This is a genomic window from Nocardioides sp. NPDC058538, from assembly GCF_042719275.1.
Taxonomy (GTDB): Bacteria; Actinomycetota; Actinomycetes; order Propionibacteriales; family Nocardioidaceae; genus Nocardioides.
Genome location: NZ_JBHXNY010000023.1, coordinates 54,764 through 99,849 on the forward strand (window position 1 = coordinate 54,764; position 45,086 = coordinate 99,849).

The following is a 45,086-nucleotide window of genomic DNA, read 5'->3' on the forward strand; positions in this document are numbered from 1 at the left end:
GCTGGCCCGCGACAGCTTCGCCCTGGTCGCGATCACCGGCGCCTCCAACGTCACCGGCGAGGCATTGCCGGTCGGCGAGATCGTCACCCTGGCCCATGCCCACGGCGCCCGGGTCCTCGTCGACGGCGCCCAGCTGCTCGCCCACCGCCACTTCTCGCTGGCCGCGACCGGCGCCGACTACGTCGTCCTCTCGGGCCACAAGCTCTACGCCCCCTACGGTGCCGGCGCCCTGGTCGGGCGCCGCGACTGGCTCGACGTCGGCACCCCCTACCTCGCCGGGGGAGGGGCCGTCGATGATGTTGAGGTGGGGGAGACGACGTGGCAGCCCGCCCCCGCGCGCCACGAGGGCGGCTCGCCCAACGTCATCGGCGCCGCGGCACTGGCCGCTGCCTGTACGACTCTCGGCGGCCTCGAGCCCGCCGAGCTGGACCGCCACGAGGCGTCACTGAGGGGGCGCCTCGTGGCCGGCCTGTCCGCGCTGGAGGGTGTGGATGTTCTGCGCCTGTGGCCCGACTCCGAGGAGCCGGTCGGGGTCGTCACGTTCACGGTCGACGGCATCGAGCCCGGCCGGGTCGCGGTCTACCTCTCCGCCGAGCACGGCCTGGGCGTACGCGACGGCCGGTTCTGCGCCCAGCCGCTGCTCAAGCGCCTCGGACTCACCGGCGGCGCGGTCCGCGCGAGCATCGGGATCGGCACCTCGGTCGCGGACGTGGACCGGCTGGTGGCCGGCGTACGTGCTCTTCTGGCGGGTGACGTCCGGGGCGATTACGTCCTCGTCGACGGGGCCTGGACGCTCGCCGAGGACCCGCGCCCGCTCGTCGGACCGGCCGGTCTGACCCGCCTGGCCGACACCGCCGGCTCGTGCGGAGCGGCCGTCTGACCAACCCCTGCCGAGGCGTCAGCTACGTCGGCCGAGGCGTCAGCTACGTCGGCCGAGTGGGCATTGCGGTGACGCCTCGGCCGACGGGAGCGACGCCTCGGCCAACGCGGGTGACGCCTCGACCAAGGGATGAATCGGGGCGCTCACGGCGTTGAGAGATCGTGAGCGAAAGAGTGCATGGCGAGCGGAAGGTACGCGGCGGCAAGCTGGTCGTCGTCGACGCGAGAGTCTCCGCTGACACGATCATCGACGTCGTCCTCTCGGGCGACTTCTTCCTGGAACCCGACGAGGCGCTGGGCTGGCTGACCGAGGCGCTGGAGGGGCAGCCCGTCGACGTCTCCCTCGACCAGCTGACGGCGGTGCTCGACACCGCCGCCCGTGACGCCGAGCTGGTCGGTTTCGGCACCCGTGACGTCGCTCTGACGGTGCTCCGAGCGCTTGGCCGGGCCACGACCTGGGACGACCTCGACCTCGAGATCGTCGAGACCGGGCCGCTGTCGCCGCGGATGCAGATGGCGCTGGACGAGGTCATCGTCCGCCAGGTCGCCGAAGGACGTCGCGCCCCCAACCTGAGGTTCTGGGACTGGGCCAGCAGCGCGGTCGTGATCGGCAGCTACCAGTCGATCTCCAACGAGGTCGACGAGGCCGCCGCCGAGCGTCATGGCATCGAGGTCGTACGCCGCATCTCCGGCGGCGGTGCGATGTTCATCGAGCCGGGCAACACGATCACCTACAGCCTCGCCGTTCCCGACACGCTCGTGGCCGGCATGTCCTTCCAGGAGTCGTACGCCTTCCTCGACGAGTGGGTGCTGCGCGGCCTGCGCAGCGTCGGCATCGAGGCCGCCTACGCCGGTCTGAACGACATCGCCTCGCCGGTCGGCAAGATCGCCGGCGCCGCGCAGAAGCGGATCCCCGGCGGCGTCCTGCACCACGTCACGATGGCCTACGACATCGACGCCGACAAGATGCTCGAGGTGCTCCGGATCGGCCGGGAGAAGATGTCCGACAGGGGCACCCGGAGCGCCGCCAAGCGCGTCGACCCGATCCGTTCCCAGACCGGGCTGAGCCGCCAGAAGGTCATCGACGCGCTCCTGGCGGAGTTCGAGCAGAGCTTCGGGGCGGCGTACGTCGGCCTCGACCGGGCCACGATCGACGAGGCCGCGGCGCTGGTCGAGAGCAAGCATGGGACCCCGGCCTGGCGGGCCAGGGTGCCGTAGACCGGTCATCGGTCGATGAAGGCCAGCAGGTCGGCGTGCAGCCGGTCGCGATCGGTGTCCGGGAGGGCATGGCTGGAACCCTCGTAGACCTTCAGCTCCGCGCCGTCGATCAGCTCGGCCGAGCGGCGGCCACCGACCTCGATCGGCACGATCTGGTCGTCGTCGCCGTGCACGACCAGCGTCGGCACGTCGATCTTGGCCAGGTCTGGCCGGAAGTCGGTGGCGGAGAAGGCCGCGATGCACTCGTAGGCGCCACGGTGCCCGGAGGCCATGCCCTGGAGCCAGAAGGCGTCGCGAGATCCCTGCGGGACGTCGCCGTTGCGGTTGTGCCCGAAGAACGGCCCGTCGGCCAGGTCGCGGTAGAGCTGGGCCCGGTTGGCCAGCTCCCCGGCGCGGATCTCGTCGAAGACCTCGATGGGTAGCCCCTCGGGGTTGTCCTCGGTCCGCAGCATGAGCGGCGGCACCGCCGAGACCAGGGCGAGGCCGGCGACGCGGCCGGTGCCGTGCCGCCCGACGTACCGAACGATCTCACCACCGCCGGTCGAGTGCCCGACGAGGGTGAGGTCCTGCAGGTCGAGCGCGTCGATCAGACACGCGAGGTCGTCGGCGTAGGTGTCCATCTCGTTGCCCGACCAGGTCTGGCTGGAGCGGCCGTGGCCCCGGCGGTCATGGGCGACGGCTCGGTGACCGTGCTCCGCGAGGAAGAGAGCGGTGGCCTCCCAGGCGTCGGAGTTGAGCGGCCAGCCGTGGCTGAGCAGCACGGGGCTCCCGCTGTCGCCCCAGTCCTTGTAGAAGATCTGGGCGCCGTCGTCGGCGGTGATGTAAGGCATCGGCTTCCTCCCACGGTCGGTTGGGTCCTGTCCCGACGAGCCTCGCCCAGCCACCCGGCTCTGTGGACCACGTGGACCGCGTAGTCCCGCGGGACTACGTGTCGTACGTGGTCCGGCGCATCGCGACTCGATGGACGATCGGAGCGTCCCAGCCCCAGCACCCGAGAGGGAACCTGACATGAGCACTCCGGACACCATCGTCCTGATCCACGGCTTCTGGGTCACACCCCGGTCGTGGGAGAACTGGAAGGCGCGGTACGAGGCCAACGGCTTCACCGTGCACACCCCCGCCTATCCCGGCTTCGAGGTCGAGGTGGAGGCCCTCCGCGCCGACCCGACCCCGATCGCGGACCTCACCTTGGAAGCGATCGTCTCCCACCTGGAGGCATTCCTCGACACGCTCGACACGGCCCCGATCATCATGGGCCACTCCGCCGGCGGGGCGTTCACGCAGGTCGTGATGGAACACGGCTACGGAGCCGCGGGCGTCGTCCTCAACTCCGCTCCGACCGAGGGCGTCCGGGCCACGCCGTGGAGCCAGCTGCGCTCCGTCTTCCCGGTGCTCAAGAACCCGGCGAACCATCACCGCGCCGTAGGGTTCGACGCCGAGCAGTGGATGTACGCCTTCACGAACACCTACACCGAGGAGGAGTCGTTGGCGTTCTACGAGCGCTACCACATCCCGGCTTCGGGTCGCGTCCTGTTCGACTCCGTGCTGGCGAACTTCCAGCCCGGTCACCAGGGCGCCTGGGTCGATTTCAAGAACGCCGACCGCGCGCCGCTGCTGTTCCTGTCCGGGTCCGAGGACCACATCATGCCGCCGTCGGTGCAGGCCTCGAACGTCAAGCGCTACAAAGGCGAAGGCACGGTCACCGAGCACGAGACGTACGAGGGCCGGCCGCATCTGATGGTGGCGGGCCCGGGGTGGGAGGAGATCGCCGACCACGCGCTCGAGTGGGCGCTCTCCCACGCGGTACAGCGGGGGTCCGCCGAGCCCACCGTGTCCTGAAGGCAACCCGATGGACCTCAGCCTCACCCATGTGGGCGGGCCGACGACCCTCCTCGAGGTGGCCGGGTGGCGGATCCTGACCGACCCGACCTTCGACGCCCCCGGCCGGACGTACCGGTTCGGCTGGGGGACGTCCTCGCGGAAGACCGCAGGTCCTGCGGTCCCCGCCGCCGAGATCGGCCCCATCGACGCCGTCCTCCTCACCCACGACCATCACGCCGACAACCTCGACGACGCCGGCCGGGCGCTGCTGCCGGACGTCGGGGTGGTGGCCACCACCGCCTCGGGCGCGCTCAGGCTCACCAGGTCGGGGCTGGGCCGGTCGGTCCGGGGCCTGCGGCCGTGGCAGACCACGGTGCTGCAGGCGCCGGGGCGTCCGGCGGTCACGGTCACCGCTACCCCTGCACGTCATGGAATCCGAGGCAGCAGGCCGATCGTCGGTGATGTCATCGGCTTCTCCCTGACGTGGGAGGGGCAACAGCACGGCGCCGTCTGGGTCTCGGGGGACACGGTGCTCTACGGCGGTCTCGGCGAGGTCGCGACCCGGGTCGACGTCGGGACCGCGGTCCTGCACCTCGGACGTGTCGGGTTCCCGGTGACGGGGCCGCTCGCGTACACGATGGGCGGTCGGGAAGCGGTCGAGCTGTGCGGGCTGCTCGAACCGGTCACGGTGGTGCCGGTGCACTACGAGGGCTGGTCGCACTTTCGTCAGGGGCGGGACCGGATCCTCGCCGACCTGGCCGATGCTCCGCCTGGGATCGCGGACCGCTTCCGCTGGCCGACGCCGGGCGTACCGCTGCGTCTGCCGGTGTAGGCGTTCAGGCGTTCAGGCGGTCGGCCAGCTGCCGGCGAGAGGAGATGCCGAGCTTCTGGAAGACCTTGCGCAGGTGGTAGTCGACGGTGTTCGGGCTGATGAACAGATTGGCGGCGATCTCGGCGTTGGTACGTCCGGACGCGGCCAGGCGCGCGATCGTGTGCTCCTGGGTGGTGAGCTCCAGCGGCGGGGCGGCGTCCGTGTTCTCGACGTCGTCGGCCCGGGCGCCGAGAACCTCGAGCTCGGCCAGGACGCGCGGGACGAAGATCTCGGCGCCGCTGTGGCGCAGGTGGCGCAGCGCGAGCCGGAGCTGCTCGGCCGCCTCACGGCGCCGCCGGACGCGACGGAGCCACTCGCCGTAGAGCAGGTACGACCGGCCGAGCTCGGTCTCTGCCAGCGTCTTGTGCAGGGCCGCGACGGAGGCGAGGTAGTGGGCCTCCGCCTCGTCGTCCGGGCTCACCAGGGCGAGTGCGCGCTGGGCGGCCCCCTCGCACCAGGGCATGCCGTTGACCGCCGCCCGTCTCGCCAGGTCCTGAGCGACCCGCTGCGCAACGTCTGGGTGGCCGGAGCGTACGGCTGACTCGACGAAGTCGGCGTACCAGATCGGGGTGACCTGAAGGAACGGCTCCTCGACCAGCGGTCTGTGGCGCTGGTAGGCGTCCTGGTAGCGCCGGTCCGCGAGGTCACGCGCGACCAGCCCCTCGATCCCCGAGAACTGCACTCCGCCGAACCCGAGCGCACCGGCGCCGTCGGCCACGGCCTCGACCAGCTCGCGCGGCTCGCCGGACCAGGCCATCACCGCGACGTTGGGCACGTTCGCGTCCTCGTAGCCCATCGCGACCCGCACCTCTCGATGCGTCTCCACACAGCGGCCGGCGCGGTGCAGCGAGCCGCCGTAGACCTCGCAGAGGGCCATGATCCACAGCAGCGTGTCGAGCACGAGCAGAGCGCCCTGATCGCGTGCGGCCCGTGCGGCGCGGTCGAGGCCGGCAGTTCGGCCCCCGTCATCCCACAGGTAGGCACCAAGGCCGGCGATCACGCTGCCGAAGTACATGATCTCGTCATCGGGCAGGGCGAGCACCGCGTCGAACGCCGCCCGAACCTTCGGGTGCGCCGTGTCGTACGGCTCCAGGATCAAGGCAGCCAGCCCGCGAAGGACGACCGACCACCGGCCGTCCAGGTCCGCGCCGGCAAGCATCCTCCGGCCCAGCTCGGCCTGGGTCACGCCGGTCATGAGCCGGTCGGCGCTCGAACATCGGTCGAAGGCCCGCAGCAGGGCGTCCTGCTCGCGTACGTCGTCGAAACCGTGGAAGAGATCGGCGGCCCGCAGGTGGTCGGCCGAACCGCTCATCACCCCGTCCCGTTCGGCGCGCAGCAGCGCCAGCGAGCTGTGGACGAGCAGCGCACGGCCTCGGGTGACCGCGTCGGCGGACTCCTCGTCGAGGTCCTCGACGAGCCGCCGCGAGAGGTGCGCGGCGCCGACGGCCAGCGCCGCCTCCGCGGCGCCGACCTGTCGTACGGCACGTGCCTCGCCCGGCGGGCTCAGCTCGGCGGCACGGGCGAGAAGACGCGCACAGGAGACGAGGCCGCCGCGTCGAGCCGCCAGGTCCGCGGTCAGGTTCAGCCGGGCGGCGACCTCCTCGTCGGTTCCGACGGCTCGCGCCGCGTGCCACGCCTCCGCCTCGGTCAGGTCCGCCCGGTCGGCGGCCTGCGCGAGGGCACGGTGGACCCGGCGTCGTTCGACGCCAGAGGCCGCGTTGTAGACCGCCGAACGCACCAGGGGATGGCGGAACCGCACGGTCGGGGTGAGCTGGACGAGCCCGGCGACCTCGGCGCGGTCGGCGTCCTCGAGGGTGAGTCCGAGCTCCGCGCCCGCGGCGGCGAGCAGGTCGATGTTGCCGGTCGAGTCCGCCGCGGCCAGCAGCGCCCAGGTCTGGACCGCCTGGTCGGCCTGGCGAACGCGGCGTACGTAGTGCGCCTCGAGGTGGCGACCGACGGGGACGGGCTCGCCCGCCATGCCCAGGTCCGGCAGCTCGTGGACCAGCGACTCGCCCGCGAGATCGATCAGAGCGAGCGGGTTGCCGCCGGTGGCCTGGGCGATCGCCAGGGCCACCGACGGCGGGAGCGGTTCCGCTGCCGCACGGTTCAGCAGCCGCACGGAGGCGTCGGGGTCCAGGCCGGCCAGCACGAGCTGGGGCACCCCACCCAGATGCTCGGCCAGGCCGGCCTCGTCGCGCCCGGCGAACACGACCGCGACGCGCTCGACCGCGATCCTGCGGGCCACGAACGCCAGCGCGTCCAGGCTCTCCGGATCGAGCAGATGGGCGTCGTCGATCGTGCAGACGATGCCGTGCCCGTTGCTCGCGGCGGCCAGCAGCCCGAGGACCCCGAGGCCGACCAGGTAGCGGTCGGGCGGCGGTCCGTCCGCCTCGCCCGAGGCGACGAGCAGGGCGCGGCGTTGCTGCTCCGGGAGCATTCCGCACTCGGGGTGCAGCGACGTCACCAGCCGCTGGACCGCGGCGAACGCCATGTCGGACTCGGACTCGTAGCCGTCGAGCCGGACCACCCGAAGGCTCGTGCCGGTGGTGGCCGCGGCGAGCAGCGCGGACTTGCCCAAGCCCGGTTCGCCGAGGACGGCGATCGACCCGCCGCTGCCGTTCCGCATACGTCTCAGCAACGCGGCCAGGCGTGCCTGCTCTGTTGCTCTGCCGACGAGTGCGGCCCCATGCCGCTCCGGGTCGCTTCCCACGGTGCGACGTTAGCCATCAGGACGGCCGTGGCGCATGACCCATATGCCCTAAAACTTGGACTCCGCTGCTCGGAGCGTTCCTTGGATGAGATGGGGGGGTCCTCATTCACGACCGACATCACGAGCAGCGGAGCGCCGCCAGTTTGGCACGCTCAGATGCGCCGTCGCAATAGGTGAAGGCCCCTCCGGCGGTATTTTCTGTCGGTCGATCTGCAGGGCGGAACTCATGAGGTATCGAAAGTGCGTTTCTAGAGGACTTCGACCCTGTCATCGGCGCCGGGCGCGGGAGTATGGCAGGACTGCGAATGACGGTGGCGGCGGTGGTCGGCTACCCTGGACACATGCAGATGTCTGTCCTGCTTCTTAGGCAGCCGCGCTGACCCTGAGGGACACACCCCGGTCACGCGGCCACCCCTCCATGTGAGGGGCCTTTTTAGTTCTACGGAGCTTTGTCTCCAGAAGCAGTCTTGACGCACGACACTCGACAAGGACGAAAGACCAATGACGCAGGAGCAGGCCGAGCACGCGACGTACGACGTCACCGAGCTGCAGGACAAATGGCGCCCCATCTGGGAGAAGCTGGAGCCGTTCAAGGCGGGTCAGCGCGAGGGGGCTGAGAAGCGCTACGCGCTCACGATGTTCCCCTACCCCTCCGGCGACCTGCACATGGGTCACGCCGAGGTGACCGCCCTGCACGACGTGATCGCCCGCTACTGGTGGCTGAAGGGCTTCGACGTCCTGAACCCGATCGGCTGGGACTCCTTCGGCCTGCCCGCCGAGAACGCCGCGATCAAGCGCAACGAGAACCCCGCCGGCTGGACCTACGCCAACATCGAGACCCAGGCGGAGTCGTTCAAGCGCTACGGCATCTCCTTCGACTGGTCGCGCCGTCTGCACACCTCCGACCCGGAGTACTACAAGTGGACGCAGTGGATCTTCCTGAAGCTGTACGAGGCCGGCCTGGCCTACCGCAAGAAGTCGCCGGTCAACTGGTGCCCCAACGACCAGACGGTGCTGGCCAACGAGCAGGTCGTCAACGGCGAGTGCGAGCGCTGCGGCGCCGTGGTCACCAAGCGTGACCTGACGCAGTGGTACTTCCGCACGACCGCCTATGCGGAGGAGCTGTACAACGGTCTGGACCAGCTGCAGGACACCTGGATCGGCAAGGTCGTCAACATGCAGCGCAACTGGATCGGCCGATCCGAGGGCGCACACGTCGACTTCGAGATCTCGCTGACCTCAGGTGGGACCAAGAAGGTCACCGTCTTCACGACCCGTCCCGACACGCTCTACGGGGCGACCTTCATGGTCGTCGCCGCCGACGCCGACCTGGCCAAGGAGATCGTGGCCCCGGAGCAGGCTGCTGCGCTCGAGGGCTACCTGGAGGACGTACGCAAGGCCTCCGACATCGACCGCCTGGCGACCGACCGTCCCAAGACCGGTGTCGACCTGGGCGTCACCGCGACCAACCCCGTCAACGGCGAGCAGATCCCGGTGTGGGCGGCCGACTACGTGCTGGCCGACTACGGCACCGGCGCTGTGATGGCCGTCCCTGCCCACGACCAGCGCGACCTGGACTTCGCCAAGGCGTTCTCGCTGCCGGTGCGCCGTGTGGTGGACGTGCCGGGTGCGGAGAACCCCGAGGAGACGTACGTCGCGACCGTGGGTGACGGCGCGTACGTGAACTCGCCGGAGCTGGAGGGCGTCGCCGACAAGGCGAGCGGCATCCACAAGATCATCGAGAAGCTGGAGGCCGAGGGCCACGGCAAGGGCACGATCAACTACCGGCTGCGTGACTGGCTGCTGTCGCGGCAGCGCTACTGGGGCGCGCCGATCCCGATCGTCCACTGCCCGGTCGACGGCGAGGTGCCGGTGCCGGACGACCAGCTGCCGGTGCAGCTGCCCGATCTGGCCGGAGCTGACCTGAAGCCGAAGGGTGTCTCGCCGCTGGCGGCCGCCTCGGAGTGGGTCAACGTCTCCTGCCCGAAGTGTGGTGGTCCGGCCACGCGCGACTCGGACACGATGGACACCTTCGTGGACTCGTCGTGGTACTTCCTGCGCTACCTGTCGCCGACCGACGAGACCCAGGCCTTCTCCTCGGAGCTGGCCCGCGAGTGGGGTCCGGTCGACTTCTACCTGGGCGGCGACGAGCACGCTGTGCTGCACCTGATGTACGCCCGCTTCTTCACCAAGGCGCTGCGCGACATCGGCCTGATCGACTGGGACGAGCCGTTCTCGGCGTACCTGTCCCAGGGCAAGGTCATCAACGGCGGCAAGAAGATGTCGAAGTCGCTGGGCAACGGCGTGAACCTGTCCGACGTGCTGGAGGAGTTCGGCGTCGACGCGACCCGGCTGACCCTGGTCTTCGCCTCCCCGCCGGAGGACAACATCGACTGGGCCGACGTCTCGCCGGCGGGTTCGGTGAAGTTCCTGCAGCGTGCCTGGCGCCTGGCCGGGGACGTGACGTCCTCCCCGGATGTCTCGGTCGCCGACGGGGACGTGGCGCTGCGGCGTACGACTCACAAGACCATCGCCGAGGCCGAGCAGCTGATCGAGTCCTACCGGTTCAACGTGGTCGTGGCTCGGGTGATGGAGCTGGTCAACGCGACCCGGAAGGCGATCGACTCCGGTGTCGGTCCCGCCGACCCCGCCGTACGTGAGGCCGCGGAGACGGTCGCGATCCTGCTCTCGCTGGTCGCGCCCTACACCGCCGAGGAGATGTGGGAGCGTCTGGGGCACGAGCCGACGGTTGCGCGGGTTGAGTGGCCGACGCCTCTGCCCGAGCTGCTCGTGGAGGACGTAGTGACGGCGGTCGTGCAGATCAAGGGCAAGGTGCGTGCGCGCCTGGAGGTCTCGCCCTCGATCTCCGAGGCCGACCTGGAGGCCGCCGCGCTGGCCGACCCGACGATCGCGGCCGCGATCGAGGGTCAGACCGTACGCAAGGTCATCGTCCGCGCGCCGAAGCTCGTCAACATCGTCGTCTGATCGGCTCGGCTCGCGCTGTCGAGGCGATGGGTCGATCTGTAGGCTTCTGACATGGCCCGGGTAGCGATCGTGACCGACTCGACCGCGATGCTTCCATCCGATCTCGGGGATGCCACGGAGCTGATCACATCGGTGCCGTTGCAGGTGATCGTGGATGGGACGTCGTACGACGACGGGGTGGAGGAGACATCGCCCGAAGCGCTGCTGGCGGCGTTGGCGGCGCACAAGACCGTGACGACCTCCCGGCCCTCGCCGGCACTCTTGGCAGAGGTCTACGAAAAGCTCGCGGCGCAGGGTTTCGAGGAGATCGTCTCCATCCACCTCTCCGCGGACCTGAGCGCGACGTGCGAGTCCTCGATGCTGGCAGCGCGGGAGGCTCCGGTGCCGGTGACCACCGTGGACACGCGGCTGGTCGGGCCCGGGGTCGGGTTCGCGGTTCTGGCTGCCGCGGAGGTGGCCGGGCGCGGCGGGAGCGCTGCCGAGGCGCGCGAGGCCGCGCTGGCGCGGGTCGCCGCCACTCGTTCCTACTTCTACGTCGACACGCTCGAGTACCTGCGCCGCGGCGGGCGGATCGGAGCCGCTGCTGCCCTGCTCGGGACGGCGCTGGCGGTCAAGCCGCTCCTCACGATCGAGGACGGGCGGGTCGTGCCGCACGAGCGGGTGCGTACGGCCGAGCGGGCGATCGCGCGGCTGCAGGCGCTCGGGGTCGAGGCGGGTGAGGACGCGGACGCCGTCGAGATCGTCGTCGCTCACCTGGGCAGCCCGGACCGGGCGGCCGCGATGACCGAGGGGCTCTGCGCCGAGCTGGGCGGCAAGATCAATGGCGACGTACGCGTCGGGGTGCTGGGTGCGGTCCTCGGTGCGCATGTGGGGCCCGGGTGTGTGGCGGTCGTCGTGGGGCCCAAGCTCTGATTCTGGGCCCGTTCTTGGGCCGGTTACCGTCCACAGGGGCGGTTGAGGATCGGGTTGTCCACAGGCGCTGAGAACGCGCTCGGATGTGTCGGCGCGGGCGCATAGCTTCGGCGTCATGCGGACCCGACCGACCTCTGATCACGCCGATGCCGTCGCCCGGCGGCTGGAGCAGCTGCGCGCCGAGCTGGACCCGCCGGGGGAGGAGGACGAGGGCGAGGAGGACTGGCAGCCGCCGTGGTGGGACGGGCCGAGAGCGACCGACACCGCGGAGCTGGATCCGTTGGTGCCGGTCCCGGGACGCCACGCGTCTCGGCGGCAGGTCGTGATCTCGCCTGATGCGGTGCTGCCCGAGCCGCTGCGCGGGCGGGTGAGCCTCGGTCCATGGCATCTGGTCGTCGTCTCGCTGGTGCTGGTCGCCGGGTTGGCGGTGGCCTGCTGGTGGATGATCCGTGCCGACCCGGAGGTGGTGCCGGCTGCCCGGGCCTCGCCCTCGGCCTCCCCGCTGGTCGCGCTGCCGACCGCCTCGATGGCGCCCGGGAGCACGGCCGCGGTGCCGTCGGGCGGGGCGTCGGCCGGGACGGTGACGGTCGATGTGGAGGGCAAGGTGCCCAAGCCCGGCATCGTCGTGCTGCCGATCGGCTCGCGGGTGGTGGATGCCGTCGAAGCCGCCGGTGGCGCCTCCCACAAGCAGCTCGCCGGGCTCAACCTCGCTGCTCTGCTCAGCGACGGTCAGCAGATCGTGGTCGGTGCGCCCAACGGGGGAGGTGGCATCGCGGCGCCCGGCTCTGGCGCCCCGGCGGCCGGTGCGCCCGGGGCGCGGGTGAGCCTCAACACCGCCTCGTTGGAGGAGCTGGAGACGTTGCCCGGGGTCGGGCCGGTGACGGCGCAGGCGATCATCGACTGGCGCACCTCCAACGGCGCGTTCACCTCCGTCGACGAGCTGCTCGAGGTCGACGGGATCGGACCGAAGACCTACGACTCGCTGGCACCGCTGGTCACGTTGTGAACGACCTGCGACTGCCGCTTCTCGGAGCCGGTGCGTGGGCGGGGGCGTTGGCCGGGCCGGTGGTGGTGGCCGGCGGACGGTCCGGGGTGGTTCTGCTCGGGCTCCTCGCCATGGTCCTCGGCATCGGCGGCGGATGGGCCGTTCGGAAGCACCGCCCGACGGCGCTGGCGTTGGTGCTGATGGTCGCCGGGACGGCGGTCGTCGCGGGCCTGCACGCCGCCCGGGTCAGCGACAACCCGGTGGCGGACCTGGCCGCGCGCAAGGCGCAGGTGCGGGTGATCGCCACCATCACCACCGACCCGAAGGAGGTGACGGGTCAGCACGCGACGTACCAGCTCCGGCGCGCCAGCGTGCGGGAGATCAAGGGCCGAGGGGTGGTCTACCGGCTGCGTACGCCGGTGGTCGTGCTCGGCGGCGACGCCTGGGCGGACATCCCGCTGGGGGCGACGGTGTCGACGGCCGGACGCCTGGGGAAGAGCGACTCCCACGAGGAGTCGGCGCTGCTGATCGCCGGCCCGCCTCGAGTCGTCGCCGGTCCGGGGATCTGGTGGCGTGCCTCCGAGACGCTGCGTGCCTCGATCCGGGATGCGGTGGCACACCGGCCGCCCGACCAGGCGGCATTGGTCCCGGCGCTGGTCGACGGTGACGACACCGGCCTCTCCGACGACCTCGAGGACGACTTCCGCACGACCGGGCTCACCCACCTGCTCGCGGTCTCGGGCACCAACCTGACCCTGGTGGTCGGGTTCCTGCTGATCGTGGCCCGCTGGGCCGGGGTGCGGGGGAGAGGGCTGTACGCCGTCGGGGTGCTCGGCATCCTCGGGTTCATCGTGCTCGCCCGCACCGAGCCGAGTGTGGTGCGGGCCGCCGCGATGGGTGCGGTCGGGCTGCTGGCGATGACGCACAACGGACGCCAGCGAGCGTTGCGTGGGCTCGGCGCGGCGGTGATCGGGCTGCTGCTGATCGACCCCGGGCTGGCGACCTCGATCGGGTTCACCCTCTCGGTTCTGGCCACGGCCGGCATCCTGCTCCTCGGGCCACCATGGCGCGACGCTCTGCGGCGTTGGATGCCGCAGTGGTGCGCGGAGGCGATCGCGGTCCCGGCAGCGGCGCAGCTGGCCTGCACTCCGGTGGTCGCCGCCATCTCCGGCCAGGTCAGTCTCGTCGCGGTGCTCGCCAACCTGCTCGTCGAGCCTGCCGTCGCACCCGCGACGGTGCTCGGTCTCCTGGGAGGTCTGCTCGGGCTGGTGTGGGATCCGCTCGGTATGGTCGCGGGCACGGTCGCGACCTGGTGCGTCGCCTGGATCATCGCGGTGGCCCGCTTCGGCGCCGGACTGCCGACCGCGGAGGTCGGCTGGGCGACCGGGCCGCTGGCCCTGGCGGTGCTCGTGGTCGTCTGTGCCGCGATCGCCTTCCTGGCGCCGCGGATCCTGCGGCATCCGGTCACCGGGGTGGCTGGATGCCTGGTGCTGCTCGCGGTCGCGCTGGTGCGGCTGCCGAGCCCGGGCTGGCCTCCGCCGGGTTGGGTGCTCGTGATGTGCGACGTGGGGCAGGGAGACGCGCTGGTGGTGCGCACCGGGACGGGGAGTGCCGTCGTGGTGGACGCCGGTCCCGATCCGGACCTCGTCGACGACTGTCTCGATCGCCTCGAGATCGAGGACGTTCCGCTCGCCGTGATCACCCACTTCCACGCCGACCACGTCAACGGCGTCGAGGGCGTCTTCGCCGGGCGGCGGGTCGGCGAGCTGTGGACCTCGCGGCTCCAGGACCCGCCCGAAGGCGTACGGGTCCTCGGGGAGACCGCCGGGGCGGCCGGGGTGGTGCCGGTTCCGGCTCCCTACGGGGCCACGACCACCATCGGTGAGGTGCGGATCCAGGTGCTCTGGCCGACGGGCGAGTCCGACACCCGCGGCCCCGGGGACGGCTCCACCGCCAACGACGCGAGCGTGGTTCTTCTCATCGAGTCCCGCGGCCTGCGTCTGCTGTTGACCGGCGACATCGAGCCGGAGGGACAGGACCAGCTCGCAGACGACCTGGCAGAGCTCGACGTCGACGTGCTCAAGGTGCCCCATCACGGGTCGCGCTATCAGGACCTCGACTGGCTGCGTACGCTGCGGGCGCAGGTCGCGCTCGTTCCGGTCGGTACCGGCAACGACTACGGCCATCCCGCCACCCCCACGGTCCAGGGGCTCGAGGCCCGCGGCACCAAGGTTTACCGCACCGACCGTGACGGCTCGGTCGCGGTCGTCGAGAGCGGGGGTGAAGTGGCGGTTGTTACTCGATAGCGTCGGTCTCGACCCGCTTCGCGGCTTCGCAGGCTCAGCCGCTGCGCTCGCTCGACCTCCTCGCGTTTGGCCGACGCAAGCGCCGGCCAAGGCTCGGATGTCGGTGGCGTGTGGGAGGGTTTGAGCATGGCACGCACCGCCTCCGCACCCAGCCCCACCGGCGACCTGTCGGCCTCCGACGTTCTCGGCCGGGTGACGCTGGTGACCGGCAAGGAGGAGTTCCTGGGGGAGCGTACGGTCGCGGCTGCGAAGGCCGCGGTGAAGGCCTACGACGCGGAGGCGGAGGTCTCCGAGGCAACCGCAGCCGAGCTGACCCTGGCCACGCTCGGCGAGCTGAGCGCGCCCTCGCTCTTCTCGAGCATCAGGTGCGTCGTCGTCCGAAACCTCGAGAACCTGCCGGACGAGTCGGTCGAGAGCCTGGTGGCCTATGCCGGGATGCCGGCGGAGGAGGTCGCGCTCGTCCTCGTCCACGGAGGAGGGCAGAAGGGCAGCGGCACGCTTGCGAAGCTGCGCAAGCTTCCGAAGGTGACCGAGCACAAGTCGGTGGAGCTGAAGGCGCGTGAGTTCGGGAGCTTCGTGAAGGCCGAGGTGCGGCGCCACGGCGGGAGCATCGACGAGGAGGGCGCTGACTTCCTGATCCAGGCAGTCGGCCAGGATCTCCGCGCCCTGTCGGCAGCGGCCAGCCAGCTCGCCTCCGACAACGAGGCGAAGCGACTCGGCCTGGATCATGTGAAGCAATACTTCGGCGGCCGGGCCGAGGTGAAGAACTACGTGATCGCCGACGCGATCATCTCCGGCGACCGGGTCAAGGCCCTCGAGGAGATCCGCTGGGCGCTCGACACCGGCTCCTCCCCGGTCTACGTCCTCTCCGCCGTAGCCGGCCAGCTGCGCACCGTCGCCAACCACGTCGCCGGGATCCGCGACAGCGGCACCCCGCCCTGGAAGCAGAAGTCCGTCGCCGGCCTCGCCCGCGGCTGGACCCGCGAAGGCATCGGCGAGGCCCTCCGCTCGGTCGCCCGAGCCGACGCCGATCTCAAGGGCGCGGCCAGCGACCCGGCGTACACGCTCGAGCGCCTCGTCCTCACCATCGCCGCCCTTCGCCAGCGCTGACCACAACCACGCCGAGGCGTCACCTAGGTCGGCCGAGGCGTCACCCCGGTCGGCCGAGGCGTCAGGCGCGTCGGCCGAGATGTCAGCACGGTGCCTACTCGGCCGACGTACGTGACTTCTCGGCCAGCGCGGGTGACGCCTCGGCCGACGGGGGCGACTTCTCGGCAAATGAACAAAGCCCCCGTCGCGGAGGACGGGGGCTTCGGTGGGGCTTACCTCAGAGGGAGGAAGCCTTCTTGGCGATCGCCGACTTGCGGTTGGCGGCCTGGTTCTTGTGGATGACGCCCTTGGAGACGGCCTTGTCGAGCTTCTTGGCCGCGACCTTGGCGGTCTCGACCGCAGCGTCCTTCTCGCCGGCCGCAGCGGCGGCCTGGAACTTGCGGATGACGGTCTTGAGCTCGCTCTTGACGGCCTTGTTGCGCTCGTGCGCCTTCTCGTTCTGCTTGTTGCGCTTGATCTGCGACTTGATGTTCGCCATGGGTGAATGATCTCCAGTACTTCGACGTGTGGTGGTGCGAGCTCTCAATCCGGCCCCTCGGGGAAATGAGAGGGGAGAGGCCTACGCGAACACGCTTGCGGTCAAGATTACAGACTCGCGTCGTTTGGCCTCAAATCGCCGTACCTCCCGTAGCTACTCCGGGGTAGGCTGTGGTGATCTCGGTCACGAGATTTCCGGCGGAACCCCCTGTTGCGGCTCGGCTCCAGCGTCTAGGGTCCCCCGCGCGGTCTCTCTCGTGCTAACCGCCCACCGTTCACCCCCACGCACACACTGCAGGCCAGGAGAATCATGCCGACCCAGTCCGCGATCGATCTCGCATTCCTCGACGAGATGCCGGCGAACTTCGCCCTTCACTTCCTCAACCGGGTCAAGGCGACCCCGAATGCGGAAGCGTTCCGCTATCCCGTGGTCGGCTCGACGACCGAGGCAGGCGGAGAGGAGTGGAAGTCGCTGACCTGGAAGGAGGCCAGCGACATGGCCAGCCGCCTCGCCGCGGGCCTCGTCTCGCTCGGCCTCGAGCTCGAGCAGCGGGTCGGCATCGCCTCGACCACGCGCTACGAGTGGATCATCGCCGACCTCGCGGTGATGCTCGCCGGCGGCGCCACCACGACGGTCTACCCGACGACCAACGTCGACGACACCGCCTACATCCTCGGTGACGCCGAGTGCCGCTTCGTCTTCGCCGAGGACGACGGTCAGCTCGCCAAGATCGCCGAGAGGGCCGCCGACCTGCCCGAGATCGTCAAGGTGATCACCTTCGAAGGCCAGACCGACGGCGAACGGGTCATCGGCCTGGACGACCTCGCGGTCATCGGCGACAAGTACCTCGCCGACCACCCGGACCTGATCGAGGAGACCGCGGCCAAGATCACCGCGGACCACCTGGCGACGCTGGTCTACACCTCGGGCACCACCGGCCGGCCGAAGGGTGTGCGCCTGCTTCACCGTGCCTGGGTCTACGAGGGTGAGGCCGTCCGGGTCCAGGGCGACGTGCTCGGTCCCGACGACCTGCAGTTCCTGTGGCTGCCGATGTCGCACGTCTTCGGCAAGGTGCTGCTCTCGATCCAGATCGCTTGCGGCTTCCCGACCGCGATCGACGGCCGGATGGACAAGATCGTCGACAACCTGGCGATCGTGAAGCCGACCTTCATGGGCGCCGCCCCGCGCATCTTCGAGAAGGTGCACGCCAAGATCACGATGATGGTCGAGAACGACGGTGGTGTGAAGAAGAAGCTCTTCGACGCCGCCTTCGCCAACGGCATCGCCCGCGACCGGCTGCTGCGCGAGGGCAAGTCCGTGCCGACCTCGATCGCGCTCAAGCACGCCGTGCTCGACAAGCTGGTGCTCAGCAAGGTCCGTGACCGCTTCGGTGGCCGCGTACGTTTCTTCATCTCCGGCTCCGCCCCGCTCAACCGCGACATCGCCGAGTGGTTCCGGGCCGCGGGGATCCTCATCATGGAGGGCTACGGCTCGACCGAGAACGCCGCGGGCGCCTCCGTCGGCACCCTGCAGGAGAACAAGCTCGGCACCGTCGGCAAGGCGTTCCCCGGCAGCGAGGTGAAGATCGGCGAGAACGACGAGCTGCTCATTCGCGGCCCGCACGTGATGCCGGGCTACCACAACCTGCCCGAGGAGACCGCCAAGGCGCTCGACGCCGAGGGCTGGTACCACACCGGTGACAAGGCCTCGATCGACGAGGAGGGCTACATCACCATCACCGGCCGGATCAAGGAGCTCTTCAAGACCTCGGGCGGGAAGTACGTCGCGCCGCCGGCGATCGAGTCGAAGTTCGCCGCGCTGTGCCCCTACACCAGCCAGTTCCTCGTCTTCGGTGCCAACCGCAACTTCGTCAGCGCCCTGATCGCCCTCGACCCCGAGTCGATCACCGCCTGGGGCGCCTCCCACGGCCTGGAGGGGAAGTCCTACGAGGAGATCGTCACCTCGCCGCAGGTGCGTGAGCTGATCGGCGGCTACGTCGACGAGCTCAACGCGAGCCTCAACCGCTGGGAGACCATCAAGAAGTGGGAGATCCTCGAGCACGACCTGACCGTCGAGGGCGGTGAGCTCACCCCGTCGCTGAAGGTGAAGCGCAACGTCGTCGAGGCGAAGGAGCAGGCGCGGATCGACGCGTTCTACGCCGGTTCCTGATCCTCCTGGTCCCGCTCCGTCGACCATTGGCGGCGCTCGGCCAGCCAGTCCAGACACACCTCGCCCTGCCACCGCTGCATCCTGCGGAGGTGGGGCGAGGTCGTCTTGACCGGCTGGTCGGCGGCGGCCAGGAAGTAGCCGGCGAAGAGCGCGAGGACGGAGTCGATGGCCTCCGGCGCGGCCTGCGACAGCAGCGGATGGGTGGCCAGGAACGACTCGGCGTCGAGGCCGTCACCGCGCGGCCCGACCAGGAGCAGGAGCGAGTCGACCCAGTCGGCGCCGAGAACCGGCCAGGTCCACTCGACCAGCAGTACGCCCCCGTCGGGCCGGATGAGGACGGTGTCGTCGCGTACGTCCAGGTGGACCAACGTCTCGCCGGCGGTGTGCTCCGCGAAGCCTGCCGCGAGCGAGGCCGCCCGGTCGGCATGCGGGTAACCGGCGACTCGGTCCCACAGACCGGGGTAGGAGGCGTGCTCCTCGGCGAAGGTCGGCCAGCCGATGCCCGGAGCCGGGGTGAGTGTGGCGGCGGCCTCGACCAGAGCCTGGGAGACGACCTCGAGGTCCGCGGGCGTCCACGGCCGCGACGGCAGCCGCGACTCGACGTACTCGAAGGCCAGGACCACCCACTCGCCGTCGTCGAACCACTTCAGCTTCGGGGCGGGAACCCAGCCGGCGAGCTTCTTCAGCTTCGCCGCCTCCTCCCGGTAGAGCGCCGCCGAGTCGCGCTGCGCCTTGGCGGAGGCCGCCTTCACGAAGTGCTGGGAACCGTCCTGGCAGGTCAGCACCGAGGCGAACCCCGGCGTGAACCCGGCCCCGTGCGACTCCGCCGAGACCACCGGCCCACCGCCGAGCCGCTTCTCGATCGAGGACCGCAGGAACGGCGGCAGGTGGGGCCACTCCAGGCGGCGGGCGGTCTGCCCGTGAGGGATGTTCGTCGGGATCGCGGTCACGACGAACATCCTTGTGTACGTCGGCCAGGATGCGCCAGCGGAGATCTACTCGGGCATCGGCGGCTGGTCGAACTGCCCGGCGGGCTTCCCTGCGGCGACGTCCCAGGCGGCCACGCCGTCCTCGGCCGAGGCTGTGTAGAGGGCCTTGCCGTCGGGGCTGAAGACCACGTTCGCCTCCGGAGACATGGACGTCAGGTTGCGGCTCTGCCCCGACCCGCCGAGTGCGGCCGGTGCCCAGAGCCGCAACCCGGTTGAGTCGTCGGCGTCGGCTGTGCTGATCGTCGCCAAGGAGCGGGAGTCCGGTGAGAAGGCGACCGCGGCGGTGTCGTACCCGGGCAGGTCTGCCACGGCGGTGAAGGTGCGAGTGTCCCAGATCGTGGCGACCCCAGTGGCGGTGACAGCTGCCAGCCAATGGCTGTCCGGGCTCCAGACGGGCCTGGCCTGGCCTCCGGCCGGCACACCGGCGAGCTCCTCGCCCGAGTCGGTGTCGAGGATCGAGACCCTGTCTTCGGCGGCGACCGCGACCAGCTTGCCGTCGGGGCTGAACGAGATCGCCCCGACACCGCTGCCGAGATCGGTGCTCGCCACCTCGTCGCCGTCCTCGACCGACCAGATGATCAGGTCGCCCTCGAGCCCGGCACCGGCGACGAGCTTGCCGTCGGGGCTGAACGCGATCTTCCCGACCGGGCTGGCGTCGGTGACCTTCGGGTTCGGCAGGCCCTCGAGCCGCTGGACCTGCTTGTCGCCCTCCACCTCGACCAGCGCGATGTCGGAGCAGCCGACCTTCCGCGCGACGAGCGTGAGGTCGGGGCTGATGGCGCCGTAGCCCGTCTCGGAGATCGTCTCGTACGCACCACCGGCGGCGCTCCAGCGGCAGGTGCCGTCGGTGCAGCTGGCCACGACGTACTTCCCCTCGGGGTCGGTGACCAGTGAGCCTGCGTCGAGCCGCGACGGCATGATCGCGGCGGCCAGGCTGATCGAGCCGCCGGACGTCCCGAGCGCGGAGATGTCACAGCCGTCCTGGTCGGGGTCGCTTGCGCACCCGGCCAGGAGCGCGGCGGCGAGCACGCCGATGATCGGGACGCTGAGGACGTACGTTCGGGGTTTCATCGGTCCTTCTGGAGAGGTCGGTCAGGCGAACGAGGACACGTCGAAGTAGGCGACGGTGCCGTCGGTGCAGGTGAGGCGGTCGAGTCGACGGCCTCCGGTCTCGACGAGGTCCTGGCGGGCCCGGACCTTGTCGAGGGCTCGGAGCATGTCGTACTCGTCGTTGATACGCAGCACCGACCACGGATGTTGCTCGCTGCCGTCGCCGGTGGAGCGGATGCTGCGCAGCGCGGCGCCGGCGACCTGCCGCTCGCGCGCGCCGGCCCGTCCGTCGCCGGACTGCTCCAGCGCGGTGGCCATCCGCAGGTGGACCGAGGGACTGAAGATCGCGCCCGGCATGACCCGCCGCAGCTCGGCGGTGGCCGCTGCGTACGACCCCTCGGCGAGCAGGCGGTCGACCGAGTCGAGGTCGAGGTCGGGGGTGAAGTTCGCCGAACCGCGGACCGCGCGGCGAAGCGGCCCGAGGGTCTCGGGGCCAGGGTCGTCGAGGTAGGCGGAGACCAGATCGGCGTACGTCGTCATCGGGACTCCTCGAGGAGACGGTTGAACTCCTCCTCGGTGAGGTTGTTCAGGTAGTCACGGCCGGAGTTGCGGGCGTCGGTCTCGACGGGCTGGTTGTAGTACTCGTCGAAGGAGTCACCGTTGTCGGTGCTCTTGTAGTCGTCGAAGTTCTCCTCCCACTCCTCGGCCTGCTCCTCGCTGATCCCGTCTTCCTTGTGCTCGTCGAAGGGATCGTCCTCCCACCAGAACTGCCAGTCGTTCTTGTCGTCGATGGCCTCGTGCTGGCGGCCGTGCCGGACCTCGTGGGCGACGGTGTTGATCAGCTGGCCGGGGTCGTCGAGCACGTTGGGGTTGAGCGCCATCGTGGGCTCTTCGTCGCTCCAGTAGCCGTAGGTGATGCTGTTGTCGTCCCAGGTGTCGTTCTCCAGGGCGTCCCAGTCGATGGTGGGCATGTCGACGCCGCTCTCCGCGGCGATCTTCTTGACCATCTCCTCGAGCACGGCCTTGCGCTCCTCGATGCTGAGCGTCTCCCACTTCTCCGCGATGGCCGGGTCGATGTTGCCGTACTCGTCACCCTGCTCGTCGATGCCGGTCGGCAGGCCGCGGGCGAGGATCGCGTCGACACCGACGGCCTTGGCGAGGGCCTTCTCGATCTCGTCGGCGATCTCCTGGGCGACGTTCTGACGGCTGTTGCCCCACTCCTCGGCCTCGAAACGGCTCTTGAACTGCGGTGGGGTGGCGGTGCTGGTCACCGTGCCGTCGTCGCTGACCGTGAACTCCTGGGTCTTGGCCCGGTCGAGGATTCCCTGGACGAGACGCTCGATCTCCTCGACCTGCGCTTCGGCGGTGTAGAGCGCCTTCTGCATCTCCTGCTTGGCGGTGATGTGACTGCTGAGGCTCTTGACCAGGCCGTCGCGATGACCTCGGGCGGCGTCGGCGGCCATCCCGGTCCAGGACTTGGCGACGCCGTTGGCCTCGAGCTCGTCGCGGCTGGTCTCCAGCTTGCGGAGGTCGGCCTTGAGACCGTCACCGGCGTCACCCAGCGGTGCGGCCTTCCAGGTCTTGACCTGGCCGAACGTGATCGCCATCAGACGAGCGCGGACGCGTCGAAGTGAGCGAGGGTCCCGTCGGTGCAGGTGTGGCGGTCGATACGCCGCCCGTCGGCCTCCAGGAGATCCTGGCGGCCGGGGACCTTCTTGAGCGCGCGGAGCAGGTCGTACTCGTCGTTGATCCGCAGCACGGTCCAGGGATTCTCCTGGGTGCCGTCGCCGGTTGCCCGGATGCTGCGCAGGGCGGCGCTGGCGACCTGGCGCTCGCGAGCGGCGGAGCGCTCCTCACCGGAGCGCTCCAGGGCCGTCGCCAGGCGCAGATGGGCGGACGGGCTGAAGATCGCCCCGGGCATGAGTGCCCGCAGCGCGGCCGCGGCCTCGGCGTAGGCGCCCTCGTCGAGCAGCTTGTCGACGGCGCTGAGGTCGAGGTCGATGGTGAAGTTGGCGGAGTTGCGGACCGCACGGCGCAGCGGCGCCAGCGTCTCGGGGCCGGGGTCGTCGAGGTAGGCGGTGACCAGATCGGCGTACGTCGTCATTTCGACTCCTTCAGGAGACGGTCGAGCTCAGCGGCGGTCAGGTTGTCGAGATATTCGCGACCGGACTTGCGGGCATCGGCCTCGACGGGCTGGTTGTAGTAGGCGTCGAAGTCCTGGTCAGGACTCTTGTAGTCGTCGAAGTTCTCCTCCCACTCCTCGGCCTGCTCCTCGGTGATGCCGTCCTCCTCGTGCGCGTCGAAGGGGTCGTCCTCCCACCAGAACTGGAAGTCGTTGTTGTCCTCGATCGCCTCGTACTGCCGGGCGTGACGCATCTCGTGGGCCACGGTGTGCAGGAGGTCGGGATCGCTGAGCCTGTCCGGGTTGAGGCGCACGGCCTTCTCGTCCTCGCTCCAGGACCCGTTGCCGGAGATCGTGTCGTCCCAGATGATGTCCTCGACGTCGACCCCGTACTCCTTGGCGAGCTCCTCGATCTTCTGGTCGATGATCGCCTTGCGCTCGGCGTCGGTGAGCTGAGCCCACCGCTCGGCGACCTCGGGGGAGGCGGTCCCGCGCTGCTCGCGGGTGTCGTCGAGGGACTGGACGGTGCCGGTCGGGATGCCGTCGCTGAGGATCACGTCGACGCCGGCTGCCTTGGCGAGGGCGTCGGAGATGTCGTCGGCGAGCTCCTGGGCGATGGTGTTGCGGCTGCTGCCCCATTCCTCGGCCTCGTAGCGGCTCTTGAAGGTGGGCGGCGTGGCGGTGCTGGTGACCGTGCCGTCGTCGGCGACGGTGAACTCGTTGGTCTTGGCGCGGTCCTGGATGCCTTGGACGAGGCGTTCGATGGCTTCGACCTGGGTCTCGGCGGAGTAGAGGGCTTTCTGCATACCCTCCTTGCCGGTGATGTGGGTGCTGAGGTTCTTGACCAGGGTGTCGCGGTGGCCGCGGGCGGCGTCGGCGGCGACACCGGTCCAGGACTTGGCGACGCCGTTGGCCTCGAGCTCGTCGCGGCTGGTCTCCAGCTTGCGGAGGTCGGCCTTGAGACCGTCGCCGGCGTCACCCAGCGGTGCGGCCTTCCACGTCTTGACCTGGCCGAACGTGATCGCCATCAGTTCGGGCCCATGACCTTTCCGCCCTTGTCGCCGGCGGCCTTGTCGGCGGCCTCGAACTCGTCGAGAGACTTCTGCATCTCCGCGGCGAGCTTCTGGGAGCTGTCGGCCGCGGCCTTGGTCTCATCGGTCCAGCGGGTGCCGAGATCGGACATGTAGCCGACCGACTCCGCCCCTGGGACCGCAGCGCCCGCCTTGCTCAGATAGCTGGCGGAGTCGGCTTTGCGTACGGCGCTCTCGGCGTCCGTGGCGATGCCGATGGATGTCTTCATGTCCTTGGGGACGACATGAATTTCGCTCATGGTCTGCTGGTCCTCCTGGGCCCGAACGGGAGACGGCTAGGGCGTGTCTGCACAGAGACACGCCCTAGCCCGGAGACCCTAACGGAAACTCGGGTCCAGCGTCTTCGTAAAAAGCGCTCCGCCGTCGACGTCACGGAGGGTGACGGTGAGCTGCTGGGTACGTCCGTCGATCTCGACCTCGCCGAAGAACTGGAAGCCGTCGGCGGGCGAGGCGTTGGCGGCCGGGGGAGCGGCCACGAACTCGGCGGCCGGACCGAAGGTGGGGTCCAGCTTGTTGGGGCCGAACGCGCCGGCGTTGAGTGGGCCGGAGACGAACTCCCAGAACGGGTCGAAGTCCTGGTACGCGGCGCGGTCGGGGTCGTAGGAGTGCGCGGCCGTGTAGTGGACGTCGGCGGTCAGCCAGACGTGGTTGCGGATGCCGAGGCGCTTGAGCCCGGTCAAGACTCTGGCGATGTCGAGCTCGCGGCCTAGCGGGGCGCCGCCGTCACCCTGGGAGATGCCCTCCTGCAGGGTGCCGTCGGGGACGACCAGGCCGATCGGCAGGTCGGCGGCGATGACCTTCCAGGTGGCCCGGGAGGCGGCCAGCTCGCGCAGGAGCCAGCGGGTCTGACGCTCGCCGAGCACGCCGCCGTCGGCGCTCGTCTCGGCGTCGCTCGTGTTGGCGTCCTTGTGGGTGCGCATGTCAAGGACGAAGAGGTCCATCAGCGGGCCGTAGGAGAGCTTGCGGTAGATCCGGCCGTCGGGGTCGGGGGAGGCGTCGCCGACCGGGATGTACTCGTGGAAAGCCTGCTTCGCCCGGGCCGCGAGGACGTCGACGCGGCGCTCGGCGTAGCGGCCGTCGTCGGGGAGGATCTCGCCCGGGTACCAGTTGTTGGTGACCTCGTGGTCGTCCCACTGCGCCACGATCGGCGTCCGGGCGAGGAACGCGCGCCAGTTGTCGGCGAGCAGGTTGTAGGCGTACTGCCCACGGAACTCGGCCAGCGTCTCGGCGACCTTGTGCTTCTCCTCGGTGACGATGTTGTTCCAGACCCGTCCGTCGGGGAGGGTCACGGTCGAGGTGAGCGGGCCGTCGGCGTAGACGTTGTCGCCGGAGCTCAGGAAGAAGTCGGCCTCGCGCGCCGCCATCGCGGGCGCGATCCGGAAGCCACCGAAGTCGGGGTTGGCGCCCCAGCCCTGGCCGGAGATGTCGCCGGACCACAGGAACCGGATGTCCTGGCGACGTGCCGGAGCGGTACGCAGCCGGCCCAGCTCCCAGGCGCTGCCGCGTCGCGGGTCGTCGGGGTCGACGGCACGGACCCGGTAGAAGTAGTCGCGCCCTGCCTCGAGGCGGTCGACCTTCAGCTCTCCGGTGAAGTCGCTCCGCGCGGTCACCACCGGTCCGCTGACCGGGCGGGCCCGGCGGAAGGACTCGTCGGCCGAGACCTCCGCGACCAGGCGAGAGGTCTTGTCCGCGCGGCTCCACAGGACCCCGCCCCGGGCGCCGACGTCTCCGGACTGGACGCCGTGGGTGAGGGTCGGGCGGTTGCTCCGTACGAAATTGGCGGGGCCGAAGGCGGGGGCGGCGTGGGCGGCTGCTGCGGTCGTGGGGATGACGAGTCCGGCACCGGCGGCGGCACCGAGGCCGAGGACGGAGCGGCGGTTGAGTGGGGTCATGGGCCAAACCTGCCGATTCCGGCGGAACGACCGGTGAGTTCCGCGGGTCGTCTCGGTGAACACGTACGCGAAGGGTGCCGCCTCCAGGGTGAAGAAGAATTTCTTTCACCCGGATGTCGAGAACGCTGGGCGGGCTCCGAGAGAGCGGTGAAGGCCGGAGACACCGGCCGCATCTGAGGAGCGACATCATGAACGACGAGTACTCCATGCCCGCACTGCCCGCACCGAGCCCCGGCGTCCGAGCCCTGGACCGGCTCATCGGCACCTGGAAGGTGACCGGCGGAGCGGAGGGCGAGGTGACCTACCGTTGGATGGAAGGCGGCTACTTCCTGCTGCAAGACGTACGGCTGGAGCAGTTCGAGCAGGTCACGACCGGGATCGAGGTGATCGGCAACCTGCGTCCGTTCGGTGAGGAGCCCAGCGCCGACGTGCACTCGCGCTACTACGACAACACCGGCGCCACCCTCGACTACGTCTACGAGCTCGACGGCGACACCCTCACCATCTGGGGCGGGGAGAAGGGATCGCCGGTGAAGTTCGTCGGCACCTTCGACGAAACCGGCGACGTCATGACCGGCGAGTGGGACTACGCCGGCCAGGGCGGCTACGAGTCGACGATGACGCGGGTCTGATCCGCGCGCCTCAGCAGGTAGTCGCGCTCGGCCTCGTTGGCGGTCAGCTCCGCAGCCGCCCGGAACTGGGCGGCTGCGGAGGGATCGCGCCGCTGGTCCAGCAGGTGCGCACGCACCGCCAGGACCCGCTGCGCGGTCAGCGGATCGCCGGCGAGGCCATGCTCGGCGTCGAGCTCGTCCAGCAGCTGCAGACCGACCACCGGGCCGAACGCATGAGCCGCCGCGACCACGCGGCCCAGGCGTACCGGCGCGGTCGGCAGCGTACGTTCCAGCAGCAGGTAGAGGCCGAGGATCTCGTGCCAGTCGGTGTCCGCGGCGGATTCCGCGTGGGCATGGACCGCGGCGATCGCCGCCTGGAGCTGGAAGGGCCCGGGATCACCCCGCCCCCACACCTCCTCCAGCATGGCCAGTCCCTCCTCGATCAGCGCGCGGTCCCACCGCGAGCGGTCCTGCTCGGCCAGCGGCACCAGGCCGAGGTCGGGATCGGTGCGTGCCGGGCGCCGCGCCTCGGTGAGCAGCATCAGCGCCAGCAGGCCGGCGACCTCGGGCTCGCCGGGAGCGATCCGGGTCAGCATCCGGGTCAGCCGGATCGACTCGTGCGTCAGGTCGACCCTGCCCAGCTCGGCGCCGGCAGTGGCGGTGTAGCCCTCGTTGAAGACGAGGTAGAGCACCTCGAGCACGGCGCCGATCCGGTCGGCGCGCTCGGCCTGCCCTGGCGGCGTGAACCGGGCGCCGGCCTTGCGCAGCGTCTGCTTCGCCCGGCTGATCCGGGTGCCCATGGTGTTCTCCGTCACGCCGTACGCATGGGCGATCTCGGTCGTCGTCAGTCCGCCCACGGCGCGCAGCGTGAGCGCCACCTGCCCGGTCCGCGACAGCGCCGGATGACAGCACAGCAGCAACAGCGCCAGGCTGTCGTCGGTCTCCGCCGCCGGGCCGGCCGGAGTGACCACCTCGGCGATGCCGACCTGGATCTCGCGGCGGTGGGCCGCCTGCTCGGAGCGGAGCAGATCCACCATCCGCCGGTAGCCGATCCTGGTCAGCCAGGAGCGCGGGTTCTCCGGCACGCCGTCGCGCGCCCACTGGACGCTGGCGTCCAGCAGCGCCTCCTGGACCGCGTCCTCGGCGGCCTCGAACCGTCCGAAGCGGCGGACCAGGGCGCTCAGGACGTACGGCGCCTCGGTCCGCAGCAGGTCCTCGAGCGCCGCCGGTCCGGTCATGCCGACAGAGCCTAGTTCGAGGGTCTAGTTTCGAGGCATGAAATACCTGATGCTGGGCTACACGCCCGCCGAGGCGTGGGATGCCTCCGACACGGCCTCCGAGGAGGCGCTCGCGGCGTTCGCGGAGTACCAGAAGTTCGAGGATGAGCTGGTCGCCAACGGCGAGCTGGTCAGCACCGAGGGCCTGGGGCATCCGGCCGTGTCGGTCACGGTGCGGCCGGGCGAGAACGGTCCGGTCGCGACCGATGGTCCGTTCGCCGAGCTGAAGGAGGTGCTGGCCAGCTTCGCGATCATCGACGTGGCCAGCCAGGAGCGCGCCATCGACATCGTGTCGCGGATCGTCGCTGTCCTCGGCGAGCCGATCGAGATCCGGCCGGTGATGGGGGACGACTTCGCGCAGGTGTGACCCGCTGGGATGCGGGTGGCAGTATCTGCGGTGATGTGGGCAAGAGAGAACCTGTTCGCCGCTGTGCTGCTGCTCCTGGCGGCGCCGGTGCTGTTCGGCTGCGCCGCCGAGCCCCCGGCCGAGGCCGAGGCCGAGTCCGAGTCCGCCTCGCCGTCGATGCCCGCGAACACGGCGCCCCAGACGTCGGCGAGCGTGCCACCACGCGCGCCCGAGTCGCTGGAGATCCCGTCCGTCCCGCCCGCCGATGATCGCGGGATCGTCGAGGGCGGTGACCTGAGCTGGCCGCAGTGTCCCGAGGGGATGGGCATCAAGGAACGTCGGACGCTGGGGCTGCCGATGCCGCTCGCCTCGGCGGAGTACGTGGTCATCGGGCTCACCAACGGCCCGGCGTTCACCCCCAACCCGTGTCTGGCCTCGCAGGTCGAGTGGGCCAAGAAGAACAAGGTGATGACCTCCGCCTATGCGGTCACCTCCTACCCCCGCGACGCCACGATCCGCGAGCACGGCGGCGAAGGGCCGGGCGACCCGGACACGAAGATCGGCCGGCTGACCAACGTCGGCTACCAGCAGGCGGTGTGGAATCTGGAGGCGATGGAGCGCGCCGGCCTGGAGTCGCCCTCGGTCTGGATGGACGTCGAGCCGGTCGCGGTCTGGGAGTGGACCGACGACATCGAGGCCAACCAGGCGGTGGTCAAGGGAGCCCTGGCCGGCTATCAGGACGCCGGGAAGCGGGTCGGGGTCTACTCGATCGAGGGCCTGTGGACGCCGATCGTCGGCGACCTGCAGCTGCAGCTGCCCGAGTGGCGCCCGGCGGGCGAGGCATCGCGGGCCGCGGCCCTGGAGCGGTGCGGCGGCGAGTGGATGTTCCAGGGCGGTGTCGCGGTGATGGTGCAGTGGCTCGAGGACGGCCGCGACCGCAACGTGACCTGCCCGGGCGAGTCGGTGCAGCTGCCGCTTTGGTTCCATCAGTACTGAGCGTGGGACAATCGGAAGAAGACGTACGTCCCCCTCAAGAGACACAGAGCGAAAGCAGCCCGTGCCCACGAACTCCGCGCCGAAGCCTGGGTCCACCGACCCGGCGATCATCCGTAACTTCTGCATCATCGCCCACATCGACCACGGCAAATCGACGCTGGCCGACCGGATGCTGCAGCTGACGGGTGTCGTCGGCGAGCGTGAGGCCAAGGCGCAGTACCTCGACCGCATGGACATCGAGCGCGAGCGCGGCATCACGATCAAGTCGCAAGCGGTCCGCATGCCGTGGACGGTGGCCGAGGGCAACGAGGCTGACGCCGAGCCGGGCACGTACATCCTCAACATGATCGACACCCCCGGCCACGTCGACTTCACCTACGAGGTCTCCCGGTCGCTCGAGGCGTGTGAGGCCGCGATCCTGCTGGTCGACGCCGCGCAGGGCATCGAGGCGCAGACGCTGGCGAATCTCTACCTCGCCATGGGTGCGGACCTGCAGATCATCCCGGTGCTCAACAAGATCGACCTGCCGTCGGCCAACGTCGAGAAGTACGCCGAGGAGCTGGCCAACCTCGTCGGCTGCGACGTCTCGGACGTCCTGCTCACCTCCGCCAAGACCGGTCTCGGCGTCGAGAATCTCCTCAACGAGATCGTGAAGCAGGTGCCGGCCCCTGTCGGCGACCCGGATGCGCCGGCGCGGGCACTGATCTTCGACTCGGTCTACGACACCTACCGCGGCGTGGTGACCTACGTCCGGGTCTTCGACGGCAAGCTGACCCACCGCGACAAGATCAAGATGATGTCGACCGGCGCGGTCCACGAGATGCTCGAGCTGGGTGTGATCAGCCCGGAGCCGGTCAAGGCCGACCACATCGGCGTCGGGGAGACCGGCTACCTGATCACCGGCGTGAAGGACGTCCGCCAGTCACGCGTGGGTGACACCGTCACCGGCAACAACCGACCCGCCGAGGAGATGCTCGGTGGATACTCGCACCCCAACCCGATGGTCTTCGCCGGGCTCTACCCGATCGACGGCGACCAGTACCCGGTCCTGCGCGAGGCGCTCGACAAGCTGCAGCTCAACGACGCGGCCCTGACCTACGAGCCGGAGACCTCGGGTGCGCTCGGCTTCGGCTTCCGCGTCGGCTTCCTCGGCCTGCTGCACATGGAGATCACCCGCGACCGTCTCGAGCGCGAGTTCAACCTCGACCTCATCTCGACGGCCCCCAACGTGGTCTACGACGTGATCATGGAGGACGGCTCCGAGCACATCGTCACCAACCCGTCGGAGTTCCCCGAGGGCAAGATCCGCGAGGTGCGCGAACCGGTCGTCAAGGCCACGATCCTCTCGCCGGCCGACTACATCGGCACGATCATGGAGCTGTGCCAGAAGAAGCGCGGCACCCTCGGCGGCATGGACTACCTCTCCGCGGACCGCGTCGAGATGCGCTACGTCCTGCCCATGGGCGAGATCGCCTTCGACTTCTTCGACCAGCTCAAGTCGTCGACCAAGGGGTACGCCTCGCTGAACTACGAGTTCACCGGCGACCAGGCCTCCGACCTGGTCAAGGTCGACATCCTGCTCCAGGGCGAGCCAGTCGACGCGTTCTCGGCGATCGTGCATCGTGAGGCCGCGTACGCCTATGGGGTCATGATGGTCGGCAAGCTGCGCGAGCTGATCCCCAGGCAGCAGTTCGAGGTGCCGATCCAGGCCGCGATCGGCGCCCGGGTCATCGCCCGCGAGACCATCCGAGCGATCCGCAAGGACGTCCTCGCCAAGTGCTACGGCGGTGACATCTCGCGTAAGCGCAAGCTGCTCGAGAAGCAGAAGGAGGGCAAGAAGCGGATGAAGATGGTTGGTCGCGTCGAGGTTCCCCAGGAAGCCTTCGTCGCCGCCCTCTCCACCACCCAGCCCTCCACCGACAAGTCCGCCGGGAAGAAGTGACCCGGCCGGTGGTCGAGATCCGGCCGGTCTCGGGTGAGGCCGAATGGGAGACCGTCGCCTGGTTGTGGCAGGACTTCCGCCATGATCTCGCGCCGATCGTGAACGGTTTCCCGCTCGCGGATGGCCGTTACCGGCACGAATGGCTCGATGAGTATCCGGCCGACGACCGCTGCGGCTACCTGGCCTGGGCCCCTCACCCGAACACCGGGGAGTCCGCGCCGATCGGGTTCGCGCTGGTTCGTGGCCTGGGCTTCGTGGAGCGCGCCATGCAGGCCTTCTTCCTCGTCCCCGCCGCGCGTCGTGGCGGCATGGGCCAGACCTTCGCGCTCGACATCATCGGCCGACACCCTGGGCCATGGGCGATCCCGTTCCAGCACGACAACACCAGAGCGATGACCTTCTGGCGTCGTGTTGCTGCTCAGGCGTGGGGCGAACGATGGGTCGAGACCACCGAGCCTGTTGCTGGGCGGTCTGATGTGCCTCCGGACCACTGGATCCGGAGTCGCTGAGGCCCCGGCGGTCGCGCTTGTCGAGAACAGCCCCGAGGTCGTCGAGCCGCTGGTCGATGTCGTCGGGGTTCTGCCAGAACACGCGGATGCCGTTGGCCTGCACGTAGACGCAGTCAAAGGGCGTGCGGTGGAGCCCGAAAATGCATGCCGGGTAGTCCATCACGGCAGGTGCGGGGCGCGGCAGCCACCGGTCATGCGCAAGAACGGTCGGGTCGGCCGGAGGTGGGCGGTGGTTGAGTGAGGCACATGCGTACAGAACAGATTCGGTTTCCGGAGGGGTACGGCACGCCGAGCGAGCTGCTGGCGTGGGAGGACGTACGTCAGCAGCTGGTCGAGGCGAAGCAGTTCTGGTTCGCGTTCGAGAGACCGGGGCGGAGTCCGCACGTGACACCGCTGGACGGGATCTGGTTCGAGGACAAGCTGGTCTACGGAGGCAGCCCGGAGACGTTGCACCGGCGGCTCGCGGCCGAGCATCCGAAGGTGACGGTGAACCTGCCGGATCCGTGGAAGCTGGTCGTCATCGAAGGGGAGGTGCGGACAACGACCTTCGACTCCAAGGTTGCCGGGGAGATCGCGGGGCTCCTGAACGCGAAGTATCCCGACTACGGCGAGAACGTCTTCGAGGCGAAGCACTACATCGAGGGGACGCCCGCGGTGCATCCGCGGCGGATCCGGGCCTGGACCTCGTTCCCGAAGGACGCGACCGCCTTCGTCTTCGACTGACTTCGGGTCGGTCCGCGCTAGTCTCGCGGTGATGCACTTCACCGACTACGACACCCGGGTGGCGGCGTACGCCGTCATCGTCGATGACGCGGGGCGGATCCTGCTGAGCTGGTTCAACGGCAACCACCGCAACGACCCGGGCTGGACGCTGCCGGGTGGTGGCGTCGACTACGGCGAGCAGATGCCCGCGGCAGTCGTGCGCGAGGTGAAGGAGGAGACCGGCTACGACGTCGAGGTCGGGGCTCCGCTGACGACCGACGTGTACGTGGTGCCGTTCGACCCCGGTCGCCGGCCCTATCAGTCCACCCGGGTGGTCTTCGAGGCACGGATCGTCGGGGGCGAGCTGGGCACGCTGGAGGTCGACGGAACCACCGACTACGCCGCGTGGGTCGGGCTGGACGACCCCGCGATCGGAGCCGACACCACCAGCCCGATCGTCCGGATGGGGATCGCGGCCCTGAAGGTCGCTCAGTCGACCCAGTAGTTGTCGTGGAGCTTGTAGAACTCGGCCATCTCGTCCGGTCCGAGCTCGGTGCCCTCGGCCAGCTCGCGCAGCCCCTCGAAGTAGCCCTCCCGCGGCGCGCCCGGGGTGAAGTGGAGCAGCATCGAGGCGGGCTCGTCGGTGGTGTTGCGGAACCCGTGCAGGCCGCCGACCGGCACGTGCACGAAGTCGCCGGCACCGGCCGGGATCCACTCCTCGCCGTTGTAGATCCGCACGGTCCCGGTCAGCACGTAGAACGACTCGGCCACGGCACGGTGGAAGTGGGGCCCGGGGCCGGTCTCGTTGGGACCGAAGTGCCAGCGGTAGAGCCCGTAGTCACCTGCGGTCGTCGCTCCGGTGGCGAGATAGTCGACCTTCACGCCGTTGGGATATTCGAGGTCGGGTGCGGTGGTGTCGGGACGGTAGAACGCCAAGACCTCACCGGCCTCGCCGTCGTAGCGCTCGGGCGGGTAGGGAACGCCTTTGGTCCCCATCGACTCTGGAAGTGACATGGGCACAACCTGCCCGATCCGTCCGGGGTTGGGAAGCGGATTAAGGTGGCTCGCGTGACGCCGCTGCCAGACTCCTTCGTGGCGCTCGCCGCGAACGGTCCCGACTGGGCAGCGTGGCTCGACCGCCTCCCCGGGCTGGTGCGCGATCTGCTCGAGGAGTGGTCGCTGAGGCCCGAGGGCGAGGCGACCCATGGCAGCGCCGCCCTGGTCGTGCCGGTGCGGACCGCCGATGACGAGGCCGCGGTGCTGAAGATCGGCTGGCCGCACTGGGAGGCCGAGCACGAGGCGCTGGCGCTGCAGACCTGGGGCGGTCGGGGTGCCGTACGCCTTCTCCGGGCCGACCCGAAACGCTTCGCGCTGCTGCTGGAACGGCTGCACACCGAGGACCTCTCCGAGCTCTGGGACGTGCAGGCGTGCGAGATCGTGGGCGGCTTCTACCGGCGGCTGCACGTCTCGGCCCCGCCGCAGCTGCGTACGTTGTCGGCACAGGCCGCACGCTGGGCGAACGAGCTGGGGGAGTCGGAGCGGCGGCTTCCGGTGCCGCCGCGGATGGTCGAGCAGGCCCGGGCGATCGCCCGCGACTTCGCCGCCGACGAGGCCACCGACGGGAAGCTGATCCACACGGACCTGCACTATGAGAACGCGCTCCGGGGTGACCGTGAGGAGTGGCTCGTGATCGACCCGAAGCCCCTCTCCGGCGACCCGCACTACGAGCTCGCGCCGATGCTGTGGAACCGCTTCGACGAGTACGCGGGGCGGATCCGTGACGGCGTACGCGACCGGTTCTTCGCCCTCGTCGACGCCGCCGAGCTCGACGAGGACCGCGCCCGGGCCTGGGCGGTGCTGCGGCTGGTCGTCAACGTCAAGGGCGAGCTCGAGGACAACCCGGCTCCCGACAAGGCTGGACCTGATAAAGAGTGGTTCACCGCGATGATCTCGGTCGCGAAGGCCGTCCAGGACTGAGAAACTCGCGTGCCTGATTCCAGCGCGGACCGACACCCAGACCGACCGCCGCCACCACGGCGGCGCGGAGCAGGCCGTCTACGCCTTCGCCCGCGAGGACCTCGACGTGTGGGGTGCTCCCGAGGCTCATCGGCATCGATGGGCTCGGGGACAAGCCGCGGGCGGCGGCGGAGAGGTACGTCAGCCGGCCCTAGTGGACGCGCTTGCCGTTGGCGTCGTACGCGCGGAACGTTGCTGACTCGACGGCGACCCGGTGGTCCGTCCACGCGACCGCCACGCCGTTGACGATGGTCGCCGGGATGTCCTCCCCGCTCGAGACGAAGACCACCTTGGTGACGTTCATCTTCTTCGGCAGGGGGAGCATGAACTCCGTGCCATCGCCCGTTCCCCCACGGGAGAAGTCTTCCCATGGCCCGGTCTCCGCAAAGGTGCCCCAGACCTGGGGTTGGCCGAATGCCCCCGCGAGATCGGGCTCGCTGTCGGCGTCCCGCCCGGGGACTTGCACCGTGGAGCAGGTCACCTCATAGTCGGGGCCGTCGAAGATCGCCATGGCCGTCGAGCCACGCTTCTCGGCGAGGAATGGCCAGGTGTCTGACGGGATCTCCTCGACTTCATCGGGGTTGATGGCATTGTTCGCCTCGGGGAAGTCGGCGTACAGGGACACCACGTCAGCCCAGGCCGTCTCCAGGCACCGCTCGCTCAGCGTGTCGAGCTCCTCGGGAGTCAGGTTGGTCGGGTCGCCGGACCAGTCGACCGGAGTCTTCTGCTGGGGCGCGGTCGTTGTCGACGGCTCCGGGGTGGCGATGTTCGAGTCGATGAGCCGATCGGGGATCGCGACGTACGCCATGACCCCGGCGACCGAGAAGGCGGCGACGGCGGCGATCGCCTTCGCCGCGCGGCGGCGGCGACGCATCCGGTCACCGCGGCGCAGGATCTCGTTGGCAGGAAGGTCCAGGGTCTGGTGGCTGCTGTTGCGCAGCAAGGTCTCGATGTCGTTCATGACAGCATCCCTTCGGGGTCGGTCAGCTGCAGCCGCAGAGCCTTGAGCGCGTGGTGGAGCGTGGCGGAGACGGTGCCGCGAGCGATGCCGAGCTCGTGGGCGGTCGTCTCGGCATCGAGGTCGAGGAAGTAGCGCAGCGCGACCACCTCGCGTTGACGCGGTGGCAGCCGGCGTACGGCCTCCAACAGGTCGTGGTCGGTGTCGTCGTCGGAGCCGTGGCGGGGGAGCTCTTCGGGAGTCTCGGGAACGGTCAGCTCGCGGCGGCGCTTGCGCCACCAGGAGATGTCGACGTTGATCGCGGTGCGAACGATCCATGCGGCCGGGGAGTTGGCCAGCCTGACCGTCGGCCAGCGCGACCAGGCGCGCGCGAAGGCCTCGGCGGTCGCTTCCTCGGCCCGGCCGGGATCCATGCCGGTCGCGATCGCCGCACGCAGGCAGCGGTCCTTGGCGCCGACGTAGAAGTCGGCGAATTCTTCTCGGCTCACGCCTGGATGACGCACAGCAGCCATTATCGGTTTAGGCGCGACCCGAATAACTGTTTGACGGTCCTGCTCGGCCTCACCAGACTCACTCCCAAACAACTCTTGGGAGGTTCGCGATGGACGAGGAGATCTCGCGGCTGCGGGCGGCCGGGCACCCGCTGCGGCTTCGGATGCTGTCACTGCTGACGGGTGCGGAGCTGTCGGCGGCCGAGGTGGCTCGCGAGCTCGACCTGACGCATGCCAACGCCTCCTACCATCTCCGGCTGCTCGAGAACGCCGGGCTGATCGAGGTCGCGAGCGAGGAGCGGATCCGCGGTGGGGTCGCGAAGCGATACCGGTACGTCTGGCGCCGCGACGCCGCCCAAGGGCCACCCTCCAAGGAGGACGAGGAGGTCCACACCCGCGCGATCGCCGAGGAGCTCGTACGCCGCCGCCGCTTGCGCGCCGACGGACCGGCCATCGTCTCGGACGCGGAGATGTGGGTCGACCCCGATGTCTGGCAGCGGGTCCACGACCTCGTCCGGGAGGCGAGCGGTCTGCTCCACGACAACGCTCGCCCGCCGCGTACGGAGGGCACGATCCACGTGAACCTGACCGCTTCCGCCTTCGTGATGGGTGAGGACCAGTGAGCATCAAGGAGAGCCTCTTCGTCCTGAAGGACCGCGACTTCGGGTGGTTCTTCGCGTCGCGGTTCGTGAACATGGCAGGCACCTCGATGTCGCACGTCGCGCTGGCCTTCGCGGTGCTGGAGGTCACCGACTCGGCGTCGGCGCTGGGTGCCGTCGTGGCGGCACACACCATCCCGATGGTCATCTTCCTGCTGGTCGGAGGCGTGATCGCCGACCGGTTCCCGCGGCGGCTGGTCCTGCAGATCTCGAACCTGTCCTCGGCGCTCACCCAGGCCGTGGCCGCCGGGCTGATCATCGCCGGCAGCGCCGAGATCTGGATGCTGATCGTCCTCGAAGCGGTCAACGGCACCATGTCGGCGATGGCGTACCCGGCGATGCAGGGCATGGTGCCGCAGCTGGTCGCGAAGAAGGACCTGCAGCCGGCCAACCTGCTGCTGTCGATGTCGCGAGGCGCGCTGACGATCCTCGGGCCGTCGGCCGCGGCCGTCCTGGTCGTCGGGGTCGGCGCCGGCTGGGCGCTGGCGATCGACGCGCTGACCTGGCTCCTCGCCGCTATCTTCCTGCTGCCGGTGCGGATCCCGCGCCGCGACAAGACGGGCCCGAAGACGTCGGCCATCGCAGACCTGGTCGAGGGATGGACGTACGTTCGTTCCACCACCTGGCTGTGGGTCGTCGTGCTCGCCTTCATGGTGATCAACACGATGTGGTCCGGCGGGATGCAGGTGCTGGGACCGGCGTACGCCAAATCCTCTTCGCTGGGGGTCCACGGCTGGGGACTGGGCAACTCGGCCCAGGCGATCGGGATTCTGGTCATGACGTTCGTGCTGATGCGGCTGACCCTCCGGTATCCGCTGCGGGCCGGGATGCTCGGCGTCACGCTGATGGGGCTGCCGTTCATCGCGCTCGGTCTGTGGCCGGAGACCGTGCCTTTCGTCATCGCGATGGCCGTCGCCGGCGCCGGGATCGAGATCTTCAGCCTCGGCTGGAACCTCGCGATGATGGAGAACGTGCCCGAGGAGATGCAGTCGCGGGCGTGGTCGTACGACATGCTCGGGTCCTACATCGCGATGCCGATCGGACAGTTGATGTACGGGCCGCTGGGGGAGTCTTTCGGGACACGACCGGTGTTCCTGGCGAGCGGTGTTCTCTGTGTCTTGATCTGTCTTGCCACGGTTGGGGTGCCTTCCGTGGCTAGGCTGCAACGCGTCGAGCAACCTGCCACCGAAGGAACGCCCGTATGAGCCTGAACACCGCCGTCGTCGACTCGCTCTTCCAGGAACGTTTCGAGGAGAACCTGACTCCGGGGCTGGCCTACGGAGTCGTACGCGGCTCCGAGCTGCTCCACTCCGGCGCCTTCGGGGCGACGACCGAGGGCGGTCCGGCGCCGACGGCGGAGAGCGTCTTCCGGATCGCGTCGATGTCGAAGTCGTTCACGGCGGCCGCGGTGCTGCTGCTGCGCGACCGCGGGCTGGTCGACCTGGACGAGGCGATCGCGCAGTACGTCCCCGAGCTCGTCGACCAGGCGCCCTACTCCGCCGACTCGCCGGCCGTGACGCTGCGGCTGCTGCTCTCGATGTCGGCCGGGCTGCCGACCGACGACCCGTGGGGCGACCGGCAGGAGTCGCTGTCCTATGACGACTTCGGGACGTTCCTCGACGGAGGCTTCTCGACCGGGCAGGAGCCGGGGGTCGGGTTCGAGTACTCCAACCTCGGCTATGCGCTGCTCGGGCGCGCGATCGAGAACGTCGTCGGTGGTTCGTCGCCCGAGGGGGCCAACCGCGACTTCGTCGAGCACGAGCTGCTGGCGCCGCTCGGGATGACCTCCTCGGCCTACTCGCCCGATGCGGTGCCGAACCGTGTGCCGGGTCATGTGCCGCCGCTGCATCCGGCGTGGGCCGGTGACCGGCTCGAGGGTCCGCCGACGTGGGCAGTGACGCCGCCGGTGCCGTCGGGGTCGTTCGCGGCGATGGGAGGCCTGCACTCCTCGGTCGCCGACCTGGCGCGCTGGGTCGGCGGGTTCCTGGGCGCGTTCTCTTCCGCCGCCGACGGGCATCCGCTGTCGAAGGCGTCGCGGCGGGAGATGCAGCAGTTGCACCGGTTCGGCTCGGTGTCTGCCTCGCTGGGGTTCTCCGGTGCGGAGGCGGGTGTCGGGGCGGTCGCCGCCGGCTACGGCTACGGCCTGATGGTCGACCATGACAGCCGGCTCGGGCAGCTCGTCCACCACTCCGGCGGCTACCCCGGCTACGGCTCGCGGATGGTCTGGCACCCCGCGACCGGCCTGGGTGTGATCACGCTGTCCAACAGCACGTACGCCGGGGGCTACCCGACCGCGATGACCGCGCTGCGCTCGCTGGTCTCCGACGAGCTTTCTGGTAATGGTCCGCAGCGGTTCTCGACGGTGGTCAAGGGCCTGCGGCCGCGGCTCGACTCGGCGCTGGAGACCGCGGTCGAGCGGCTGCGTACCTTCGATCCTGCGGGTGCTGAGGTGTTCGCGCTGCCATCACTGTTCGCCGACAACGTCGAGCTCGACGCCCCCGACACCGGCCGCCGCCTCCAGATCACCCAGGCGCGCGCCAAGGTCGGGCTGCCGCTGGGTGGCGCGCCCTACGGCTACTTCTCCCGCGCGATGGGCGCCGCGCTGGCCGTGGTGCCGGCCGAGAAGGGCCGCTACGACATCGAGGTCATGCTCTCCCCGGAGGCCGAGCCGCGCATCCAGACCCTGCGTGTCAACGCCGTCCCCGACGCCCACGGTGGCCTCGTCGCCGCCGCCCGCGCCGCCCTCGAGGAGAGCTCCCCTGTCATCGCCGCCCTCCGGGCCTTCGGCCAGCCCGAGCTGATCACCACGCCCCTGTCCGGTGATGGTTCGTCGAAGGCCGACTTCCTCGTCGTCGCCGGCGCGTCCTACTGGAAGATCGCGGTGGCCAAGACGACCACCGTCACCGCCCTCCCCACCTCCGACCACCCCCGCCTCACCTACCTCGCCTCCGCGCTCCGCGGCTGACCCCCTGCCGAGGCGTCACCCGCGTCGGCCGAAGCGTCACCCGCGTCGGCCGAGTGGACAGCGGGATGCCCACTCGGCCGACGCGAGTGACGTCTCGCCCTGCGGGAGTGACGCCTCGGCGACCTTGCTCTGTTCGAACAAATGTTCGATACTCGTTGAGTGGGAGTGGTAGCGGGGATTGAGCGACACCAGAAGCTGGCTCAGATCGAGCAGCTTCGGTCGAAGGTGCGACGGCTGGAGCAGAAGCCGGGCATCGGTGCGGAGCTGGCGACGCACGAGGCGCTGGGTGGGGTGGTGCAGCTTCGGGCCGGCGGGACGTACGCGGCCGACTCGCTGTCGCTGGCGATGCTGCTGCTGGCGGGGCCGTCGGCGGCAGGGGAGTGGACCGCCGTCGTCGGGGTCGAGGACTTCGGTGTCGAGGCGGCGGCCGAGGCCGGGGTCGACCTGGAGCGGACCATCCTGGTGCCACGGCCCAAGGACTCCTGGCTGGAGGCGACCGCCGCGCTGGTCGATGTGACCACGCTGGTGCTGGTCCGGCCGACGGGTCGGGTGACTCCGGGCGTCGCCGAGAAGATCGGTGCCCGGTTGCGCACCCGCGGCGCCGCGCTGGTCGCGCTCGGGGAGTGGCCGAGAGCAGACGTGCGCCTGCGGGCGACCGAGCCGCGCTGGGTCGGGCTGGGCAACGGCGATGGCCATCTCCGGGCGAGGAGGATGGTGGTCGAGGCGGTGCGCGGGACGGCTCCGCCGCGGCGTACGGCGCTCTGGTTCCCGGCCGAGGACGGCGGTCTGCGGCGCGTCCTCGAGCCCGTCGCAGGCATTGCTGACCTGCGGAAACAGGAGTCGGCATGAGCGAGCGTCAGCGAGCGACCATAAGCCTCAGGCCGCCGCGTCCGTATTCTTGGCACTGCTCTACGGAGGCGGCGGCATGAGTCGCACGCTGGTGGTCTGGTGCGCCGACTGGCCGGTGGCCGCGGCGCTGGGTGAGGCTGGCTTGCCGCGGCACCTGCCGGCCGCGGTCTTCGCGCAGAACCGGGTCCAGGCCTACAACCAGGCAGCACGGGAGTTCGGGATCAAGCGCGGGATGCGGCGCCGCGACGCCCAGTCGCGCTGCCCGGAGGTGCAGGTGCTCGCCGCCGACGAGGCCCGTGACGCGCGGGTCTTCGAGGAGGTGCTGGTGCGCCTGGAGGAGCTGCGCCCCGGCGTCATGCCGCTGCGCCCCGGCCTGGTCGCGCTGCGCTCGCCGGCCCGCTTCTACGGCGGCGAGGCCGAGGCCGGCGCGGCGATCGCCGAGTGCGTGGTCGGGCTCGGGATCTGGGACGTCCGGATCGGCATCGCCGATGAGCTCTTCACCGCCGAGCAGGCCGCGCGGAGCGCCGGGCTGCAGGAGACGTACGCAGTCCCGGCGGACGGCGGCTCGACCGCCTTCCTGCGCGCGCTACCGGTCCATGTCCTCGAGGACGCGAACGCGGTCAGCCTGCTGCAGCGGCTCGGCCTGACCACGCTCGGCGGCCTCGCCGACCTGCCCGGCGCCGACGTCAAGGCGCGCTTCGGCGCGCAGGCCGCCTGGGTCCGCCGGGTGATCCACGGCGAGGGAGCGCGGCCGGTGACGGGGCGTACGCCACCGCCCGAGCTCACCACCGAGGTGGCTTTCGAGCCGCCGCTCGACTCCGCCGAGGCGGTCTGCTTCTCGGCCCGGCAGGCGGCGGAGGGGTTCGTCAAGGGCCTCGCGACGCGTCAGGAGGTCTGCACCGAGGTGCGGATCGAGGTCGCCATGGAGGACGTCCCGGACTCGGTACGCACCTGGGCACATCCGCGGTGGTTCTCCTCAGTCGATCTCATCGACCGGCTGCACTGGCAGCTGGCCGGGGCGGTCATCTCGACAAGCTCGATACACCGCTCGGGTGGGCGAGGAGGAGCGGTGACCGAGGTCCGCTTCGTCCCCGAGGTCGCCGTCTCCGAGGCGGTCCACGCCGACGGACTCTGGGGCGGCACCGACGAGCGCGTCGATCGCGGCATCGCCCGGGTGCAGGGCCTGCTCGGCCACGAGGCCGTCGTCGCCCCGGTGCTCCAGGGCGGCCGGACGCCACGCGACCGGCAGGCGTACGTCCCCTGGGGCGACCGCCCCACCACTCTCCGCGATCGCCGACTGCCGTGGCCGGGGAGCATCCCGCCGCCGGCGCCTGCCCGAGTCCTGGCCGAACCGTGGCCGGCGGAGGTCTGCGACCAGGCCGGGCGGCAGGTGCTGGTGCTCCCGCGCGGCGGTGTCTCCGCCGACCCCGCCCGCTACCGGCCCTCGGCCGGCCAGCCCTGGCAGCGGGTCGCGTCCTGGGCTGGTCCGTGGCCGGTCACCGAGGCGTGGTGGGAGCCCGGCGGCGGGCGGCGGGTCGCCCGCTTCCAGCTCGTCGGGGTCGACGGCCGCGCCTGGCTGGCCACCTTCGACACCGACCACTGGCTCACCGAAGCCAGCTATGACTGACGGGGCTGTGACTGATGGGCTGGAACAACCCCGAGATCCCGTGGAAGGAGCTGGAGCGGCGGCTCTCCGGCCGCCCGCCGAAGGACCCCTACGGCGACGCGCCGATCTCGCGCCGCAAGAAGCGGCTGACCGATGAGGAGGTACGCGGGCCGGAAGGCCCGGTGGTGCCGTACGCCGAGCTCCATGCCCACTCCGACTTCTCCTTCCTCGACGGAGCGAGCTCCCCGTCGGCGCTGGTCAGCGAGGCGATCCGGCAGGGGCTGCACGGGATCGCGATCACCGACCACGACGGGTTCTACGGGGCACCTGCACTAGCGGAGGCGGCAAATGTGTACAGCGCCGAGGCGGCGCAGAAGATGACGGGACCGGCACGGCTGCTGACCGTCTACGGCGCCGAGCTGTCCCTGGATCTGACCAAACCGCAGAACGGGATCGCCGACCCCGAGGGCAGCCACCTTCTCGTGCTCGCCCGGGGCGTCGAGGGCTACCGGCAGCTGGCCGGCGCGATCACCGAGGCGCAGCTGCGCGGCGACGAGAAGGGCCGGCCGGCCTACGACCTCGACGAGCTCGCCGACCGGGCTCGCACCGGCAACTGGCTGATCCTGACGGGGTGCCGCAAGGGTGCCGTACGCCAAGCCCTCACCGGCACTGGTCCGATCGCCGCGGCCCGGGCGCTGCGCGAGCTCACCGACAGGTTCGGCCACGACAACGTCGTCGTCGAGCTGACCGACCGCGGCCATCCGACAGACTCCTACGACAACGACCTGCTCGCCGGCATCGCCCGCGAGGCCGGCCTGCCCGCGGTCGCCACCAACAACGTCCACTACGCCACGCCCGACCGGCACCGGGTGGCTGACGCGCTCGCGGCGGTCCGCGCGCGCCGCACCCTGAGCGACATCGCCGGCTGGCTCCCGGCCGGCCCGGTGGCGTACGTCAGGTCGGGGGAGGAGATGGACCAGCTCTTCCGGCGCTACCCGGGCGCGGTGGCACGCAGCGTCGAGATCGCCGAGGAGTGCGCCTTCGACCTGCGCAAGGCCACCCCGAAGCTGCCCAAGCGCGGGATCCCCGAGGGCGAGACCGCCGCGAGCCGGCTGCGCCACCTGACCGAGGAGGGTTTCGCGGAGCGCTATGCGAAGGCGTACGCCACCGACCCGGAGTTCGTCGAGAAGGCCCGCAAGCGGGTGGAGCATGAGCTCGACGTCATCGAGCGCAAGGACTTCCCGGGCTATTTCGTGATCGTGCACGACATCGTGGCGTTCGCGCGGAGCGAGGAGATCCTCTGCCAGGGGCGAGGATCGGCGGCCGCGTCCGCGGTCTGCTACGCGCTCGGGATCACCGCGATCGACCCGGTCTTCTACAAGCTGCCGTTCGAGCGGTTCATCTCCGAGCACCGGGAGGAGGAGCCGGACATCGACGTCGACTTCGACTCCGACAAGCGCGAGACGGTGATCCAGTGGGTCTACGACACCTACGGCCGGCGCAATGCCGCGCAGGTCGCGAACATCGTCGGCTACCGGCCGAAGATGGCGGTCAGGGACGCGGCCAAGGCACTCGGTCACAGCCCCGGCCAGCAGGACGCCTGGTCCAAGCACCTCGGCTACTCCCGCGTCGAGGCACCGGACGACGTCGGCATCCCCGCTCCGGTCCTCGCGCTGGCCGAGGAGATCCACGGAACCCCGCGCCATCTCGGCATCCACTCCGGCGGCATGGTGCTGACCGAGGAGCCGATCGGCGAGGTCGTACCCATCGAGCGCGCCCGCATGGAGAAGCGCACCGTGATCCAGTGGGACAAGGACGCCGCCGAATACATGGGCCTGGTGAAGTTCGACCTGCTCGGGCTCGGCATGCTGGCGGCGCTCGACCACATGATGCATCTGGCTCTCGAGCACCTGGGGGAGAGCTGGACGCTGGCGACCATCCCCAAGGAGGAGCCGGCGGTCTACGACATGCTCTGCCGGGCCGACTCGATCGGGGTCTTCCAGGTCGAGTCGCGCGCGCAGATCGGCACCCTGCCGCGCCTGCAGCCGCGCTGCTTCTACGACCTGGCCATCGAGATCGCGCTCATCCGGCCCGGGCCGGTGCAGGGCGGAGCGGTCCATCCCTACGTACGCCGGGCCACCGGGCGCGAGCCCGCGAGCTATGCCCACAAGCTGCTGATCCCGGTGCTGGAGCGCACCCTCGGGGTGCCGTTGTTCCAGGAGCAGCTCATGGAGATGGGCCGCGTCCTGGGCGACTTCAACCACGACGACGCCGATCTGCTGCGCCGGGCGATGGGCTCGAAGCGTGGTCTCGAGCGGATCGACTCGCTCAAGGAGCAGCTCTATGAGGGCATGCGCGCCAAGGGGATGACCGAGGAGACGGCCGAGGCGGTCTACACCCAGATCCTCTCCTTCGCGAACTTCGGCTTCGCCGAGTCCCACGCGCTGAGCTTCGCCAAGCTCGTCTACGCCTCGTCGTGGTTCAAGCTCCACTACCCGGCCGCGTTCCTGGCCGGCCTGCTCCGCGCCCAGCCGATGGGCTTCTACTCACCGCAGTCGCTGACCCAGGACGCCCGCCGCCACGGAGTGGAGGTACGCCGCCCCGACCTCGTCCTCAGCCAGGCCGCCGCCGACATGGAGCCCCTCGATGTCGACGTCGTGTCGCCGACCGGGAAGGAGGACTGCCGGATGGACGGCGAGAAGACCCCGTGGGTGCCCGGCACCCCTGACCCGACCCCGGAGCACCGGCGTGACGGCAACTTCGCGGTACGGCTGGGCCTGGACTCCGTACGCGGCATCGGCAAGGACGTTGCCAAGCGGATCGTGAAGGCCCGCGAGGAGGCTCCGTTCAAGGACTCCCTCGACCTCTCCCGTCGCGCCGGGCTGGAACGCGCCCAGCTCGAGGCGCTGGCGACCGCTGGATGTTTGGAGGCGTTCACATCGAGCCGTCGTCAGGCGCTGTGGCAGGCGGGGTGGACCGAGACCGAGGACCAGCTCGAAGGAGTGCGGTTCACCGCCGAGACCCCTGCGCTGCCCGGCCTGGACCCGGTCGAGGAGACCCTCGCCGACCTGTGGGCGACCGGCGTGACCCCCGGCAGCCATCCCTTCGCCCATCTCCGGTCCGGCCTGACCGCGGCGGGACTCCCGAGGATCAGCGACCTCCCCACCTCCGAGCCCGGCCGGCGCATCACCGTCGCCGGCCTGATCACCCACCGTCAGCGCCCCGGGACCGCGGGCGGCGTCACCTTCATCAACCTCGAGGACGAGACCGGCATGCTCAACGTCGTCTGCTCCGCCGGCCTGTGGAGGAAGCACCGCAAGATCGCCGTCTCCACCTCGGTCATGCTCATCCGCGGCATCCTCGAACGCAACGACGGAGTCACCAACCTGGTCGCCGACCGCCTCGCCCCGCTCGAGGAGCTCCACCCCGAGGCGGCCAAGGCCATCGCCTCCCGCCACCGCTCCCGCGACTTCCACTGACCACTGCCGAGGCGTCAGCTACGTCGGCCGAGGCGTCGGTTAGGTCGGCCGAGACGGCAGCCGGTGCCCTCTCGGCCGACGCGGGTGACGCC

The 45,086-nt window shown here is 70.2% G+C and carries 39 protein-coding genes (1 of these 39 cut by a window edge); 24 read left to right on the plus strand and 15 right to left on the minus strand.

Features of this window, described 5'->3' with window-relative positions:
* Nucleotides 1-880, plus strand: partial view of an aminotransferase class V-fold PLP-dependent enzyme gene (locus ACFWQC_RS19675; protein ID WP_378681632.1) — the 3' portion only. 440 nt of this gene lie to the left of the window's left edge; the window shows 880 of its 1,320 coding nt (coding positions 441-1,320); its start codon lies off the left edge, out of view; its stop codon occupies nt 878-880.
* A gap of 161 nt (nt 881-1,041) precedes the next feature.
* A complete protein-coding gene (locus ACFWQC_RS19680; RefSeq protein ID WP_378681635.1) occupies nt 1,042-2,097 on the plus strand; it encodes a biotin/lipoate A/B protein ligase family protein in 1,056 nt (351 codons plus the stop codon).
* A 5-nt stretch (nt 2,098-2,102) separates the two neighbouring features.
* Here ACFWQC_RS19680 and ACFWQC_RS19685 read toward each other — a convergent pair whose 3' ends face one another.
* Nucleotides 2,103-2,927 (minus strand): alpha/beta fold hydrolase, encoded by an 825-nt coding sequence (locus tag ACFWQC_RS19685; protein WP_378681638.1) that lies wholly within the window; start codon nt 2,925-2,927, stop codon nt 2,103-2,105.
* A 178-nt stretch (nt 2,928-3,105) separates the two neighbouring features.
* Between ACFWQC_RS19685 and ACFWQC_RS19690 the strand changes: the two genes are divergently transcribed.
* The gene (locus ACFWQC_RS19690; RefSeq protein ID WP_378681641.1) at nt 3,106-3,936 is read left to right on the plus strand and encodes an alpha/beta hydrolase; all 831 of its coding nucleotides are present in this window, start codon (nt 3,106-3,108) and stop codon (nt 3,934-3,936) included.
* Nucleotides 3,937-3,946: 10 nt separating this feature from the next.
* Nucleotides 3,947-4,750 (plus strand): MBL fold metallo-hydrolase, encoded by an 804-nt coding sequence (locus ACFWQC_RS19695; RefSeq protein ID WP_378681644.1) that lies wholly within the window; start codon nt 3,947-3,949, stop codon nt 4,748-4,750.
* Nucleotides 4,751-4,754: 4 nt separating this feature from the next.
* Here the strand turns inward: ACFWQC_RS19695 and ACFWQC_RS19700 are convergent, their stop codons facing one another.
* Entirely contained in the window at nt 4,755-7,499 is a 2,745-nt protein-coding gene (locus tag ACFWQC_RS19700) for a LuxR C-terminal-related transcriptional regulator (protein WP_378681647.1), read from the minus strand.
* A 501-nt stretch (nt 7,500-8,000) separates the two neighbouring features.
* Between ACFWQC_RS19700 and leuS the strand changes: the two genes are divergently transcribed.
* From leuS to holA, 5 genes are all read left to right on the plus strand, one after another.
* Entirely contained in the window at nt 8,001-10,484 is a 2,484-nt protein-coding gene (gene leuS / locus ACFWQC_RS19705; RefSeq protein ID WP_378681650.1) for a leucine--tRNA ligase, read from the plus strand.
* Between the two features lie 51 nt (nt 10,485-10,535).
* Nucleotides 10,536-11,396, plus strand: coding sequence for a DegV family protein (locus ACFWQC_RS19710; RefSeq protein ID WP_378681653.1), 861 nt, complete (start codon nt 10,536-10,538; stop codon nt 11,394-11,396).
* Between the two features lie 115 nt (nt 11,397-11,511).
* Nucleotides 11,512-12,402, plus strand: a complete 891-nt coding sequence (locus ACFWQC_RS19715; protein ID WP_378681656.1) for a helix-hairpin-helix domain-containing protein — start codon at nt 11,512-11,514, stop codon at nt 12,400-12,402.
* Nucleotides 12,399-14,687 (plus strand): ComEC/Rec2 family competence protein, encoded by a 2,289-nt coding sequence (locus ACFWQC_RS19720; RefSeq protein ID WP_378681659.1) that lies wholly within the window; start codon nt 12,399-12,401, stop codon nt 14,685-14,687. The genes ACFWQC_RS19715 and ACFWQC_RS19720 overlap by 4 nt, the downstream gene beginning before the upstream one ends.
* A gap of 126 nt (nt 14,688-14,813) precedes the next feature.
* Nucleotides 14,814-15,797: a DNA polymerase III subunit delta gene (gene holA, locus ACFWQC_RS19725; RefSeq protein WP_378681662.1), complete on the plus strand. Its 984-nt coding sequence runs from the start codon at nt 14,814-14,816 to the stop codon at nt 15,795-15,797.
* Between the two features lie 217 nt (nt 15,798-16,014).
* On the opposite strand, the gene rpsT is transcribed toward holA, so the two are convergent.
* Nucleotides 16,015-16,275, minus strand: coding sequence for a 30S ribosomal protein S20 (rpsT, locus tag ACFWQC_RS19730; protein ID WP_378681665.1), 261 nt, complete (start codon nt 16,273-16,275; stop codon nt 16,015-16,017).
* Between the two features lie 309 nt (nt 16,276-16,584).
* Between rpsT and ACFWQC_RS19735 the strand changes: the two genes are divergently transcribed.
* Nucleotides 16,585-18,444, plus strand: coding sequence for an AMP-dependent synthetase/ligase (locus ACFWQC_RS19735; RefSeq protein WP_378681668.1), 1,860 nt, complete (start codon nt 16,585-16,587; stop codon nt 18,442-18,444).
* Here ACFWQC_RS19735 and ACFWQC_RS19740 read toward each other — a convergent pair.
* The 8 genes from ACFWQC_RS19740 to ACFWQC_RS19775 form a co-directional block, all read right to left on the minus strand.
* Nucleotides 18,429-19,394 carry a hypothetical protein gene (locus ACFWQC_RS19740; RefSeq protein WP_378681671.1) on the minus strand — a complete coding sequence of 322 codons (966 nt, stop codon included), beginning with the start codon at nt 19,392-19,394 and terminating at the stop codon, nt 18,429-18,431. The two genes, ACFWQC_RS19735 and ACFWQC_RS19740, sit on opposite strands and share 16 nt — an antisense overlap.
* Nucleotides 19,395-19,439: 45 nt before the next feature.
* Nucleotides 19,440-20,504 (minus strand): WD40 repeat domain-containing protein, encoded by a 1,065-nt coding sequence (locus ACFWQC_RS19745; protein WP_378681674.1) that lies wholly within the window; start codon nt 20,502-20,504, stop codon nt 19,440-19,442.
* A gap of 21 nt (nt 20,505-20,525) precedes the next feature.
* Entirely contained in the window at nt 20,526-21,023 is a 498-nt protein-coding gene (locus ACFWQC_RS19750; protein WP_378681676.1) for a DUF4919 domain-containing protein, read from the minus strand.
* On the minus strand, nt 21,020-22,090 hold the full coding sequence (locus ACFWQC_RS19755; RefSeq protein WP_378681679.1) for a hypothetical protein: 1,071 nt from the start codon (nt 22,088-22,090) through the stop codon (nt 21,020-21,022). The genes ACFWQC_RS19750 and ACFWQC_RS19755 overlap by 4 nt, the downstream gene beginning before the upstream one ends.
* The gene (locus tag ACFWQC_RS19760) at nt 22,090-22,587 is read right to left on the minus strand and encodes a DUF4919 domain-containing protein (RefSeq protein ID WP_378681682.1); all 498 of its coding nucleotides are present in this window, start codon (nt 22,585-22,587) and stop codon (nt 22,090-22,092) included. The genes ACFWQC_RS19755 and ACFWQC_RS19760 overlap by 1 nt, the downstream gene beginning before the upstream one ends.
* Nucleotides 22,584-23,633, minus strand: coding sequence for a hypothetical protein (locus ACFWQC_RS19765; protein WP_378681685.1), 1,050 nt, complete (start codon nt 23,631-23,633; stop codon nt 22,584-22,586). The genes ACFWQC_RS19760 and ACFWQC_RS19765 overlap by 4 nt, the downstream gene beginning before the upstream one ends.
* Entirely contained in the window at nt 23,633-23,935 is a 303-nt protein-coding gene (locus tag ACFWQC_RS19770) for a hypothetical protein (RefSeq protein WP_378681688.1), read from the minus strand. The genes ACFWQC_RS19765 and ACFWQC_RS19770 overlap by 1 nt, the downstream gene beginning before the upstream one ends.
* Before the next feature lie 78 nt (nt 23,936-24,013).
* The gene (locus ACFWQC_RS19775; protein WP_378681691.1) at nt 24,014-25,588 is read right to left on the minus strand and encodes an alkaline phosphatase D family protein; all 1,575 of its coding nucleotides are present in this window, start codon (nt 25,586-25,588) and stop codon (nt 24,014-24,016) included.
* Nucleotides 25,589-25,776: 188 nt separating this feature from the next.
* On the opposite strand from ACFWQC_RS19775, the gene ACFWQC_RS19780 reads away from it, so the two are divergent.
* Nucleotides 25,777-26,220, plus strand: a complete 444-nt coding sequence (locus ACFWQC_RS19780) for a hypothetical protein (protein ID WP_378681694.1) — start codon at nt 25,777-25,779, stop codon at nt 26,218-26,220.
* Here the strand turns inward: ACFWQC_RS19780 and ACFWQC_RS19785 are convergent.
* Nucleotides 26,193-27,437 (minus strand): RNA polymerase sigma factor, encoded by a 1,245-nt coding sequence (locus tag ACFWQC_RS19785; RefSeq protein ID WP_378681697.1) that lies wholly within the window; start codon nt 27,435-27,437, stop codon nt 26,193-26,195. The genes ACFWQC_RS19780 and ACFWQC_RS19785 overlap by 28 nt on opposite strands.
* Nucleotides 27,438-27,474: 37 nt before the next feature.
* Between ACFWQC_RS19785 and ACFWQC_RS19790 the strand changes: the two genes are divergently transcribed.
* The 6 genes from ACFWQC_RS19790 (at nt 27,475) to ACFWQC_RS19815 (ending at nt 32,476) form a co-directional block, all read left to right on the plus strand.
* Nucleotides 27,475-27,843, plus strand: coding sequence for a YciI family protein (locus tag ACFWQC_RS19790; protein WP_378681700.1), 369 nt, complete (start codon nt 27,475-27,477; stop codon nt 27,841-27,843).
* A gap of 15 nt (nt 27,844-27,858) precedes the next feature.
* Entirely contained in the window at nt 27,859-28,818 is a 960-nt protein-coding gene (locus tag ACFWQC_RS19795) for a hypothetical protein (RefSeq protein WP_378681703.1), read from the plus strand.
* 61 nt (nt 28,819-28,879) lie between these two features.
* Complete coding sequence (gene lepA / locus ACFWQC_RS19800) at nt 28,880-30,760, plus strand: translation elongation factor 4 (protein ID WP_378681706.1); 1,881 nt, start codon at nt 28,880-28,882, stop codon at nt 30,758-30,760.
* A gap of 8 nt (nt 30,761-30,768) precedes the next feature.
* Complete coding sequence (locus tag ACFWQC_RS19805; RefSeq protein WP_378681708.1) at nt 30,769-31,269, plus strand: GNAT family N-acetyltransferase; 501 nt, start codon at nt 30,769-30,771, stop codon at nt 31,267-31,269.
* A 246-nt stretch (nt 31,270-31,515) separates the two neighbouring features.
* Nucleotides 31,516-31,992, plus strand: a complete 477-nt coding sequence (locus ACFWQC_RS19810; protein WP_378681711.1) for a pyridoxamine 5'-phosphate oxidase family protein — start codon at nt 31,516-31,518, stop codon at nt 31,990-31,992.
* A gap of 31 nt (nt 31,993-32,023) precedes the next feature.
* Complete coding sequence (locus ACFWQC_RS19815) at nt 32,024-32,476, plus strand: NUDIX hydrolase (protein ID WP_378681714.1); 453 nt, start codon at nt 32,024-32,026, stop codon at nt 32,474-32,476.
* On the opposite strand, the gene ACFWQC_RS19820 is transcribed toward ACFWQC_RS19815, so the two are convergent.
* The gene (locus ACFWQC_RS19820) at nt 32,461-32,985 is read right to left on the minus strand and encodes a cupin domain-containing protein (RefSeq protein ID WP_378681717.1); all 525 of its coding nucleotides are present in this window, start codon (nt 32,983-32,985) and stop codon (nt 32,461-32,463) included. The two genes, ACFWQC_RS19815 and ACFWQC_RS19820, sit on opposite strands and share 16 nt — an antisense overlap.
* A 54-nt stretch (nt 32,986-33,039) precedes the next feature.
* Between ACFWQC_RS19820 and ACFWQC_RS19825 the strand changes: the two genes are divergently transcribed.
* On the plus strand, nt 33,040-33,948 hold the full coding sequence (locus ACFWQC_RS19825) for an aminoglycoside phosphotransferase family protein (protein WP_378681720.1): 909 nt from the start codon (nt 33,040-33,042) through the stop codon (nt 33,946-33,948).
* 190 nt (nt 33,949-34,138) lie between these two features.
* On the opposite strand, the gene ACFWQC_RS19830 is transcribed toward ACFWQC_RS19825, so the two are convergent.
* Nucleotides 34,139-34,948, minus strand: coding sequence for a hypothetical protein (locus tag ACFWQC_RS19830; RefSeq protein WP_378681723.1), 810 nt, complete (start codon nt 34,946-34,948; stop codon nt 34,139-34,141).
* The gene (locus tag ACFWQC_RS19835; protein WP_378681725.1) at nt 34,945-35,433 is read right to left on the minus strand and encodes a sigma-70 family RNA polymerase sigma factor; all 489 of its coding nucleotides are present in this window, start codon (nt 35,431-35,433) and stop codon (nt 34,945-34,947) included. Before ACFWQC_RS19835 ends, ACFWQC_RS19830 begins: the two co-directional genes overlap by 4 nt.
* A gap of 113 nt (nt 35,434-35,546) precedes the next feature.
* Between ACFWQC_RS19835 and ACFWQC_RS19840 the strand changes: the two genes are divergently transcribed.
* The 6 genes from ACFWQC_RS19840 to ACFWQC_RS19865 all read left to right on the plus strand — a co-directional run bounded on the left by ACFWQC_RS19840 (nt 35,547) and on the right by ACFWQC_RS19865 (nt 44,994).
* Nucleotides 35,547-36,059 carry an ArsR/SmtB family transcription factor gene (locus ACFWQC_RS19840; RefSeq protein ID WP_378681728.1) on the plus strand — a complete coding sequence of 171 codons (513 nt, stop codon included), beginning with the start codon at nt 35,547-35,549 and terminating at the stop codon, nt 36,057-36,059.
* Nucleotides 36,056-37,300 carry an MFS transporter gene (locus ACFWQC_RS19845; protein WP_378681731.1) on the plus strand — a complete coding sequence of 415 codons (1,245 nt, stop codon included), beginning with the start codon at nt 36,056-36,058 and terminating at the stop codon, nt 37,298-37,300. The genes ACFWQC_RS19840 and ACFWQC_RS19845 overlap by 4 nt, the downstream gene beginning before the upstream one ends.
* Entirely contained in the window at nt 37,297-39,060 is a 1,764-nt protein-coding gene (locus ACFWQC_RS19850) for a serine hydrolase domain-containing protein (protein ID WP_378681734.1), read from the plus strand. The genes ACFWQC_RS19845 and ACFWQC_RS19850 overlap by 4 nt, the downstream gene beginning before the upstream one ends.
* A gap of 159 nt (nt 39,061-39,219) precedes the next feature.
* Nucleotides 39,220-39,909: a hypothetical protein gene (locus ACFWQC_RS19855; protein WP_378681737.1), complete on the plus strand. Its 690-nt coding sequence runs from the start codon at nt 39,220-39,222 to the stop codon at nt 39,907-39,909.
* Between the two features lie 76 nt (nt 39,910-39,985).
* Complete coding sequence (locus ACFWQC_RS19860) at nt 39,986-41,536, plus strand: Y-family DNA polymerase (protein WP_378681740.1); 1,551 nt, start codon at nt 39,986-39,988, stop codon at nt 41,534-41,536.
* A 14-nt stretch (nt 41,537-41,550) separates the two neighbouring features.
* Nucleotides 41,551-44,994: an error-prone DNA polymerase gene (locus ACFWQC_RS19865; protein ID WP_378681743.1), complete on the plus strand. Its 3,444-nt coding sequence runs from the start codon at nt 41,551-41,553 to the stop codon at nt 44,992-44,994.
* Nucleotides 44,995-45,086: the final 92 nt, after the last annotated feature.

Coding starts and splice junctions, on each gene's coding strand:
- ACFWQC_RS19695 (WP_378681644.1), top strand. CDS start 3,947: ATGGACCTCAGCCTCACCCATGTGGGCGGGCCGACGACCCTCCTCGAG.
- ACFWQC_RS19790 (WP_378681700.1), top strand. CDS start 27,475: ATGAAATACCTGATGCTGGGCTACACGCCCGCCGAGGCGTGGGATGCC.
- ACFWQC_RS19710 (WP_378681653.1), top strand. CDS start 10,536: ATGGCCCGGGTAGCGATCGTGACCGACTCGACCGCGATGCTTCCATCC.
- ACFWQC_RS19785 (WP_378681697.1), bottom strand. CDS start 27,437: ATGACCGGACCGGCGGCGCTCGAGGACCTGCTGCGGACCGAGGCGCCG.
- rpsT (WP_378681665.1), bottom strand. CDS start 16,275: ATGGCGAACATCAAGTCGCAGATCAAGCGCAACAAGCAGAACGAGAAG.
- ACFWQC_RS19780 (WP_378681694.1), top strand. CDS start 25,777: ATGAACGACGAGTACTCCATGCCCGCACTGCCCGCACCGAGCCCCGGC.
- ACFWQC_RS19735 (WP_378681668.1), top strand. CDS start 16,585: ATGCCGACCCAGTCCGCGATCGATCTCGCATTCCTCGACGAGATGCCG.
- ACFWQC_RS19850 (WP_378681734.1), top strand. CDS start 37,297: ATGAGCCTGAACACCGCCGTCGTCGACTCGCTCTTCCAGGAACGTTTC.
- ACFWQC_RS19690 (WP_378681641.1), top strand. CDS start 3,106: ATGAGCACTCCGGACACCATCGTCCTGATCCACGGCTTCTGGGTCACA.
- ACFWQC_RS19860 (WP_378681740.1), top strand. CDS start 39,986: ATGAGTCGCACGCTGGTGGTCTGGTGCGCCGACTGGCCGGTGGCCGCG.
- ACFWQC_RS19745 (WP_378681674.1), bottom strand. CDS start 20,504: ATGAAACCCCGAACGTACGTCCTCAGCGTCCCGATCATCGGCGTGCTC.
- ACFWQC_RS19810 (WP_378681711.1), top strand. CDS start 31,516: ATGCGTACAGAACAGATTCGGTTTCCGGAGGGGTACGGCACGCCGAGC.
- ACFWQC_RS19765 (WP_378681685.1), bottom strand. CDS start 23,633: ATGGCGATCACGTTCGGCCAGGTCAAGACGTGGAAGGCCGCACCGCTG.
- ACFWQC_RS19775 (WP_378681691.1), bottom strand. CDS start 25,588: ATGACCCCACTCAACCGCCGCTCCGTCCTCGGCCTCGGTGCCGCCGCC.
- ACFWQC_RS19770 (WP_378681688.1), bottom strand. CDS start 23,935: ATGAGCGAAATTCATGTCGTCCCCAAGGACATGAAGACATCCATCGGC.
- ACFWQC_RS19750 (WP_378681676.1), bottom strand. CDS start 21,023: ATGACGACGTACGCCGATCTGGTCTCCGCCTACCTCGACGACCCTGGC.
- ACFWQC_RS19865 (WP_378681743.1), top strand. CDS start 41,551: ATGGGCTGGAACAACCCCGAGATCCCGTGGAAGGAGCTGGAGCGGCGG.
- ACFWQC_RS19830 (WP_378681723.1), bottom strand. CDS start 34,948: ATGAACGACATCGAGACCTTGCTGCGCAACAGCAGCCACCAGACCCTG.
- ACFWQC_RS19815 (WP_378681714.1), top strand. CDS start 32,024: ATGCACTTCACCGACTACGACACCCGGGTGGCGGCGTACGCCGTCATC.
- leuS (WP_378681650.1), top strand. CDS start 8,001: ATGACGCAGGAGCAGGCCGAGCACGCGACGTACGACGTCACCGAGCTG.
- ACFWQC_RS19755 (WP_378681679.1), bottom strand. CDS start 22,090: ATGGCGATCACGTTCGGCCAGGTCAAGACCTGGAAGGCCGCACCGCTG.
- ACFWQC_RS19715 (WP_378681656.1), top strand. CDS start 11,512: ATGCGGACCCGACCGACCTCTGATCACGCCGATGCCGTCGCCCGGCGG.
- ACFWQC_RS19840 (WP_378681728.1), top strand. CDS start 35,547: ATGGACGAGGAGATCTCGCGGCTGCGGGCGGCCGGGCACCCGCTGCGG.
- ACFWQC_RS19820 (WP_378681717.1), bottom strand. CDS start 32,985: ATGTCACTTCCAGAGTCGATGGGGACCAAAGGCGTTCCCTACCCGCCC.
- ACFWQC_RS19760 (WP_378681682.1), bottom strand. CDS start 22,587: ATGACGACGTACGCCGATCTGGTCACCGCCTACCTCGACGACCCCGGC.
- ACFWQC_RS19685 (WP_378681638.1), bottom strand. CDS start 2,927: ATGCCTTACATCACCGCCGACGACGGCGCCCAGATCTTCTACAAGGAC.
- holA (WP_378681662.1), top strand. CDS start 14,814: ATGGCACGCACCGCCTCCGCACCCAGCCCCACCGGCGACCTGTCGGCC.